The organism is Streptomyces sp. NPDC006552, assembly GCF_040611655.1.
Classification (GTDB): domain Bacteria; phylum Actinomycetota; class Actinomycetes; order Streptomycetales; family Streptomycetaceae; genus Streptomyces.
On the sequence record NZ_JBEXOS010000009.1, the window covers coordinates 1 to 55831 of the forward strand.

General features: G+C 72.4%; 52 protein-coding genes and 2 pseudogenes. 25 read left to right on the top strand and 29 right to left on the bottom strand.

All coding sequences use genetic code 11. The annotated features are described in order from the left end of the window. Positions 1-117 precede the first annotated feature (117 nt). Together ABZY33_RS07905 and ABZY33_RS07910 are read left to right on the top strand one after the other, a co-directional pair. A pseudogene (locus ABZY33_RS07905) lies at positions 118-1023 on the top strand (CapA family protein); the annotation flags it as partial. An 18-nt stretch (positions 1024-1041) separates the two neighbouring features. Further along, positions 1042-1413, top strand: a complete 372-nt coding sequence (locus tag ABZY33_RS07910) for a VOC family protein (protein WP_356490627.1) — start codon at positions 1042-1044, stop codon at positions 1411-1413. Here the strand turns inward: ABZY33_RS07910 and ABZY33_RS07915 are convergent. From ABZY33_RS07915 to ABZY33_RS07925, 3 genes are all read right to left on the bottom strand, one after another. After that, positions 1403-2845, bottom strand: a complete 1443-nt coding sequence (locus ABZY33_RS07915; protein ID WP_356490628.1) for an amino acid permease — start codon at positions 2843-2845, stop codon at positions 1403-1405. The two genes, ABZY33_RS07910 and ABZY33_RS07915, sit on opposite strands and share 11 nt — an antisense overlap. A 98-nt stretch (positions 2846-2943) precedes the next feature. Further along, positions 2944-3405, bottom strand: a complete 462-nt coding sequence (locus tag ABZY33_RS07920; RefSeq protein WP_356490629.1) for a universal stress protein — start codon at positions 3403-3405, stop codon at positions 2944-2946. 73 nt (positions 3406-3478) lie between these two features. Continuing rightward, on the bottom strand, positions 3479-4141 hold the full coding sequence (locus tag ABZY33_RS07925; RefSeq protein ID WP_356490630.1) for a class F sortase: 663 nt from the start codon (positions 4139-4141) through the stop codon (positions 3479-3481). 344 nt (positions 4142-4485) lie between these two features. Between ABZY33_RS07925 and ABZY33_RS07930 the strand changes: the two genes are divergently transcribed. Further along, positions 4486-4977: a hypothetical protein gene (locus ABZY33_RS07930; protein WP_356490631.1), complete on the top strand. Its 492-nt coding sequence runs from the start codon at positions 4486-4488 to the stop codon at positions 4975-4977. A gap of 15 nt (positions 4978-4992) precedes the next feature. Here the strand turns inward: ABZY33_RS07930 and ABZY33_RS07935 are convergent, their stop codons facing one another. The 3 genes from ABZY33_RS07935 to ABZY33_RS07945 all read right to left on the bottom strand — a co-directional run bounded on the left by ABZY33_RS07935 (position 4993) and on the right by ABZY33_RS07945 (position 7022). Beyond that, complete coding sequence (locus ABZY33_RS07935) at positions 4993-5514, bottom strand: hypothetical protein (RefSeq protein WP_356490632.1); 522 nt, start codon at positions 5512-5514, stop codon at positions 4993-4995. A gap of 149 nt (positions 5515-5663) precedes the next feature. Then, entirely contained in the window at positions 5664-6425 is a 762-nt protein-coding gene (locus ABZY33_RS07940; RefSeq protein ID WP_356490633.1) for a hypothetical protein, read from the bottom strand. Positions 6426-6443: 18 nt separating this feature from the next. Continuing rightward, positions 6444-7022 carry a hypothetical protein gene (locus ABZY33_RS07945; RefSeq protein ID WP_356490634.1) on the bottom strand — a complete coding sequence of 193 codons (579 nt, stop codon included), beginning with the start codon at positions 7020-7022 and terminating at the stop codon, positions 6444-6446. Positions 7023-7247: 225 nt separating this feature from the next. On the opposite strand from ABZY33_RS07945, the gene ABZY33_RS07950 reads away from it, so the two are divergent. The 3 genes from ABZY33_RS07950 (at position 7248) to ABZY33_RS07960 (ending at position 11449) form a co-directional block, all read left to right on the top strand. Then, complete coding sequence (locus tag ABZY33_RS07950) at positions 7248-8195, top strand: SCO0930 family lipoprotein (protein WP_356490776.1); 948 nt, start codon at positions 7248-7250, stop codon at positions 8193-8195. Positions 8196-8489: 294 nt separating this feature from the next. Further along, positions 8490-9305 (top strand): SAM-dependent methyltransferase, encoded by an 816-nt coding sequence (locus ABZY33_RS07955; RefSeq protein ID WP_356490635.1) that lies wholly within the window; start codon positions 8490-8492, stop codon positions 9303-9305. Continuing rightward, a complete protein-coding gene (locus tag ABZY33_RS07960) occupies positions 9302-11449 on the top strand; it encodes an EAL domain-containing protein (RefSeq protein WP_356490636.1) in 2148 nt (715 codons plus the stop codon). The genes ABZY33_RS07955 and ABZY33_RS07960 overlap by 4 nt, the downstream gene beginning before the upstream one ends. Positions 11450-11764: 315 nt before the next feature. On the opposite strand, the gene ABZY33_RS07965 is transcribed toward ABZY33_RS07960, so the two are convergent. Then, complete coding sequence (locus tag ABZY33_RS07965) at positions 11765-12661, bottom strand: LysR substrate-binding domain-containing protein (RefSeq protein WP_356490637.1); 897 nt, start codon at positions 12659-12661, stop codon at positions 11765-11767. 96 nt (positions 12662-12757) lie between these two features. On the opposite strand from ABZY33_RS07965, the gene ABZY33_RS07970 reads away from it, so the two are divergent. Genes ABZY33_RS07970 through ABZY33_RS07980 form a run of 3 tightly spaced genes read left to right on the top strand, consistent with a single transcriptional unit; the run spans position 12758 to position 16169 of the window. Next, positions 12758-13465: a succinate dehydrogenase gene (locus ABZY33_RS07970; RefSeq protein ID WP_356490638.1), complete on the top strand. Its 708-nt coding sequence runs from the start codon at positions 12758-12760 to the stop codon at positions 13463-13465. An 8-nt stretch (positions 13466-13473) separates the two neighbouring features. Beyond that, entirely contained in the window at positions 13474-15423 is a 1950-nt protein-coding gene (locus tag ABZY33_RS07975; RefSeq protein ID WP_356490639.1) for a fumarate reductase/succinate dehydrogenase flavoprotein subunit, read from the top strand. After that, entirely contained in the window at positions 15420-16169 is a 750-nt protein-coding gene (locus ABZY33_RS07980) for a succinate dehydrogenase/fumarate reductase iron-sulfur subunit (protein ID WP_356490640.1), read from the top strand. The genes ABZY33_RS07975 and ABZY33_RS07980 overlap by 4 nt, the downstream gene beginning before the upstream one ends. A gap of 93 nt (positions 16170-16262) precedes the next feature. Here ABZY33_RS07980 and ABZY33_RS07985 read toward each other — a convergent pair whose 3' ends face one another. Continuing rightward, positions 16263-18632 (bottom strand): excinuclease ABC subunit UvrA, encoded by a 2370-nt coding sequence (locus tag ABZY33_RS07985; protein ID WP_356490641.1) that lies wholly within the window; start codon positions 18630-18632, stop codon positions 16263-16265. Positions 18633-18761: 129 nt separating this feature from the next. Then, the gene (locus tag ABZY33_RS07990) at positions 18762-19793 is read right to left on the bottom strand and encodes an LLM class flavin-dependent oxidoreductase (protein ID WP_356490642.1); all 1032 of its coding nucleotides are present in this window, start codon (positions 19791-19793) and stop codon (positions 18762-18764) included. A gap of 59 nt (positions 19794-19852) precedes the next feature. On the opposite strand from ABZY33_RS07990, the gene ABZY33_RS07995 reads away from it, so the two are divergent. Next, entirely contained in the window at positions 19853-20341 is a 489-nt protein-coding gene (locus tag ABZY33_RS07995; RefSeq protein ID WP_356490643.1) for a haloacid dehalogenase-like hydrolase, read from the top strand. A gap of 23 nt (positions 20342-20364) precedes the next feature. Here ABZY33_RS07995 and ABZY33_RS08000 read toward each other — a convergent pair whose 3' ends face one another. Next, positions 20365-20580 (bottom strand): dodecin, encoded by a 216-nt coding sequence (locus tag ABZY33_RS08000; RefSeq protein WP_356490644.1) that lies wholly within the window; start codon positions 20578-20580, stop codon positions 20365-20367. A gap of 186 nt (positions 20581-20766) precedes the next feature. On the opposite strand from ABZY33_RS08000, the gene ABZY33_RS08005 reads away from it, so the two are divergent. Further along, entirely contained in the window at positions 20767-22047 is a 1281-nt protein-coding gene (locus tag ABZY33_RS08005; protein WP_356490645.1) for an extracellular solute-binding protein, read from the top strand. A gap of 25 nt (positions 22048-22072) precedes the next feature. Here ABZY33_RS08005 and egtD read toward each other — a convergent pair whose 3' ends face one another. The 5 genes from egtD to ABZY33_RS08030 form a co-directional block, all read right to left on the bottom strand. Continuing rightward, positions 22073-23044 carry an L-histidine N(alpha)-methyltransferase gene (egtD, locus tag ABZY33_RS08010; protein ID WP_356490646.1) on the bottom strand — a complete coding sequence of 324 codons (972 nt, stop codon included), beginning with the start codon at positions 23042-23044 and terminating at the stop codon, positions 22073-22075. Continuing rightward, complete coding sequence (gene egtC / locus ABZY33_RS08015) at positions 23041-23796, bottom strand: ergothioneine biosynthesis protein EgtC (protein ID WP_356490647.1); 756 nt, start codon at positions 23794-23796, stop codon at positions 23041-23043. Before egtC ends, egtD begins: the two co-directional genes overlap by 4 nt. Next, positions 23796-25145 carry an ergothioneine biosynthesis protein EgtB gene (egtB, locus tag ABZY33_RS08020; protein WP_356490648.1) on the bottom strand — a complete coding sequence of 450 codons (1350 nt, stop codon included), beginning with the start codon at positions 25143-25145 and terminating at the stop codon, positions 23796-23798. Before egtB ends, egtC begins: the two co-directional genes overlap by 1 nt. Beyond that, complete coding sequence (egtA, locus tag ABZY33_RS08025) at positions 25142-26431, bottom strand: ergothioneine biosynthesis glutamate--cysteine ligase EgtA (protein ID WP_356490649.1); 1290 nt, start codon at positions 26429-26431, stop codon at positions 25142-25144. The genes egtB and egtA overlap by 4 nt, the downstream gene beginning before the upstream one ends. A gap of 271 nt (positions 26432-26702) precedes the next feature. Continuing rightward, positions 26703-27158, bottom strand: coding sequence for a type II toxin-antitoxin system PemK/MazF family toxin (locus ABZY33_RS08030; protein ID WP_356490650.1), 456 nt, complete (start codon positions 27156-27158; stop codon positions 26703-26705). A 71-nt stretch (positions 27159-27229) separates the two neighbouring features. Here ABZY33_RS08030 and ABZY33_RS08035 point away from each other — a divergent pair, with 71 nt between their 5' ends. Both ABZY33_RS08035 and ABZY33_RS08040 read left to right on the top strand, forming a co-directional pair. Beyond that, positions 27230-28270 carry a glycosyl hydrolase family 18 protein gene (locus ABZY33_RS08035; RefSeq protein WP_356490651.1) on the top strand — a complete coding sequence of 347 codons (1041 nt, stop codon included), beginning with the start codon at positions 27230-27232 and terminating at the stop codon, positions 28268-28270. Between the two features lie 83 nt (positions 28271-28353). Then, complete coding sequence (locus ABZY33_RS08040) at positions 28354-29403, top strand: LacI family DNA-binding transcriptional regulator (RefSeq protein WP_356490652.1); 1050 nt, start codon at positions 28354-28356, stop codon at positions 29401-29403. 66 nt (positions 29404-29469) lie between these two features. Here the strand turns inward: ABZY33_RS08040 and trxA are convergent, their stop codons facing one another. Further along, positions 29470-29865, bottom strand: a complete 396-nt coding sequence (gene trxA, locus ABZY33_RS08045; RefSeq protein WP_356490653.1) for a thioredoxin — start codon at positions 29863-29865, stop codon at positions 29470-29472. Between the two features lie 144 nt (positions 29866-30009). Here trxA and ABZY33_RS08050 point away from each other — a divergent pair, with 144 nt between their 5' ends. Continuing rightward, complete coding sequence (locus ABZY33_RS08050; protein ID WP_356490654.1) at positions 30010-31440, top strand: NAD(P)/FAD-dependent oxidoreductase; 1431 nt, start codon at positions 30010-30012, stop codon at positions 31438-31440. Between the two features lie 336 nt (positions 31441-31776). Continuing rightward, a pseudogene (locus ABZY33_RS08055) lies at positions 31777-31932 on the top strand (FAD-dependent oxidoreductase); the annotation flags it as partial. Positions 31933-32069: 137 nt separating this feature from the next. Here the strand turns inward: ABZY33_RS08055 and ABZY33_RS08060 are convergent. The 5 genes from ABZY33_RS08060 to ABZY33_RS08080 all read right to left on the bottom strand — a co-directional run bounded on the left by ABZY33_RS08060 (position 32070) and on the right by ABZY33_RS08080 (position 37372). Further along, positions 32070-32762: a response regulator transcription factor gene (locus ABZY33_RS08060; RefSeq protein WP_356490655.1), complete on the bottom strand. Its 693-nt coding sequence runs from the start codon at positions 32760-32762 to the stop codon at positions 32070-32072. Further along, a complete protein-coding gene (locus ABZY33_RS08065; protein WP_356490656.1) occupies positions 32759-34090 on the bottom strand; it encodes a histidine kinase in 1332 nt (443 codons plus the stop codon). The genes ABZY33_RS08060 and ABZY33_RS08065 overlap by 4 nt, the downstream gene beginning before the upstream one ends. 7 nt (positions 34091-34097) lie before the next feature. Next, positions 34098-36359, bottom strand: coding sequence for an MMPL family transporter (locus ABZY33_RS08070; RefSeq protein WP_356490657.1), 2262 nt, complete (start codon positions 36357-36359; stop codon positions 34098-34100). A 226-nt stretch (positions 36360-36585) separates the two neighbouring features. Then, a complete protein-coding gene (locus ABZY33_RS08075) occupies positions 36586-36918 on the bottom strand; it encodes a helix-turn-helix domain-containing protein (RefSeq protein ID WP_356490658.1) in 333 nt (110 codons plus the stop codon). A gap of 91 nt (positions 36919-37009) precedes the next feature. Beyond that, a complete protein-coding gene (locus ABZY33_RS08080) occupies positions 37010-37372 on the bottom strand; it encodes a helix-turn-helix domain-containing protein (protein ID WP_356490659.1) in 363 nt (120 codons plus the stop codon). Positions 37373-37630: 258 nt separating this feature from the next. On the opposite strand from ABZY33_RS08080, the gene ABZY33_RS08085 reads away from it, so the two are divergent. The 3 genes from ABZY33_RS08085 (at position 37631) to ABZY33_RS08095 (ending at position 40196) form a co-directional block, all read left to right on the top strand. Continuing rightward, positions 37631-38071, top strand: a complete 441-nt coding sequence (locus tag ABZY33_RS08085) for a MarR family transcriptional regulator (RefSeq protein ID WP_356490660.1) — start codon at positions 37631-37633, stop codon at positions 38069-38071. Between the two features lie 83 nt (positions 38072-38154). Beyond that, positions 38155-39045, top strand: a complete 891-nt coding sequence (locus ABZY33_RS08090; RefSeq protein ID WP_356490661.1) for an NmrA/HSCARG family protein — start codon at positions 38155-38157, stop codon at positions 39043-39045. Between the two features lie 392 nt (positions 39046-39437). Then, positions 39438-40196 carry a MerR family transcriptional regulator gene (locus ABZY33_RS08095; RefSeq protein WP_356490662.1) on the top strand — a complete coding sequence of 253 codons (759 nt, stop codon included), beginning with the start codon at positions 39438-39440 and terminating at the stop codon, positions 40194-40196. Positions 40197-40290: 94 nt separating this feature from the next. Here the strand turns inward: ABZY33_RS08095 and ABZY33_RS08100 are convergent, their stop codons facing one another. Next, positions 40291-40821 (bottom strand): LysR family transcriptional regulator substrate-binding protein, encoded by a 531-nt coding sequence (locus ABZY33_RS08100; RefSeq protein ID WP_356490663.1) that lies wholly within the window; start codon positions 40819-40821, stop codon positions 40291-40293. 251 nt (positions 40822-41072) lie between these two features. Between ABZY33_RS08100 and ABZY33_RS08105 the strand changes: the two genes are divergently transcribed. The 3 genes from ABZY33_RS08105 (at position 41073) to ABZY33_RS08115 (ending at position 42967) form a co-directional block, all read left to right on the top strand. Next, complete coding sequence (locus ABZY33_RS08105) at positions 41073-41603, top strand: DUF5994 family protein (RefSeq protein WP_356490664.1); 531 nt, start codon at positions 41073-41075, stop codon at positions 41601-41603. Positions 41604-41812: 209 nt separating this feature from the next. Continuing rightward, the gene (locus ABZY33_RS08110; protein ID WP_356490665.1) at positions 41813-42346 is read left to right on the top strand and encodes a GNAT family N-acetyltransferase; all 534 of its coding nucleotides are present in this window, start codon (positions 41813-41815) and stop codon (positions 42344-42346) included. A gap of 312 nt (positions 42347-42658) precedes the next feature. Beyond that, positions 42659-42967 carry an STAS domain-containing protein gene (locus ABZY33_RS08115; RefSeq protein ID WP_356490666.1) on the top strand — a complete coding sequence of 103 codons (309 nt, stop codon included), beginning with the start codon at positions 42659-42661 and terminating at the stop codon, positions 42965-42967. Positions 42968-43362: 395 nt separating this feature from the next. On the opposite strand, the gene ABZY33_RS08120 is transcribed toward ABZY33_RS08115, so the two are convergent. Genes ABZY33_RS08120 through ABZY33_RS08130 form a run of 3 tightly spaced genes read right to left on the bottom strand, consistent with a single transcriptional unit; the run spans position 43363 to position 45575 of the window. Next, complete coding sequence (locus ABZY33_RS08120) at positions 43363-44046, bottom strand: GAF domain-containing protein (protein ID WP_356490667.1); 684 nt, start codon at positions 44044-44046, stop codon at positions 43363-43365. A gap of 48 nt (positions 44047-44094) precedes the next feature. After that, the gene (locus ABZY33_RS08125) at positions 44095-44823 is read right to left on the bottom strand and encodes a GAF and ANTAR domain-containing protein (RefSeq protein ID WP_356490668.1); all 729 of its coding nucleotides are present in this window, start codon (positions 44821-44823) and stop codon (positions 44095-44097) included. Beyond that, positions 44820-45575 (bottom strand): GAF and ANTAR domain-containing protein, encoded by a 756-nt coding sequence (locus ABZY33_RS08130; protein ID WP_356490669.1) that lies wholly within the window; start codon positions 45573-45575, stop codon positions 44820-44822. The genes ABZY33_RS08125 and ABZY33_RS08130 overlap by 4 nt, the downstream gene beginning before the upstream one ends. Positions 45576-45827: 252 nt before the next feature. Between ABZY33_RS08130 and ABZY33_RS08135 the strand changes: the two genes are divergently transcribed. Then, positions 45828-46547: a GAF and ANTAR domain-containing protein gene (locus ABZY33_RS08135; protein ID WP_356490670.1), complete on the top strand. Its 720-nt coding sequence runs from the start codon at positions 45828-45830 to the stop codon at positions 46545-46547. 410 nt (positions 46548-46957) lie between these two features. On the opposite strand, the gene ABZY33_RS08140 is transcribed toward ABZY33_RS08135, so the two are convergent. From ABZY33_RS08140 to ABZY33_RS08150, 3 genes are all read right to left on the bottom strand, one after another. Further along, entirely contained in the window at positions 46958-47635 is a 678-nt protein-coding gene (locus ABZY33_RS08140) for an AIM24 family protein (protein WP_356490671.1), read from the bottom strand. Positions 47636-47725: 90 nt separating this feature from the next. After that, positions 47726-48946 carry a methyltransferase gene (locus ABZY33_RS08145; RefSeq protein WP_356490672.1) on the bottom strand — a complete coding sequence of 407 codons (1221 nt, stop codon included), beginning with the start codon at positions 48944-48946 and terminating at the stop codon, positions 47726-47728. Positions 48947-49090: 144 nt separating this feature from the next. Then, positions 49091-49438: a tetratricopeptide repeat protein gene (locus ABZY33_RS08150; RefSeq protein WP_356490673.1), complete on the bottom strand. Its 348-nt coding sequence runs from the start codon at positions 49436-49438 to the stop codon at positions 49091-49093. A gap of 500 nt (positions 49439-49938) precedes the next feature. Between ABZY33_RS08150 and ABZY33_RS08155 the strand changes: the two genes are divergently transcribed. From ABZY33_RS08155 to ABZY33_RS08165, 3 genes are read left to right on the top strand one after another with little or no spacing between them, the layout of a single operon-like run. After that, on the top strand, positions 49939-53151 hold the full coding sequence (locus ABZY33_RS08155) for an amidohydrolase family protein (RefSeq protein WP_356490674.1): 3213 nt from the start codon (positions 49939-49941) through the stop codon (positions 53149-53151). 31 nt (positions 53152-53182) lie between these two features. Then, positions 53183-54004 carry an N-formylglutamate amidohydrolase gene (locus ABZY33_RS08160; RefSeq protein ID WP_356490675.1) on the top strand — a complete coding sequence of 274 codons (822 nt, stop codon included), beginning with the start codon at positions 53183-53185 and terminating at the stop codon, positions 54002-54004. Next, a complete protein-coding gene (locus ABZY33_RS08165; RefSeq protein WP_356490676.1) occupies positions 53997-54503 on the top strand; it encodes a flavoprotein in 507 nt (168 codons plus the stop codon). The genes ABZY33_RS08160 and ABZY33_RS08165 overlap by 8 nt, the downstream gene beginning before the upstream one ends. A gap of 88 nt (positions 54504-54591) precedes the next feature. Here ABZY33_RS08165 and ABZY33_RS08170 read toward each other — a convergent pair whose 3' ends face one another. Then, a complete protein-coding gene (locus tag ABZY33_RS08170; protein WP_356490677.1) occupies positions 54592-55755 on the bottom strand; it encodes an alpha-hydroxy-acid oxidizing protein in 1164 nt (387 codons plus the stop codon). Positions 55756-55831 lie beyond the last annotated feature (76 nt).

Below are 55831 nucleotides of genomic sequence, written 5' to 3' on the forward strand. Positions count from 1 at the left end.
CCCGCCGCCGTCGACGGTCATCCGGAACAGGCCCGCGGAGACCTGCTCGTCGCGCTCGCCGTCGTGGATCACGGCGGCCCCGTACGTCTCCAGGCTGTCGCGGACCGGCGAACAGGGGTCGTCGCCCCCGCGGACCTCGCGATCTGTCACATGGAGACGGTGTACGGCGCGCCCGGCGAGTACAGCGGCTACCCGGCGTTCAAGTCCCCGCCGCAGGTCGCCGCGGGCCTGCGCGCCACCGGCTACGACTCCTGCTCGACGGCCTCGAACCACACCCTCGACGACGGCGCCGACGGCATCGCCCGCACCCTGGGCGCGCTCGACCGGGCCGAGATCGCGCACGCGGGCTCCGGACGCACGGCCGCCGAGGGGCGGAGCCCGGCCTGGCTGCGCGCCGGTGACGCCAAGGTCGCCCAGCTCGCCTACACCTACGACACGAACGGCTACCCGCTGCCCCAAGGGCGCCCCTGGTCCGTGAATCTGATGGAGCGTCAGCGCATCGTCGCCGATGCCCGCGCCGCCCGGAAGGCGGGCGCCGACGTGGTCGTCGTCTCGCTGCACTGGGGCACCGAATGGCAGGACGAGCCGGACGACCGCCAGCTGAGCCTCGGCAAGGAACTCACCGCGTCCCGCACACACGGCCGCCCCGACATCGACCTGATCCTCGGCACCCACGCCCACATCCCGCAGGCGTACGAGAAGGTCAACGGCGTCTGGGTCATCTACGGCATGGGCGACCAGATCGCGGGCGAGATGTTCAACTACGAGGGGGCCCGGGACCCCCGCGGCAACATGGGCACACTCGGCCGCTTCACCTTCGCCCCGCCCGCCCGTCCCGGTGGGCGCTGGGCGGTCGCGAAGGCGGAGTACGTCCCCGCCTGGTTCGACGTGCGCTCCGGCCGTGTCGTGAACCTCAACCGCGCCATCGACCGGGGCGCCGCACTCGCTCCCGTCCGGGACCGCATCCGCCGGGCCGTCCTCAGCCGGGGTGCCGCCGCGGACGGTCTCGTCATGGGGAAGTAGCCCCGGCACACTGGCAACATGCCCCTCGCACTCCACCACATCGTCATCGACGCCCATGATCTGCCCGGCCTGGCCCGGTTCTGGTCCGCGGCCCTGGGCTGGCGGATCCTCTCCGAACGGGAACGCGAGGTCGTCATCGGCCCGGACGAACGCGCGCCGGTCGGCATCTGCTTCATGCCGGTCACCGAGCCCAAGACCGGCAAGAACCGGCTGCATCTCGACCTGACCTCCGCCGCCGCGGACCGGGAGGCCGAGATCGAACGCCTCCTCGCGCTCGGCGCCCGCCGGGCGGACGTGGGCCAGAGCGGCGAGGAGTCCTGGACCGTCCTGGCGGACCCGGAGGGCAATGAGTTCTGCGTGGTCCGCCCGAAGCGGACGCTCATCGCCTAGGCGTGGCCCGCGCCAGTTCGGAGCGCTTGTACGAGTACCCGAAGTAGACGCCGAGGCCGATCACGAACCAGACGGCGAACCGCACCCACGTCTGCCACTGCAGGAACGTGATCAGCCAGATGGAGAAGACGACCCCCAGGGCGGGCACGAACGGCATCCCCGGCGTGCGGAACGTGCGGGGCAGCTCCGGCCGGCGGTAGCGGAGCACGATCACCGCGACGCAGACCACGACGAACGCCAACAGGATCCCGATATTGGTCAGTTCGGCCGCCTCGCCGATCGGCAGGAAACCGGCGATGGCGGCCGAGGCGACCCCGACGATCCACGTCACGCGTGTGGGCACGTGCCGGGTGGGGTGGGTCTTCGCGAACCACTTCGGCAGCAGTCCGTCCCGGGACATGGAGAACCAGACCCGGGTGACCCCCAGCATGAAGGTGAACATCACCGTCAGGATGCCGATGATCGCGCCGACCGCGATCACGTCCGCGAGCCCGCTCAGCCCGACCGCCTTGAACGCGGTCGAGAAGCCGCTCTCGGGGTCGATGTCCTTGTAGTCCTGCATCCCGGTCAGGACCAGGCACGCCAGCACGTACAGCACCATCGAGATGGCCAGCGAGTAGAGGATCGCCTTCGGCATGTGGCGCTGCGCGTCCTTGGACTCCTCGGCGGCCGTGGACATGGCGTCGTAGCCGAAGACCGCGAAGAAGACGGTCGCCGCGCCGGTGAACGCGCCGCTCACCCCGAACGGGAAGAACGGCGTGTAGTGGCCCGTGTTGATGTGGAAGAGGCCCACACCGATGACGAGCAGCACCACCAGCACCTTGAGGACCACGACGACCATCTCGAAGCGGGCCGCGTTCTTGATGCCGAGGGTCAGCAGGTACGCGATGAGCAGGCACAGTGCCGCGGCGAACAGGTCGACCTTGTGGCCGCCGCCCGTGCCGGGTGCGCCCAGCATCCACTTCGGCAGGTCGAGGCCCAGCTCGCCGAGGAGGAAGCTGAAGTACCCCGAGATGCCGATGGCCACGACGGCGACGATCGCGGTGTACTCCAGGAGCAGGTCCCAGCCGATGAACCAGCCGACCAGTTCGCCGAGGACCGCGTAGCCGTAGGTGTACGCCGATCCGGCCTTCGGGATGAGTCCGGCGAACTCGGCGTAGGAGAGCGCGGCCGCCGCGCTGGCCACGCCCGCGATGAGGAAGGAGATCAGCACCGCGGGCCCCGCGGTGCCGTTGGCGACCGTGCCCGCGAGGGTGAAGATGCCCGCGCCGATGATGCCGCCGACGCCGATCGCGGTGAGTTGCCACAGTCCCAGCGAACGGGTCAGCTGGGAGCCCGTGCCGCCCGCCCCGGTCTCGGTGTCGTCGATCAGGTCGATCGGTTTGCGGCGGAGCACGCCCTGTCCCATGCGCGGACGTGGGGGTGTGGCCATGAGCTCACCTCTTCGCGGACGTGACAGCTGACGGCCGATCATGATGCACCCGTGGCGGCGGCGGGGGAAGACGCCGCGCCCCACGGGGCGGGGGCGGGTTACGGCACGACCGTGACGGGCCAGCGGCCCGCCTTCACCAGCCGGACGGCGACCGAGCCGACGATGCGGTGGCCCGCCTGCTCGGAGGCGCCGACGACCACGGCGTCGGCCTTGAGCTCGTCGGCGGCGGTGACCAGCCCGTTGAACGGGTCGCCGCGGAACGTGTGGAACTCCCAGCGCACGTCGTATATGTCCTTCACCCGCTCCGTGGACCGCCGGATCTCCGCGATGAGGCTCTCCGCGATCTCGTCCGTCGTCTCCGCCACGGGTACGCCGAGCGCGGCGCCCGCCGCCAGGACGGGCTGCACATAGACGACGGCGAGCAGCGCGTGCTGGCGCCGGGCCAGGCCCCCGGCGTAGGCCGCGGCCCGGAACGAGGACTCGGAGCCGTCGACGCCGACGACGATCACCTTGGGTCCGTCCGTACCGCGTTCGAACTGGTGGGGCTGCTGATCGGTCACGCGCAGAGGCTAGCGGAACCCCCAGGGGGGCACCGGGCCGGGGCGGACTCCCCGCTTCCGGTACGGGCGCCGGTCAGCGCACGGACGTCAGCCGGGCGAAGACCACGACGTTGCCGGTGTAGCCGCTGCGCTCGGAGAAGCCGCCACCGCAGGTGATGACGCGCAGCTCCGGCGCTCCGGTGGAGCCGTAGACCTTGGTGCCGGGGAAGTGCGCCTTGGCGAAGACGTCGATCCCGTAGATCTCGAAGACGGCGGTACGGCCGTCCTCACGGGCGATCTCGATGTGGTTGCCCTTCTTCAACGACCCGAGCCCGTAGAAGACGGCCGGTCCGCGCTGATTGTCGACATGGCCCACCACGACGGCCGTGCCGTTCTCACCGGGCGCGACCGCGCCGGTGAACCAGCCCGCCAGGTTCGGGTCCTCGGGCGGCGGCGCGTCCACCCAGCCCTGCGCGTCGAGCCCGACCCGCGTCACGGGGGCGTCCACCTGGATCGCCGGGATCCGTACGCGCTGGGGCGCCGCGAACGACAGCACCCCGGCCGGTTTCGGCGCAGCGGCGGGGGAGCGGCTGTCCGTGGCCGCGGCGGCGGCCGAGGCGGGCTGGGGCGGACCGAGGTCGAACTCCCCCGACCCGTTGCGGATCAGGGCGAGACCGGTGAGCAGCACCAGCGCCAGGGCCCCCCAGGGGGCCCGCTTCTTCGGCTGCTCCTCATCGGCGGACCGTGCGTCGGACATGGGCTCATCCCCTCTGGCGGCGGCGCGGCCGCGACCGTTGCGCGTAGGCAGACGGTATGCGGCCCTCGTGCGGCGGGCGACGGGACGGAGGCGAACGGGTGGCGGCGCCCGCGGGAGGCGCGCCGCCGGTGCGCCATCCGAGTTGACGTACGACCCGCCGCCACAACCGGCGATGACCTGCGGCGATATCGGTCCGGGCGGAATGTGCACCGGTGTGTCGCCTCACCGGGACGGCCGAGCCCCGAAGTGCGGTGCGACGCACGGCGTCTGAGGGTGCGTCTGGGAGACGTTCTCGCCGATCTTCCCGGGACCTCTCCCGGGGACGTCTTCCGCGGAGGATCTTCATGCGTACCACCCGCGCCCTGGCGGTGTCCGCCGTCGTGTCCGCCGCGGTCGGCCTGACCGCCCCCACCGCCTCCGCCTGGACCGAACCGTCCACCATCACCGCGGGACCGGGGGCCGTGCCGCGCGGGGGGCAGCTGACGGTCACCGTCACCGGGCCCACCTGCCGCTCCGGCGGGGTCGCGCGCTCCGACGCGTTCGGCACCGCCGCGCTGACCGCGGCCCCCGGCAGCCCGACCGCGAGCGGCACCGCCACGATCCGCGGCGCCGCGGGACCGGGCGCGCACGACATCAGCGTCAACTGCCAGGGGGTGACGGTGACCCGGCCGGCTGCCTTCACCGTCATCCAGGGCGGGGTGAACGGTGGCTTCGGCGGGGCCAGGGAGGGCGGCGCCACCCCCACCGACATGGCGATCGGCGGCGTGCTCGTCGCCACCTCGCTCATCGGCGGCGGCGTGTTCTGGCTGCGCCGGCGGGCGGAGAACAAGAACTGAGCACGGCGGGAGACGTCAGCTGCCGCCGTCGCCGGTCCGGCGCCGCACCAAGGAGTACGCGGTGCCGAGCGCGCCGGCGATGAGCGCCGCCCCGAGGCCCATCTCGCGCAGGTCGAACCCGCCGATGCTGCCGCCCGCCCCGGCGTTCACCCCATGGTCGATCGGCACGGGTGTGGGCGTGGGGTCGTCGGGCCGGTCGCCCTCGATGGTGAGATCCAGGGAGCGGGAGCGGTGGCCCTCGCAGGAGAACTTCACGGAGTACATGGCGCCCCGCTTGGCGTCCCAGTCGACGGTGACCGAACGCGAGCTGTGGCGCCCGGTGAGCGTGATGGTGTCGAAGATGCCGGAGCTGACCTCGGTCGTGCCCTTGCAGCCCGTCTGGGAGAGCATCACCTGCCCGCCCGGGGCGACCGTGGTCGGCGAGGCGTTCACCTCGAAGGTGTAGTCGTCCGCGTCCCCCGCCGAAGCGGGGGACGCGGCGAGGGCGAGTGCGGCGACGGACAGCACGGCGGCGGAAGTGGCGCGTATCGCGTGCATGGAGGTTCCTCCGGGTCCACGAGGAGCAGCTGCGGACCGGTTCCGCTCGCTTGGGGGACAAACACCTCGGTGTCCGAAACGCTAGATAAGGACCCGTATGGTGGCTATCCCTGTCGGGCGAATGGGGTACGGGCCGGGCGCCCCAGGGGTCAGCGGGCTCCGGGGAAGAGCATCAGGAACGGCTCCGCGGTCGCCGCGACGCCCCGGCTGTAGGGCGCGTCGAAGTCCCAGATCAAGAAGAGCAGGAACGCGATCAGGGACGAGAAGAGACCGGCCAGGAGCAGCTCCCGGCGCGTGCGCCGGATCTGCAGCGCGAAGATCATGCCGATGGTCACCAGGGCGCCCACGACCAGGCCGAACCAGACGACGCCCGGCATCGTGGCGCCGGTCGAGTCCGCGCGGGCGTTGCGCGCGTCGTCCGCGGCCGTCACCTGGTCCAGGAGCGGCTGGTAGGCCTGGGCCTGGAAGTCGTCGCGCGGCTCGAAATCGGTCACGTCGTGCCGCATCTTGTCGAAGAGCTGGGTGCCCCGGTCCGTCAGCTCGCCCTTGGTCCGCATCGCGTGCCATTCGGTGGTCACGACGTGGCTGACATAGGTGTCGACATCCGCCCGGATCCTGGTGCGGACGTCGGCGGGGTAGACGCGGACGCGCTCGTGGATCTCGTGCAGCGCCTGCGCCTCGTTGCGTACGTGGTCCTGGGCCGCGCTGCGGGCCTCCCAGGCACCGGCGATGGCCAGACCGAGGACGATCGCGTAGACCACCCCGATCATCATGGTCATGTACTCGATGACGTCCGGGGTCTCCGTGGGGTCGTCGTCGTCACTGATTCTGCGCTGTTGCAGGACGAGGACGATCAGGACGACCGCACAGACGGCGACCATCGCGAGGGCGAGAACAAGCCATTCCGACATGAAAACCTCCACACGGGTTCAGCGGGGGCGCAGTGCGGCGACCGCGAGCACCGCGGGTGCGGTGATGAGCAAGGTGAGCGTGACGAGCGACGGGCCGCCGCGGGGCGGCGCCCGGTGCACCGCGGGGCGGTGGACGGGGTAGTGCACGGCCGCCGGAGCCGGCTTCGGCGACGGCGACGGGGAGTGCGTCGGGGCCGGAGCCGGGGCCGGGCTCGATGGTGGAGGCGTGGGTGTCGGCCGGGCCGGTGCGGGCGGCGGCGGAGCGGGGGGCGCGGGGCGGGCGGGCGCGGGCGCCGGTGGCGGGGCCGGCGGCGGCGGGGTGGGCCTGGGCGGCGTCGGCCTGGGCGGCTTGGGCTCGGGCGGCGTCGGCTTGGGCGTCGGGGTCGGCTTCGGCGGCGGCGTGGTCGGCTCCGGGCTGCACCAGTCGCCGTCACCGGCGACCGCCACGGCGCCGCCGTCGAGCGAGGCGTAGGCGCAGCTGTCGGCCGGCGCGAGGGGCGCGGCGGCGGCGACGGGAGCGCCGCACAGCCAGGCGACGGCCACCGCCGCGACGACTCGGGTGACCAGGGCCGACCTGGCCCGCATGGTTGGGTGCACGAGCGAGATCATGAGCGGTGCGGCGCCCGGGCGCGCCATCGACGGCCCGGAATACTCCGAAGGAGGGGATCGGTAGTACTTGCGTTTGATCCCCGTGCCGTCACCCGTCCGGGTCAACAAATCCCGGGCCGCGTTGAACACACCTGCCGCTGCCGCCCGTACCTAGGGCCAGGTGCGGACCCGTCCGGGTTCACACAACACCCATGCACCATGCGGGAGTTGACGATGAAGACCTCCTGGCGGAACGCCTCGCTCGCGGTGACCGCCGCGGCCCTGCTCGCCCTGACGACGGCGTGCGGTCAGGAAGCCGGCGGCACGGCCACGAACGGCCAGAACGTGGGCAACGCCGCGCCGGCGCAAGGCGGTTACGGCTCCGACGGGTACGGCTCGTCCCAGCAGGACAAGACGGAGTCCGCACCGAAGGCCAAGGCCGCGGGCCGGCTTGCGGTGCGGGACAGCGCGAAGCTCGGCAAGGTCCTCACGGACAGCGCCGGGTTCACGCTCTACCGCTTCGACAAGGACACCGCGCAGCCACCCGCCTCGCACTGCGACGCCGCCTGCCTGAAGGCCTGGCCGGCCGTCCCGGCGGGCGGCGCGCAGGCCGCGCCCGGCGTCGACCCGGCCCTGCTCGACGAGGTGAGCGCCGACGACGGCACGAAACAGCTGACGATCGACGGCTGGCCGATGTACCGCTATGCCGGGGACACCAGCCCCGGCGACGCGGAGGGGCAGGGCGTGGGCGGCACCTGGCACGCGGCGGCCCCCGACGGGAAGAAGGCGGGCCCGGCGGCGGCGCGCCCCGCCGACACCGCCGGATTGTCGACGCGCAAGGACCCCCGGCTCGGCGAGATCGTCGTCGACAAGAACGGCATGACCGTCTACCGCTTCCTGAAGGACTCGGCCTGGCCCATCAAATCCAACTGTGTCGGCGCTTGTGCGCAGAAATGGCCCGCACTCGCGCCGGTCGCCAAGAACGACACCAAGAACATTCCCCTCAAGGGCTACATGACCTTCGGCCGGCCCGACGGGACCGAGCAGCAGACCCTGAACTGCTGGCCGGTCTATACGTTCACCGGGGACAAGAAGCCCGGTGACACCAACGGGCAGGGCGTAGGCGGCACTTGGTACGCGGCCGCGCCCGACGGCAAGCCGGTGGGCGCCCCCGCGAAGTGACCGCGGCGACGCCGGGGCGAGCAGAGCGCGGCGCACAGTAGAGTCGTCGCCGGACCGTGTACATGGCCGGTCCGTTCCCCGTATGGCCGGGTCATGGTCATACGCCGGGAACGGACCGGTCCTTTTCGGTCCGGACAGTGGGGCTTTCGGGGTGGTTTCGGATCTCTGTCAATTGGCACGTGCCGCAGGCAGTGACCGAGAACGGATGGTCAATTTCCGTTTTGGCTCGCTCCTTTGGCAGCTGATCAGTAGCCTCTGCTCGAACACCGGCTCGTCTACGCCTTGGAGAGAGTGATGGAGCGTCCTGCCTGGGCCCCGCAGGGCATCGACATCTCGGTGCCCAGCGTGTCCCGGATCTACGACTACTACCTGGGCGGCTCGCACAACTTCGAGGTCGACCGGGAAGCGGCGCGCAAGGCGATGGACTTCCTGCCGGGGCTGCCGAAGATCATGCAGGCGAACCGGGCGTTCATGCGGCGGGCCGTGCGCTACGCGATCGACGAGGGCGTGACCCAGTTCCTCGACATCGGCTCGGGCATCCCGACGTTCGGCAACGTGCACGAGGTGGCGCAGCAGGCGAGCCCCGGCGCCCGCGTGGTCTACGTCGACCACGACCCCGTCGCCGTCGCGCACAGCCGGGCCGTCCTCGACGGCAACGCGGACACCGCGGTCGTCGCCGCCGACCTGCGCAAGCCGCGGGAGATCCTGCGCAGCCCCGAGGTCGGTGAACTCCTGGACCTGGAGCGCCCGGTGGCGCTGCTCCTCATCGCCGTCCTGCACTTCATCGAGGACGCCGACGACCCGTACACCGCGGTGGCCGAACTCGGCGCGGCGCTCGCGCCCGGCAGCCTGCTCATCGTGTCGCACGCGACCTACGAGGGCATGCCCATCCCGGCGGAGCGGGCCGGCGGCGCCGTCGACGTCTACCGCGACGATGTCCGCAATCCGCTGGTGATGCGGGACCGCGAGCAGATCGGCCGGTTCTTCCAGGGGTACGAGGTGGTCGAGCCGGGCATCGTGCAGATGCCGGTGTGGCGGCCACAGACCGCGCCCGAGGACGAGGACCCGTTCACCTTCGCGGGCTATGTGGGAGTGGGGCGCAAGGCGTGAGCGAAGAGCCGGGCGGGCCGGAGGACAGACTGCGCAGATTCGCCACGATCTGGAGCCGGGCGATCTTCCCGGTGACGGCGACGTCGCGGACCAGACCCGAGTTCGAGGCGGAACTGGTGCCGCTCGCCCGCCGGCTGCGCGACGCGCTGGCCGCACGGGCCCTGGACGCCGCACAGGGACAGTCCGTCGGTGCCGCCCTGGTCGCCGCCCACTGCACCGACCCAGAGGCGCTCAGCCGCACCCTCGACGTGGTCGAGGCCTACCTCGTCCTGTACTGCGGCGAGGAGGCGCGCACCGCCGAGCGCGAGGACGACCTGCGGGCCCGCTGCGCCCGCCTCCAGCACACCGTCGCCGCCGGCTTCGCGGCCGCGCTGCGCCAGCGCACGCTCGCCGAGCAGGAGGCCATCTCGCGGGCCGCGCTCAACGCCCGCAGCGCCGTCGCCGAGGCGCTGCACGCCAGCGAGGCCCGCTTCCGCGCCGTCTTCCACGGCGCCGCCATCGGCATCAGCATCGCCTCGCTCGACGGCACGGTCCTGGAGGTCAACGACGCGCTGGTGCGGATGTTCGGCGGCGCCGAGGGGATGCTGCGCGGGCGCAACGTCGCGGAGTGGACCCACCCCGACGACGCCCCGCAGGTGTGGCACCTCTACCACGAACTGGTGCGCGGCGAGCGCGAGCACTACCGCGTGGAGAAGGCGTTCCACCGGCCCGACGGCACCGCCCTGTGGACCAACCTCACGGTCTCGCTGCTGCGCGACGCCGAGGGCGTACCCCAGTACCAGCTGGCGCTGATGGAGGACACGACCGAACGCCGCCTGCTCAACCTGCGGCTGCGGTACGAGGCCACGCACGACGCGCTCACCGGGCTGCCCAACCGCACCCTCTTCTCCGAGCGCCTGGAGAAGGTGCTCGCCGCCGGCGAGGGCATGCGGTTCGGGCTCTGCTACCTCGACCTCGACGGCTTCAAGACCGTCAACGACAGCCTCGGCCACGCGGTCGGCGACCGGCTCCTCGTCGAGGTCGCCGACCGGCTCCAGGCCTGCGCGACCGCGCCCGGCGAGATGGTCGCCCGCCTCGGCGGCGACGAGTTCGTGGCGCTCACCACCGGCCGCGACACCGAGGCCGAGGTCGACGAGTTGGCCGGCCGCATCATGGGAGCGCTTGCCACGCCCATCCGGATCGACGGCCGCGAGCTGACCGTGCGCGGCTCCATCGGCATCGTCGAGGGCCCGGTCGGCGACCGCAGCCCCGCCGAGGTGCTGCGCAGCGCCGACATCACGATGTACCGGGCCAAGTCCGCCGGCGGCAACCGCTACGAGCTGGCCGACCCCGAGGCCGACGCCCGCGCCATCACCCGGCACGGGCTGACGACGGCGCTGCCCGCCGCGCTGGACCGGGGCGAGTTCTTCATCGAGTACCAGCCGCTCGTCCACCTCGGCGACAGCAGTGTGCGCGGGGCGGAGGCGCTGGTGCGCTGGCGCCACCCGCAGCACGGGGTCCTCGGGCCCGACCATTTCATCCCGCTCGCCGAGCACACGGGCCTGATCGTGCCGCTCGGCCGCTGGGTGCTGGAGGAATCGGTCCGCCAGGCCCGCGTGTGGCAGGACCGCCACGAGCTGGCGGGGCCGCTGCGCATCAATGTGAACCTGTCGCCGATGCAGCTCACCCATCCCGGGCTCGTCTCCGACACGGTGGACATCCTGGAGCGGGCCGGTCTCGCGCCGGGGGCGCTCTGCCTGGAAGTGACGGAGTCGGCGCTGATCGGCGCGGACGACGATCTGCTCAAGCCGCTGCGGCGGCTCTCCGAGATGGGCGTCGACATAGCGCTCGACGACTTCGGTACGGGGTATTCGAACCTGGCGAACCTGCGGCGGCTTCCGGTGAACGTGCTGAAGCTGGACCGGTCCTTCACCCAGGGCATGCAGCAGTTCCCGGCCGATCCCGTCGACCTGAAGATCGTCGAGGGGATCGTCTCGCTCGCCCACAGTCTGGATCTGGCCGTCACGGTCGAGGGCGTGGAGACGGGGGCGCAGGCCGAGCAGTTGCGGGAGCTGGGGTGTGACACGGCGCAGGGCTGGTACTACGCCCGGCCCGGGCCGCCGGACCGCCTCCACGAGCTGGCGCTCGCCGACGCGACGGGTTGACCCCGGGGTCCGCGTGGCGCGGCCCGCTTGCGCCCCTGGTGGACCGTACGTTCGTGCGCGGGCCCGGTGGGGGCGGGCCGCGCAGTTCCCCGCGCCCCTGAGATGCGCACTGCGTGCGCCATCTCATCTAGCGTCCCTGGGGGGCGCGGGGAACGGCGCGAGAAGCCCCACGGCGGGTCAGCCGACGGACGACCCCTCAGGGGCGCGGGGAACGGCGCGACAAGCCCCAACGGCGGGGGAGCCGAAGAACGGCCCACCAGGGGCGCGGGGAACGGCGCACACGGCACAAGCGGTCCGCGTCAAGTGAACCCCGGGTCACCCCTCCCGGTCCCGCTCCATCAGCATCCGCTGAAGCTCCCGCGCAGCCCGAGGCGGAGCCACGTCACTGCGATGGGCCAGCGCGATGGTCCGCCGCAACCCGGGCCGCGCCAACGGCGTGACCCGCAGATCCGCCCCGGCCCGCAGCGCGACCATGTGCGGCACGACGGCCACACCAAGACCCGCCCGCACAAACCCCAGCACCGCGTCCATCTCCCCGCCCTCCACCGCGAAGTCCGGCTCGAACCCCTCCGCCCGGCACGCCGCCACGGTCAGCTCCCGCAGGTCGTACCCGTGCCGGAACATCACGAGGCGCTCGCCCTCCAGATCACAGATCCGCACCGACGCCCGCCCCCGCCCGGGCCGGGGCGCGGCCGCCGATGACACCACCACCAGCTCCTCGCGGAGCAGCTCCCGCGTGGTCAGCGCCGGCGCCGGTGACGGCAGCGGCAGCACCACGAGCGCCAGATCAAGGGCGCCGCGCGCCAGCTCGCGGACGAGGTCGTGCGAGCCGCCCTCCTCGATGAGCAGCTGGATGCCCGGGTAGCGGTCGTGGAAGGCGCGCAGCACGTCCGGCAGCAGGCCCGTGCAGAGCGACGGCGTCGCCCCGAGCCGCACCCGCCCGCGCCTGAGCTGCGCCAGCTCCTGCACCTCGTGCCGCGCGGTGTCCGCGTCGGCGAGGATGCGCCGGGCCAGCGGCAGCAGCGCCTCACCGGCGTCGGTGAGCGTGATGTTCCCGCGGGCCCGCTGGAAGAGATCCGCCCCCAGCTCCCGTTCGAGCGCGCGGATCTGCTGGGACAGTGAGGGCTGGGCGACATGCACCCGTTCGGCGGCGCGCGTGAAGTGCCGGGTCTCCGCGACCGCGACGAAGTACTGGAGCTGCTGGAACTGCATGGACCCAGCATAGTTCCATGCATAGGCAACGCCTATGGAAATGAGCTGTTCCATGTCTTGGACCGATCGGGCCCTTCGGCCCTACCGTCTTCTTCCATGGCTCTGGCAACGCGGACGGACCGACGACCGTCCATGACACGCACGCTCTGGGACAGCACCCTCGGCAAGAAGACCGTGATGGCGGTCAGCGGCATCGTCATGCTGCTCTACCTGGTCGCGCACATGATCGGGAACCTGAAGATCTTCTTCGGTCCACAGGAGATCGACCACTACGCGGGCTGGCTGCGCACCATGGGCGAGCCGGTGCTCCACCACGAGTGGGGCCTGTGGCTCGTGCGCGTCGTCCTCGTCGTCGCCGTCGTGGCGCACGCGACCTCCGCGTACCAGCTCAGCCGCCGTGACATCAAGGCGCGGCCCAGCAAGTACGTGCACAAGAAGCCGGGCGCGAGCTACGCCACCCGCACCATGCGCTGGGGCGGTGTCATCCTCGGCCTGTTCATCGTGTGGCACATCCTCGACCTGACGACCGGCACCGTGCACCCCGGCGGGTACGAGCACCTGCACCCCTACCAGAACATCATCGACACGTTCTCGACCTGGTACGGCGACGTCATCTACATCGTCGCGATGCTCGCCCTCGGCCTGCACATCCAGCACGGGTTCTGGAGCGCCGCGCAGACCCTGGGCGTCGGCAGCCGGACCCGCGACCGCGTCCTGAAGACCGTCGGCAACGTCCTCGCCGTACTGCTCACGCTCGGTTTCGTCGCCGTCCCCGTGGGCGTCATGACCGGATTGGTGAGCTGAGGAAGAACATGAGCACCTACGCGGACTACTCCACCGGCGCCCCCGTCGTCGACACCAAGGCCCCCACCGGGCCCGTCGCCGAGCGCTGGGACACGCGGCGCTTCGAGGCGAAGCTGGTCAACCCGGCCAACCGCCGCAAGCACACCGTGATCGTCGTCGGGACCGGGCTGGCCGGCGGCAGCGCCGGTGCCACCCTGGCCGAACAGGGTTACCACGTGGTCCAGTTCTGCTATCAGGACTCGCCGCGTCGCGCCCACTCGATCGCCGCCCAGGGCGGCATCAACGCGGCGAAGAACTACCGCAACGACGGTGACTCGGTGCACCGTCTCTTCTACGACACGGTCAAGGGCGGGGACTTCCGCGCCCGCGAGTCGAACGTGCACCGCCTCGCGCAGATCTCGGTGGAGATCATCGACCAGTGCGTCGCCCAGGGCGTGCCGTTCGCGCGGGAGTACGGCGGTCTGCTGGACACCCGTTCCTTCGGTGGCGTGCAGGTGTCCCGCACGTTCTACGCCCGCGGCCAGACGGGCCAGCAGCTGCTGCTCGGCGCCTACCAGGCACTGAGCCGCCAGGTCGCCGCCGGGAACATCGAGCTGCATCCGCGTACCGAGATGCTCGACCTCGTCGTCGTGGACGGCAAGGCGCGCGGGATCGTCGCCCGCGACCTGGTCACCGGGAAGATCGACACGTACTTCGCGGACGCCGTCGTCCTCGCCTCCGGCGGCTACGGCAACGTCTTCTACCTGTCGACCAACGCGATGAACTCCAACGCGACCGCGATCTGGCGGGCGCACCGGCGCGGCGCCTACTTCGCCAACCCCTGCTTCACCCAGATCCACCCCACCTGCATCCCGCGCACCGGCGACCACCAGTCGAAGCTGACGCTCATGAGCGAGTCGCTCCGCAACGACGGACGGATCTGGGTCCCGAAGGCGGCCGGCGACGACCGCCCGGCGAACCAGATTCCCGAGGACGAGCGCGACTACTACCTGGAGCGCATCTATCCGGCGTTCGGCAACCTCGTGCCCCGTGACATCGCCTCGCGCGCCGCGAAGAACGTGTGTGACGAGGGCCGGGGGGTGGGCCCGGGTGGTCAGGGTGTCTACCTGGACTTCGCGGACGCCATCGCGCGCATGGGGCGGAAGGCGGTCGAGGCCAAGTACGGCAACCTCTTCGACATGTACCAGCGGATCACCGACGAGGATCCGTACCAGGTGCCGATGCGGATCTACCCGGCCGTGCACTACACGATGGGCGGGCTGTGGGTCGACTACGACCTCCAGACCACGATCCCGGGGCTGTTCGCGATCGGCGAGGCCAACTTCTCCGACCACGGCGCCAACCGGCTCGGCGCCTCCGCCCTGATGCAGGGCCTCGCCGACGGCTACTTCGTCCTGCCGGCCACCATCAACGACTACCTGGCCAGGAACCCGCACACCGACGAGGTGAACGCCCAGCATCCCGCGACCGTCGAGGTCGTGCGCGAGACCGAGGAGCGGCTCGCGAAACTCCTCGCCGTCGACGGCGACCGCACCCCGGACTCCTTCCACCGCGAACTCGGCGAACTCATGTGGGAGTTCTGCGGCATGGCCCGCACCGAGACCGGGCTGCGCAAGGCACTGGAGCGGATCCCGCAGATCCGTGAGGAGTTCTGGCGCCGGATCAAGGTCCCCGGCACCGGGGAGGAGTTCAACCAGTCCCTGGAGAAGGCGAACCGCGTCGTCGACTACATCGAGCTGGCCGAGCTGATGTGCCTCGACGCCCTGCACCGCGCGGAATCCTGCGGCGGCCACTTCCGCGAGGAGTCCCAGACCCCGGACGGCGAGGCCGAACGCCGCGACGAGGAGTTCTCCTACGCGGCCGCCTGGGAGTTCACCGGCACCGGCGAGGCCCCCGCCCTGCACAAGGAAGACCTCGTCTTCGAGTACGTCCACCCCACTCAGCGGAGCTACGCATGAAGCTCACCCTGCGCGTCTGGCGCCAGCAGAACGCCGACGCCGAAGGCGCCATGTCCACCTACGAAGTGGACGGCATCTCGAAGGACATGTCGTTCCTGGAGATGCTCGACACCCTCAACGAGGAACTCATCGTCAAGGGTGAGGACCCCGTCGCCTTCGACCACGACTGCCGCGAGGGCATCTGCGGCGCGTGCAGCCTGGTGATCAACGGCGACGCGCACGGACCCGAGCGCACCACCACCTGCCAGCTGCACATGCGCTCCTTCCGCGACGGCGACACCATCGACATCGAGCCGTGGCGGGCCGCCGCGTTCCCCGTCATCAAGGACCTGGTCGTCGACCGTACGGCCTTCGACCGGATCATCCAGTCCGGTGGTTACATCACGGCGCCGACCGGCGCCGCCCCCGAGGCGCACGCCACCCCGGTGCCCAAGCCGGACGCGGACTTCGCCTTCGAGCACGCCGAGTGCATCGGCTGCGGCGCGTGCGTGGCCGCCTGCCCCAACGGCGCGGCCATGCTCTTCACCTCCGCCAAGGTCAACCACCTCAACGTGCTGCCGCAGGGCGCCCCCGAACGCGAGAGCCGTGTCCTGGACATGGTCGCGCAGATGGACGAGGAGGGATTCGGCGGCTGCACCCTCACCGGCGAGTGCGCGACGGCCTGCCCCAAGGGCATCCCGCTCTTCTCCATCACCAGCATGAACAAGGAGTGGCTGCGCGCCAACCGCAAGGTCGGCCGCGGCTGACCCCCAGGGACGTCCCGCGAGCAGCGCGGGGTGGGCGGGACCGGGAGTGGTGCTCCCCGGTCCCGTCGTCGCATCCGGACCCGGTCCCGGTCCTCAGCGGTGCAGAGCGCGGGCCAGATAGGGCGCCGTCCGGCTTCCGGCGGCCCCGGCGACGGCCCGGGGCGGTCCCGCGGCCACCACGCGCCCGCCCTCCGCGCCCCCGCCCGGCCCCATGTCGAGCACCCAGTCCGCGCCGGCGACCACCGTCATGTCGTGCTCGACGACGACCACCGAGTGGCCCGCGTCGACCAGACCGTGCAACTGCCGCAGCAGCACCTCCACATCGGCCGGATGCAGTCCGGTGGTCGGCTCGTCGAGCAGGTACAGGGTGTGGGCGCGCCGCACCCGCTGCAACTCGCCCGCCAGTTTGATGCGTTGGGCCTCACCGCCGGAGAGCTCGGTGGCGGGCTGGCCCAGGCGCAGATAGCCGAGCCCCACGTCGAGCAGGGTCCGCAGGCTGCGGCGCACGCCTGCGGCCGCGTCGTCGTCGGCGAAGAACGCGGCGGCGGACTCCACGGTCAGATCGAGAACCTCGGCGATGTTCCGGCCCCGGTACGTCACTTCCAGCGTCGGCGGGTTGTAGCGGGCACCCGCGCAGTCCGGGCACGGCGCGTAGGTACTCGGCAGGAAGAGGAGCTCGACGCTGACGAAGCCCTCGCCCTGGCAGGTCTCGCACCTGCCGCCCGCGACATTGAAGGAGAAGCGGCCGACACCGTAGCCGCGGGCGCGTGCCTCGTCCGTGCTCGCGAAGATCTTCCGTACGACGTCGAACAGGCCGGTATAGGTGGCCAGGTTGGAGCGCGGCGTGCGGCCGATCGGCTTCTGGTCGACGCTCACGAGCCGGCCGACGCCGGCGAGCTCCTCGGTGATCTCCCCGATCAGCGTCGACTTCCCGGAGCCGGAGACGCCGGTCACGGCGGTGAACGCGCCCAGGGGAAGTTCCGCCGTCACCTGACGCAGGTTGTGGCGGGTCACGGGGCCGACCGTCAACCAGCCCCGCGGCGGCCGTACTTGTCGGTCCTCGCGCGGCGCCTCGTCGAACAGGAACCGGGCCGTCGCCGACCCCTCGACCCCGCGCAGCTCCTCGACGGGCCCGCTGTGCAGCACCTGCCCGCCGTGCTCCCCGGCCAGCGGCCCGACGTCGACCAGCCAGTCGGCGCGGCGCGCCACGTCCACGTCGTGCTCGACGACGAAGACCGAGTTGCCCGCCGCCTTGAGCCGGTCGAGGACCGTCAGGAGCGAGGCGGTGTCGGCGGGGTGCAGCCCGGCGGACGGCTCGTCCAGCACGTACACGACACCGAAGAGACCGGAGCGCAACTGCGTGGCCAGACGCAGCCGTTGCAGCTCCCCGGCGGAGAGCGTCGGCGTCGGCCGGTCGGGGCTCAGGTAGCCGAGCCCCAGCTCGGTGACGGTCGCGATCCGGGCCAGCAGGTCCTCGGTGAGCACCCGCGCCGTCTCGGAGAGTTCACCGGGCGCCCGCAGGACGCCGGCCAGCTCGGTGAGCGGGAGGCGCGCCAGCTCCGCGATGGTGCGCCCCGCGAACGTCACCGCCAGCGCCTCGGCGCGCAGCCGGGCACCGCCGCACCCGGGACACGGCGAGGACTCCAGGAACGTCTCCGCCCTCGCCCGCAGCGTCCGGCTCTTGGAGTCGGCGAACGTCTTCAGCACGTACCGGTTCGCGCTCATGTACGTGCCCTGGTAGGGGCGTTGGATCCGGTCCGCGTCCCGCACCGGATGGACCGTGACCACCGGCTGCTCGTCCGTGAACAGGATCCAGTCACGGTCGGCCCGCGCCAGCTCGCGCCAGGGACGGTCCACGTCGTGGCCGAGCGCGTCGAGGATGTCCCGCAGGTTCTTGCCCTGCCAGGCGCCCGGCCACGCGGCGATCGCGCCCTCCCGGATCGACAGCGACGGATCGGGCACGAGCAGCGCCTCGGTGGTGCGGTGCACGCGGCCCAGACCGTGGCAGACGGGGCACGCGCCCGCCGCGGTGTTCGGCGAGAAGGCGTCCGAGTCCAGCCGCTCCGCCCCCGGCGGGTAGCTGCCCGCCCGGGAGAACAGCATCCGCAGCGAGTTCGACAGCGTGGTGACCGTGCCGACCGACGAGCGGGAGGTCGGCGCCGAGCGGCTCTGCTGGAGGGAGACGGCCGGCGGCAGCCCGCTGATGGCGCCGACCTTCGGTGCGCCGATCTGATGGATCAGGCGGCGCGCGTAGGGCGCGACCGACTCGAAGTAGCGGCGCTGCGCCTCCGCGTAGATCGTGCCGAAGGCGAGCGAGGACTTGCCCGACCCCGACACCCCCGTGAAGACCGCGAGGACGTCGCGAGGGACGTCCACGTCGACGCCCTTGAGGTTGTGCTCGCGGGCGCCGCGGACCCGGACGAAGCCGTCGCGGCGGGGGTCGGACGAAGCGGGACGGGACATTGGCGCGGCTCCAGGTGGTGCGGTCTTTCGCGGTCCGGGCTCGACCGGCCGGGGGCAAACCACACGATTCTAGGCCGCGCGCCCGCCCGTCCCGCGTGGCGCCACGCGCGGTGGGGCGCCGCCTGCCCGTCAGCCGCCCGCGGGACCCTGGAGCGGGCTCAGGCGGGCGATCCTGGCCAGCCTCCGGTACGACTCCAGGAGCCCGTCGCGGTCGTACGTGCTGGTGGTGACGAGCACCTCCTGCGCGCCGCTGGCGCCGATCACCTCTTCGAGGCCGGCCGCGACCTGTTGTTCCGTCCCCACGATGTGGCCGCGCAGGCCGGACTCGTACAGCTCGCGCTCCTTCGCGGTCATCTCCAGGGCCGCGACCCGCTCGGCGGGCGGCAGCGGCGGGAAGGTGCCGTGGGTGCGGGAGTACGCCATCGACCAGGCCTCGGGCAGCAGGAGCCGGCGGGCCTCCGGTTCGCTGCCCGCCACGGCGACCGTCCCGGAGATCACGACGTACGGCTCCTCGGCCCAGGCCGACGGGCGGAACTCGGCACGGTAGCGGTCGATGCCGCGCAGCATCTTCTCGCGGCCACGGAAGTCGCCGATCACCATCGGCAGCCCCGCGCGGGCGGCGATCGAGGCGCCCTCGCCCATCGCCAGCACGTACGGCGGCACCCGCAGGCCCTCGCTCGGGCGAGCGTGGACGTGGGTGGGCGAGGTGCCGGTGAAGAAGGCGAGCAGTTCGTCGAGCTGCCCGGCGAAGTCGTCCGCCCCGGCGGCGTCCTTGCCGCGTCCCAGGGCGCGGCGCACCCCGTCCGTGAAGCCGACGGAGCGGCCGACCCCCATGTCGATCCGGCCCGGGAACAGGGACTCGAGGACCCCGAACTGTTCCGCCACGACCAGGGGCCGGTGGTTGGGGAGCATGACGCCGCCGGTGCCGACCCGGATCGTGCGGGTCGCCGCCGCGACGGCCGCCGCGAGCACGGTCGGCGCGGACCCCGCGACGCCGGGGACGCCGTGGTGCTCGGAGACCCAGAGCCGGTGGTAGCCGAGCCGCTCCAGGTCCTGGGCGAGCGCGACGGTGTCGCGCAGCGCCTGCGGCGCGGTGGCGCCCTCGCGGGTGCGGGAGCGGTCCAGGACGGAGAAGCGGGTCGTTTCGATCACGGTGCTCACGTCCGTCTCAACGCTCCGGTGCCGTAGGGATTCCCGGCCGCGGCCGTAGGGTGCCTGTCATGACCCGGGACGCGCGGCCGCTGGCCGTCTTCGATCTGGACGGCACGCTCGCCGACACCGCCCACCGGCAGCGGTTCCTGGAGCGCGCGCCGCGGGACTGGGACGGCTTCTTCGCCGCCGCGCCGCACGATCCGCCGCTCGCCCGCGGAGTGGAGCTGGCGCGGGAGAGCGCGCGCGAGTGCGAGGTGGTGTACCTGACCGGGCGGCCCGAGCGGTGCCGCGCCGACACCGAGGCATGGCTCGCTGCCCAGGGGCTGCCGCCGGGAGCGCTGACGATGCGGCGCGACGACGACCGCAGGCCCGCCCGGCGCACCAAGCTGGAACGGCTGCGCCGACTGGCCCGCGGCCGCACCGTGCGCATGCTCGTCGACGACGACGAGCTGGTCTGCGACGACGCGGAGCGGGCCGGATTCACCGTCGTACGCGCCCGCTGGGCGAGCGCGTCCGCGGCGCTGAAGGACGCCCAGGAGCGCGAAGGGCGGACCTGAGCCTGCCCCGGCGTTTCCCGGGGTCAGTCGTCGGCGTCCAGGCGGAAGCCCACTTTCAGGCCGACCTGGTAGTGCTCGACGTCGCCGTCGACGATCTGGCCGCGGACCTGGGTGACCTCGAACCAGTCGAGGTTGCGCAGGGTCTGCGAGGCGCGGGCGATCCCGTTGCGGATCGCGTGGTCGACACCCTCGTGGGACGTGCCGACGATCTCGGTGACGCGGTACGTGTGATTCGACATGGTTCCACCGTGCCCCAGGGCGGCGGGGACCGCGAGGGGGCGGGGGCGACACGGGCCCGACCTACTTTCCAGTAACGCTTGACCCTCGCATTGGTACATACCAAAATCCAGCCACACCCGTGCGAGCCACGTGCTCTTCCCCCACGTCGGGCGATCCTCCCTGTCCGCAGGCAGAAAGTGGCCCACGTGAGATCCCGCCGTGCCGTGCTGTCCCTCGGTTCCCTCGTCGTCGTGAGCGGCGCGCTGACCAGCGCGTGCGGAGCGCTGCCCGGGGGCGGGCCGGACCGGCGCACGGTCACTGTCTGGCTCATGCGCAACAGCGCCTCGGACGCCTTCCTCGCCCGCTTCACCAAGAAGTTCGAGGACCAGCACCCGGACGTGCGCCTTGACATCCGCATCCAGGAGTGGACCGGCATCGGCGAGAAGGTCAGCGCCGCTCTGCGGAGCAAGCACGCAGCCGGGGCCCCCGACGTGATCGAGGTCGGCAACACCCAGGTCCCGCAGTACGTCGACGAAGGCGGCCTGCTCGACCTCTCCCTGGAGTCCGCGCGCGACCTCGGCATGGCGGACTGGCTGCCCGGCCTCGCCGAGCCGGGCGTCGACAAGTCCCGCCAGTACGGCATCCCTTGGTACGCCGCCAACCGCGTCGTCATCTACCACAAGGGCCTCTTCGCGGCGGCCGGGATCGAGAAGCCCCCCAGGACGCGCGACGAGTGGCTCGACGTGACGCACCGCCTCGACACCGGCGGCGTCCAGGGCATCTACCTCGCCGGGCAGGACTGGTACACGCTCTCCGGCTTCATCTGGGACGAGGGCGGCGAGCTGGCCCACGAGTCCTCGGGCACCTGGACCGGCGCCCTGGACACCCCGGCCGCGCTGCGCGCCATGGACTTCTACCAGCAGCTCCAGGCGCTGGGCGCCGGGCCCAAGGACGCCGACGAGGAACACCCCTCGCAGGCCGGGCAGTTCGCCCGGGGCCACATCGCCCAGATCATCTCGGTTCCCGGAGCGGCCCAGCAGATCATCGACAAGAACCCGGCGCTGAAAGGCAAGTTGGGGTACTTCCCGATCCCGGGCAAGACGGCCGCGCGCGCGGGCGCCGTCTTCACCGGCGGCTCGGACCTCGTCGTCGCCGCCGGTACCGGCGACCGGGCGGGCGCCGTCGCCGTGGTGACGGCCCTGGCCGGCAAGGTATGGAACACGGAGCTGGCCAGGACCATGAACTACGTCCCCAACAAGACGACCCTCGCCGACGCCGTGGCCGACGAGCCCGGCGTCGCGGCGATGGCCGTCGGCGCCGCCCACGGCAAGGCGACCCCCGCCTCCCCGCTGTGGGCGAAGGTGGAGGCCGCCGACAACCCCATCAAGACCTACATGTCCCGGGTCCTGTCCGGCGCGGACCCGGCCACCGAGGCGAAGAAGGCGTCCCGCGAGATCACCCGCCGCCTGGACGAGAGCGGCGCCTGAGACGGCGCCGCCGCGGGGAGACCGGCTAGGCGGACGCGGGCACCGTGCTCAGCGACACCGCGAACCGGCCTTCCGCATCCGTCCACCACTCCGTCAGATCCAGCCCGGCATCCGCGAGTTCCCGCCGCACTCCCTCTCGGCGGAACTTCGCCGACACCTCCGTGCGCAGCTCCTCGCCCGCGGCGAAGTTCACCGCCAGGTCCAGCGCCGGGACCTTCACGGTCTGGGCCACCGTGGAGCGCAGCCGCATCTCGATCCACTCCCGCCCGGCGTCCCAGACGGCCACGTGCTCGAACGCCGCGAGGTCGAAGTCGGCGCCCAGCTCGCGGTTGACCACGCTCAGCACGTTCTTGTCGAACGCCGCCGTGACGCCCGCCGCGTCGTCGTACGCGGCGACCAGCGTCGCCTCGTCCTTGACCAGGTCGGTGCCGAGCAGGAAGAAGTCACCGGGGGAGAGCAGCTCCCGGACCGAGCCGAGGAAGGCCGAGCGCTCGTCCGGCAGGAGATTGCCGATCGTGCCGCCGAGGAACGCCACCAGGCGCGGCCCGGGCGTCGGCGGCAGCGCGAGCGCCCGGGTGAAGTCGGCGACCAGCGCGTGGATGCCGAGCGCCGGGTGCGCGGCGAGAAGCAGCTCGGCCGCGCCCCGCAGCGCGCTCTCGCTCACGTCCACGGGCACGTAGTGCGTCAGCTCCGAGAACGCCGCCAGCAGATGGCGGGTCTTGTCGGAGGAGCCCGAGCCCAGCTCGATCAGGGTGCGCGCGCCCGTCGCCGACGCCAGCTCCGCGGCGCGCGCCACGAGGATCTCGCGCTCGGCGCGGGTCGGGTAGTACTCGGGCAGGGCGGTGATCTCGTCGAAGAGGTCGCTGCCGCGCGCGTCGTAGAACCACTTCGGCGGCAGCGTCTTGGGGGAGCCGGTCAGACCGGCCAGGACGTCGGCGCGCAGTGCGGCCCCGGTGGCGTCCTCGGGAAGGGTGCGGGTCAGGGTGTACGGGCTCACGCGGACGGCTCCTTGAGCGGGGTCAGCAGGACGTCGGTGCGGCTCGCCGCGAGGAGCGTGCGGTCGGGCACCTCCGTCCAGCGCGGGTCGTCGTCGTACGGCTCGGAGGCGACGACGGTGCGGCGGCCGGGCTCCGTGAGGTACCACAGAGTGTCGCCCCAGGCGGTCGCGGCGATCGTCTCCCCATTGGTGAGAAGCAAATTGAGGCGGGCGGCGGGCGCCGCCTCCGCCGCCATCAGGACGGTGTCGGCCAGGGACTGCGCCTCGTCGTCGCCCGCGCGCAGCCGGTGCAGCACCAGCGCCCACAGGAACGCCGCGTCGCAGCGGGCCTCCATCGCCAGCAGGTCGGCGGCGGGGACGGCGGGCACGAGCGGCGCCAGCGAGTCCGGCCAGCCCGGCACCGCACCGTTGTGGCTGAACAGCCAGGGACCGGCGGCGTACGGCGCCGCCGCGGCCTCTGCGTCGGCGCCGGCGAGCGTCGCGTCCCGGACGGCGGCGAGCACCGCGCCGGAGCGGACCACGCGGGCCAGGTCCGCGTACGGCTGGTCGCCCCAGATCGGCCCGGCGCGCCGGTAGCGGGCGGGCACCGGGTCCCCGTCCGCGTACCAGCCCACGCCGAACCCGTCCGCGTTGACCGTGCCGTACCGCTGTCTGCGCGGCGCCCAGGACTGCCGGAACAGGCTGTGCGGCGGCGCGTCGAGCACCTCGCCCAGAGCCACCGGCGGCCCCAGGTACGCCAGGTGACGGCACATCAGGAGTTCTCCTGCGACGCGGCGTCGCGGGCCGTGCGGAAGCCCGCGAAGATCTGCCGCCGCACCGGCAGGTCCCAGTTGCGGAACGTGCCCCGGCACGCCACCGCGTCCACCGCGAACGAACCGCCCCGCAGCACCTTGTGGTCGGGGCCGAAGAACACTTCCGAGTACTCGCGGTAGGGGTAGGCGACGAACCCCGGGTAGGGCAGGAAGTCGCTCGCCGTCCACTCCCACACGTCGCCGATCAACTGCCTCACGCCCAGCGGCGACGCGCCGGACGGATAGCTGCCCGCCGGGGCCGGACGCAGATGGCGCTGGCCCAGGTTCGCGTGGTCCGGCGTCGGGTCGGCGTCGCCCCACGGGTAGCGCGTCGAGCGGCCGGTCGCCGGGTCGAAGCGAGCGGCCTTCTCCCACTCCTCCTCGGTCGGCAGCCTGCGCCCGGCCCAGCGGGCGTAGGCGTCGGCCTCGTACCAGCTCACGTGCAGCACCGGCTCGTCCGGCGGCACCACCTCGGTCACCCCGAAGCGCCGGCGCAGCCACTGGCCCGCCTCCCGGCGCCAGAACCGCGGCGCCTCGAAGCCGCCCTCGCGGACCATCGCCCAGCCCGCCGGCGCCCACCAGCGCGGGTCGCGGTAGCCGCCGTCGGCGATGAACTCCAGGTACGCGCCGTTCGTCACGGGCGTCGTGTCGAGGTGGAAGGCCGGAACGAACCGGGCGTGCGCGGGGCGTTCGTTGTCCAGCGCCCACGGCTCGGCCGTCGTGCCCATCGTGAACGGGCCCGCGGGGACGAGGACTTCGGCGGGCCCGTCGAAGGGGTGCTCCGGCCGCTCGGGCTCGGGGGCGGTGAGCGCCGCCGCGCCCGTCCTGAGCTGATGGGTGATCAGCATGGTCTCGTCGTGCTGCTGTTCGTGCTGGGCGATCATGCCGAAGGCGAAACCGGACCGGGTCAGCCGCTCGGCGCCGTCCGCCTCGAACGAGGCCGTGTCCAGGACGTCGAGGGCCCGGCCGCGCACCTCGGCCGCGTACCCGCGGGCCTCGTCCGGCGCGAGCAGCGGCAGCCGCGGGCGCTCGGAGCGCGGGTGCTCGAACGCGTCGTACAGCGGGTCGATCTCGGGCCGCATCGCCTCGCGGCCCGCCACCGCCCGCAGCAGCCACTGCTCCTCCTGGTTGCCGATGTGCGCCAGGTCCCACACCAGCGGCGACATCAACGGCGAGTGTTGCGCCGTCAGTTCGGGCCCCTCCACGCAGCTCGTCAGGAGGGTGGTGCGGTGGCGGGCGGCCAGCAGGGCGTCCGCCGCGCGACGGCGCAGCGCCTCCGGATCCGCGCTGACGTTCTCCTCGATGGTCATGAGCGGAAGGTCCTCCCCTGTGCGGGTGCGGGAAGCTGGTCGAGCACGTCGTCGGCGGGGCACCGCCCGCGCACGACGTGGCGGTGGGTGAAGTCGGCGACCGCCCGCCGGACGTCGGCGCTCGCGCCGATCCGGGGCAGCGCCTCCAGGGCGGCCATGAAGCAGGCCGTCGCCGCCTCGCGCAGCTCGGCGCCGGCCAGGCCGAGCCGGGCCGCGTCCCGCCACAGCGGGTTGTGCGGCGCGGGCCGGGTTCCGGCCTGTTCCGCCAGCGGCTTGACCACGCGGTAGGCGGTCTCGGCGGCCTCCGGGTCGTCGAAGAGGGCGGTCGTCACCGCGAGCGGCACGAGCCAGCCGTCCTCGCCCGGCTGCGCGTCGATCATGCGCAGTTCGAGATGACCGCGCGGCCGGACCGGCGGGAACAGCGTCGTCAGGTGGTAGTCGAGGTCGGACCGGGTCGGCGGCCGGGGCGCGCCCCCGCCGCGGGTCCACTCCCGGAAGGAGAGGCCCTCGGGGACGTGCCAGGGGCCGCTGTCCGTGCGCACGCACATCACCGGCGCGTCCAGGACGTGCCGGGTCCAGGCGGCGCGGGGTTCGCCGTCCAGCGGCGGCGCTCCCGAGCGGCCCACGGCGATGCGCTCCCACAGCAGCTGCCGCGTGGACCGCCAGCCCGTGGGCCGCCCGGACAGCATGGGCGAGTTGGCGAACGCGGCGACCAGGACCGGGCCGAGCAGATGCGCGAGCCGCCAGCGCCTGCCGTGGCCGAGCGGGCCCGGCTCCTCGAACCCGGCGTCCAGGCACACCTGCACGGAGGCGGAGGAGCACATCATGGAGCGGCCCGCGGGGCCCGCACGGTCAAGGGACGCCTCCAGGGCGTCGTACCGGGGCTGGTGCAGGACGCGTCGCGGCGGCCGCCACGGATCGGTGCCGTGGCCGGACAGGACGAGTCCGTGGTCGCGGAGCGCGGCGCGGACGGCGGTCAGATCGGCCCGCATGGCCGAGACGCACTCCATCAGCGTGGCGGCGGGGAACGAGCTGAGCTCCAGCTGGCCGCCGGGTTCCACGGTGAGCGCCGAGCTCAGCGGCAGGGCGCGCAACGCGACATAGGCCGCGTCGAGTCGTTCGGGGGGCACCGGGTGCTGCGGGCGCTGGGGTTCGTGGACGATCCACTCCAGCTCCACCCCCACCGTCCGGGGCGGGCCCGTCTTGAAGCAGATGCCCTGTACCAGGGCCTCCGCCTCGGCCTCGGTGACCGGGTCACCGTGGCTCGTACAGTCTCCCTCGCGCATGCCGGGATCCTCCGTGTCCTTGCCGTCCTTGGCGTCCTTGGCGTCCTCGTGCGTCCATGGTCCCCGGTGGGGGCCATGTCGGCGATTCGGCCCGGCACGCCGGGCCGATCTGGGCAATGCTCGTACCACCCAAGACGGTCATGACGCTTCGCACAAGAGTGCCCTTTGAGCTGCCCGGCGGCGCCCCGGCGGCTCTCCCGCGGTTGTCCTGCGGCTTTGCGGAACCACACCGCGCGGAGAAACGACTGTCGTCCCGCCCGTCACCGGGGGGTCACGACCAGCCGTAGCGCTCCCGCAGCCGCAGCACCACCAGGTCGAACCGCTCCCGGTCCAGCGCGCACGCCTCCCGGCGCATCCCGCGCTCGTGCACGCGCAGTACCCGGTCCACGTCCACCCACGACTCGCGGCCGCCGCCGTCCCACGGCCCCGAGCCGATCGCCATCCACTCCCGGTCGTGGTCGTGGCGCTTGCTGGACAGCTGCACGGCGAGCAGCGTGCCCGCCGCCTCGCGTGCGACGACGAGCACCGGACGGTCCTTGCCGCGCCCGTCGTTCTCCTCGAAGGGCACCCACGTCCAGACGATCTCGCCCGGATCCGGGTCACCGTCATGCACGGGCGCGTACTCGGTACGCACCGCCCCCACCTGGCGCGGCTCGGCCTCCACCGTGGCGGTGGCGCCGCCGCGGCCGGGGTGCTCGTACGCGGGGTCATCCGTAAAAGCAGTCACCCGGGTCACGTTAGGACCTGTACGGCCCAGTCCGCACGGCGGGTGCGGCGGCCGCGCCACAGGCTCGGCCCATGGCCCGACCCCGGTACCGAACCGCCCTGTCCCTGCTCGCCGTGCTGCTCACGCTGAGCGCCGCCGCGCCGCTGCGCACGCCCGAGCCACCGCCGCGCACCGTCTCGGCCTGGCTGCCCTACTGGGCCCAGGAGGCCGCCTACCAAGAGGCCCTCACACACGCCGCCCAACTGCGCACCGTCAGCCCCTTCTGGTACGAGACGAAGTCCGCGACGCTCGTCGACGGCCACCCCGGAGCCGGCGACCGCCGCGTCATCGACGGCCTGCGCGCCAAGGACATCCAGGTCGTGCCGACCGTCATGGAACAGCTGAAGCCCGGCGCCCTCGCCGCCGTCCTGACCAGCCCCGACCAGCGCGCGGCCCACGTCAAGGCGCTCCTCGCCGTCGTCCGCAGCCGCGCCTACGACGGCATCGACCTCGACTACGAGAGCATCGCGCCGACCCCCGAGGACCAGTACCCCGCCGTACGCGACGGGTACGTCGCCCTGGTCAGCGACCTCTGCGCGCAGCTGCACGCCGAACACAAGCAGTGCTTCGTCACGCTCACCCCCAAGACGCGGACCACGGGCCGCGTCTGGGACTACCGGAAGCTGGGCACCGTCGCCGACCGGGTCCGCGTCATGGCCTACAACCTGCACCACGCCGAAGGAGCCCCGGGGCCGCTCACCACCCCGGCCTGGTACGACGAGATCCTGGCGCAGGCGACCGCCGAAGTGCCGCGCGACAAACTGGAGATGGGCCTGCCCGCGTACGGCTGGGACTGGGCGGCCGGCAGCAAGGCCCGGGCCAGGCACGTGACCTCCAAGGAGGCCGACGCGCTGCGCCGCAAGGTCGAAGCGCCCTACACGCTCGACCCCGACTCCCGCACCCCGCACTTCGAGTACCAGGACGGTCAGACCCGCCGCACCGTCTGGTACCAGGACGCCCGGGGCACCGCGGCCCACCTGCCGGTGCTGCGCAAGTACGGGGTGGCGCACACCGTGCTGTGGGCGCTCGGCTTCGCCCAGCCCGACCTGTGGGACACGCTCGCCGCCGGATAGCCGCAGGCCGCGCGGGGTCCGGACGCCACCCCGCCCGCCCGGCCCCCGCCCGCCGCGGCCGGTCTGGAAAGATGCCCGGCGTCATGGTGCAGATACCCGAGCAGCAGCCCGCCGAGCCGCCCCCGCCCTCCGGCCCCGCGCCCGCCACCCCCGCCCGCGGCGCCGTACCGACCAGCGCCGACGTCGCCCGCCTGGCCGGGGTCTCGCGGGCCACGGTCAGCTATGTCCTGAACAACACCAGCGCCGTCCGGATCAGCGAGCCCACCCGCCGCCGCGTCCTCCAGGCCGCCAAGGACCTCGGCTACGTCCCGCACGCCGCGGCCCGCAGCCTGCGCGCCGGCCACACCCGGATCGTGCTGATGCCGACCCCCGACGTCCCCGTCGGCCCGCTCTACAGCGGCTTCCTCAACGCCCTGCAATGGGCGCTCAGCCGCCTCGACTACACCGTGGTGCAGTACGGCAGCGTCGGCCTCGGCGGCGACGAGGCGGCCCGCGCCTGGGCCGAGCTGCGCCCGGTAGCCGTCCTCGCCCCCGCAGGCATGGGCCCCGACGGCGTCGCCGTCCTCAAACGCTCCGGCGCCCGCGCCGTCCTCACCCTCGGTCCCCACCCCGTCGAGGGCGCGCACGCGCTGATCATGGACCACCGCGAGGTCGGCCGCGCCGCGGGCCGCCACCTCCTCGCCCGGGGACACCGCAGGATCGGCGTCGTCATGCCGCGCGAGGAGGGCCTCGGCACGTTCGCGCTGCCGCGCCTCGCCGGGGTCCAGGAGACCGGCGCCGAGGTGGTACGGCTGCCGCTGGCGTACACCGAGGACGACGCGGCCCGCGTCGCCGGGGAGCTGCGCGAGCAGAGCCTCGAAGCGGTGTTCGCGTACAACGACGAGTACGCGATGCTGCTGATGCGCGCCGCGCAGGACGCGGGCGTCACCGTCCCCGGCGACATCGCCGTCATCGGCGCCGACGACCTGATGCTCGGCCGGCTGCTGCGCCCCCGGCTCAGCACGGTCCGGATCGACCTGCCGTCCGGCGAGGAGCTGGCCGCGCTCGTCGACCGCCTGGTGCGCGACCCCGCGGCGCCGCCCGAGATCCGGGACGTGCTGGGCGCGAGCGTGGTGCCCCGCGCCTCGACCTGATCCGCCGGTGAACACGGAAAGGGGCGACCGCCGAGGGCGGCCGCCCCTTTGCGCAGCTGCCGGCCCTCAGCCCTCTTCGGGCTGCTGCTCCGCCTGCGCCTGCTGCTCGGCGACCGACTTGCGGACCTCGTCCATGTCGAGCTTGCGGGCCTGCCCGATCACGTCGTCCAGCGCCTCCTGGGGCAGCGCGCCCGGCTGCGCGAAGACCGCCACCTGGTCACGGACGATCATCAGCGTCGGGATCGACTGGATGCCGAACGCGGCGGCCAGCTCCGGCTGCGCCTCCGTGTCGACCTTGCCGAAGACCAGGTCCGGGTTGGCCTCGGCGGACTTCTCGTAGACCGGGGCGAACTGCTTGCAGGGACCGCACCAGGACGCCCAGAAGTCGATCAGCACGAATTCGTTCTCCGTGACCATCTGATCGAAGTTCTCCTTGGTCAGCTCCACAGTGGTGCTGCTCATGGTGATTTCCCTCTTCCTGCTTCCTGGGTTTCGGGGCGAAGCCGTGAAGGGCAAAGCCGCTGGGCACAACGGTCCGCACCGCGGCCGTATTCCGCGCACGTACCCGTGTGGCTCCCCGGCACACCTACGACGACACTGGTGCCTATGACGGAACCCATGGAGTACACGTACGACGTTGTTGTGGTGGGCGCGGGACCGGTCGGCGAGAACGTCGCCGACCGCGCACGGGCGGGCGGGCTGAGCGCCGCCGTCGTGGAGAGCGAACTGGTGGGCGGCGAGTGCTCCTACTGGGCGTGCATGCCCAGCAAAGCCCTGCTGCGCCCGGTGATCGCCCGCGCCGACGCCCGCCGCGTGCCAGGCCTCGCCCAGTCCGTGCAGGGCCCCCTCGACGCCGCCGCCGTGCTCTCCCACCGCGACTACTTCACCTCGAACTGGAAGGACGACGGCCAGGTCGGCTGGCTGGAGTCCATCGGTGTCACCCTCTACCGCGGCCACGGCCGCCTCGCCGGACCCCGCCGGGTCACGGTCACCGCCGACGACGGCACCCTCACCACCCTGACCGCGCGGCACGCCGTCGCCGTCTGCACCGGCACCCGCGCCGCCCTGCCCGACCTGCCGGGCCTCGCTGACGCGCGACCCTGGACCAGCCGGGAGGCCACCAGCGCCGACCGGGTGCCCGGCCGCCTCGTCGTGGTCGGCGGCGGAGTCGTCGCCACCGAGATGGCCACGGCCTGGCAGGCGCTCGGCTCCCAGGTCACGATGCTGGTACGCGGCGGCGGACTGCTGGAGCGGATGGAGCCCTTCGCCGGCGAGCTGGTCGCGGACGCGCTGCGGGAAGCGGGCGCCGACGTGCGCACCGGCACCTCCGTGCGGGCCGTCGAGCGGCAGGGCGCCACCGTCACCGTCACCCTCGGCGACGGCTTGACCCTGGAGGCCGACGAGATCCTCTTCGCGACCGGCCGCGCCCCGCGCACCGAGGACATCGGCCTGGAGACCGTGGGCCTGGAACCCGGCTCCTGGCTGAGCGTCGACGACACCCTGCGCGTCGAGGGCCACGACTGGCTCTACGCCGTCGGCGACGCCAACCACCGCGCCCTCCTCACCCACCAGGGCAAGTACCAGGCCCGGATCGCGGGCGACGTGATCGCGGCGCGGGCCGCCGGCGTCCCCCTGCTGGAGACGGACCGCTGGGGCGCCCACGTCGCCACCGCCGACACCGCCGCCGTCCCCCAGGTCGTCTTCACGGACCCGGAGGCGGCGAGCGCGGGCCTGACCCTGGCCGAGGCCGAGGCGGCGGGCCACCGCGTGCGCGCCGTCGACTACGACATGGCGAACGTGGCCGGAGCCGGGCTCTACGCCGACGGGTACACCGGCCGCGCCCGCATGATCGTCGACCTCGACCGCGAGGTCCTCCTCGGCGTCACGTTCGTCGGCCCCGGCGTCGGCGAACTCATCCACGCCGCGACGATCGCCGTCGCCGCCGAGGTGCCGATCGACCGGCTGTGGCACGCGGTGCCGTCGTACCCGACGATCAGCGAGGTGTGGCTGCGGCTGCTGGAGACGTACCGCGGTTGAGTACGGGGCGTGATCGAACGTCCCGGTGAGGGATGTGATCGGTGCCTCGTCGGGGTCCGTCGCCTCTCCCAGGTGTCAGCAGCTACGCCGCCGCCCGAGCGGCAGCGCCACGCCACGAGGTGCTGGACACTGCCGCGTCGGCCGGTGGCCATGTCATCGCCTGGCGGCCGACTGGGAGGTGTCCGGTGCGACGGACCCCATGACGCGCCCCGAGCGTCAACACCGGCTACATGATGAGGGACTCCGGCAAGCTCCTGCCCACGTAAGGGCACGACGGTCCGTGGGGCCTGGACGATCCGAACGACGAGAACCGGCTCACGATGGAGGCGTGGGCAGCGCGCGTTCGACCTGGTGACCGGCGCCGACGGTTTGCACTCACATACCCGGGGCGCACTCTTCGGCCCCGAAGCACAGTTCCACCGCTACCTCGGCTACTGCTTCGCCATATTCACCATGCCGAACACCTTCGGGCTCTCCCGCGAGCTCATGATGTGAAACGCCCCGGGGACAGCCGCGGCCCTCTACGCTGTCGGCGCCGACAACGAGCAACGGGTCCAGACTGACGAGGACTTCGTCATCAAGACGGCCATCACCGGACCGTTCAGCCTCAGCCGCTCCGTGACGGGCTACTACGACAGGCGGTCGGTGCCACCGTCATCGGTGGCGCGGGCCAGGCCCGTCTGGTAGGCGATGACGACGAGTTGCGCCCGGTCGCGGGCCTGGAGCTTCGTCATGGCGCGCTGTACGTGGGCGCGGACGGTGAAGGGGCTCAGGAACATCTGCTCGGCGATCTCCTGGTTGGACAGGCCGGTCGCGACCAGAGCCACCATCTCGCGTTCGCGCGGGGTGAGCACGGCGAGCCGTTCGGGATGGCGCGGCGGGGCGTCGTCCGGTGTGGCCAGGAAACTGGCGACCAAGGAGCGGGTCGCGGCGGGGGACAGAAGGGTCTCGCCGTCGGCGATCGTACGCACGGCGTCCAGGAGATCCTCGGCGCCGATGCCCTTGCCGATGAAGCCGCCGGCCCCCGCGCGCAGCGCCTGCGCGACGTACTCGTCGGTCTCGTACGTCGTGAGGATCAGAATGCGACTGGCACGCAGTTCCGGGTCCGCGCAGATTTGTGTCGTGGCGGTGAGACCGTCCACTTCGGGCATACGGATGTCCATGATCACCACGTCCGGGCGCAGTTCCCGGGTGAGCCTCACCGCCTCCCTGCCGTCGGCGGCCTCGCCGACCACGGTGATGTCGTCGGAACTGTCGAGAAGCAGCCGGAAGGCACCGCGCAGCAGGGCCTGATCGTCGGCGAGCAGCACCCGCAGCGTCACGGTGTACCCCCGCTCTCCCGGTCGCCCGTCCGTTCGTCACCTGTCGCTTCGCCGGTCATCCGTCCCTCGGTGGTTGTTGCTCCGTCAGCCCCCCGCGTCAGGTCCTTGACGGGTGGCAGGGGCAGTTGGGTGGAGACGAGGAAGCCGCCCTCGGGGCGCCTGCCCGCGGAGAGGTGCCCCCCGACCGCGGTGGCCCGTTCCCGCATCCCGATCAGACCGAAACCGGGCGCCCGGCCCCCCGCCGTGGACGTAGCCGATCCCGCGGGGGCGGTCGATGTCGTCCGGGCGCCGGCTCCGTCGTCGGCGATGGTGATGGTCACGCGGTCGCGGCTCCAGGCGAGGCGCACCCGGGCGTTGCCCGTACCGGCATGCTTGGCCACGTTGGTCAGGGCCTCCTGGACGATGCGGTACGCGGTGAGGTCAACCCCCGGCGGCAGCGCCCTGACCGTGCCCTTTTGGTCCATCGACACCTCCAGACCAACACCGCGGAACGACGAGAGCAGCGTGGGGAGCCGCGAAAGGCCGGGCGCCGGTTCGGCGGGCTCGGCCGCGTCCCCGGACTGGCGCAGCAGACCTACCGTGGCCCGCAGGTCGTCGAGCGCGTCGCGGGTGGTCTCGACGAGTTCGTGCAGGCTCTTGCGGGTCTGCTCCGGGCGGGTGTCGAAGAGGTGGGCCGCGACCGTGGCCTGCGCGTTGGCCAGGGTGATCTGATGGGCCACGAGGTCGTGCAGTTCCCGGGCGATGCGTACCCGTTCCTCGGCCACTCTGCGGCGCGCCTCGCTGTCCCGGCTCTTCTCGGCCCGCAGGGCCCGCTCCTCGACGGCCGCCAGGTAGGCGCGCCGGTTCTGCACCGAGTGCCCCAGTACGCCGGCCACCAGCGGGAACGCCGCCACCGCTCCTACCCTGCTCGCGTCCTTCCACGAGAGGGCACCGAGCAAGGGGGTCGAGGCGACCAGCAGTGCCACGGAGACGAGCGCCACGGCGCTCGCCGCGCGCCGTTCAGTGCGCGCGGCGAGCGAGTAGGAGTAGGCGGTGATCACGGCGGGGGCCACGATGAGCGGGCTCAGCAGGAGGCCAAGGAACGGAGCCAGTACGCCGCTCGCGGTCGTGACCGCCATGGCGGCCAGGGGCGCCCGGTGCCGCGCCGGCAGCACCGCGCAGGACACCACGGCGATGACATAGGCGGCGGCGGACGGCGGTGACAGCGTGCTGCCGTCGTCCTGCACCACACCGGCGAGCAGGCAGAGCGCGAACGCCGTCGCCGTGATCGCCGCCTCCCGCCACCACGTGCCGTGTGGTGGCCGGCCACCGTCACCCGTGTTCGCCATGGGCGGCTCAGCCCCCGCCGACGGGCAGCCGCCGCCCTGCCGCGTCCAACTCGGCCGCGGGGGCCGGGACGTGCTTGCTCAGTGCCTCACCCTCGATATCCACCTTCGGCAACACGCGGCTCAGGATACGGGGCAGCCACCAGGCCCGGTGGCCGAGCAGCGCCAGGACCGCGGGAGCGATCGCCATCCGGACGACGAAGGCGTCGAAGGCGACGGCGGCGGCCAGACCGACACCCATCGTCTGGATGGTCGGGCTGCTCATCCCGATGAACCCGGCGAACACACTGATCATGATGATCGCCGCCGCGGCCACCACACGTCCGCTGTGCCGGAAACCGCTGACGATCGCCTCGCCGGGGGAGGCGCCATGGGCGTAGGCCTCCCGCATCCGGGTGAGGAGGAAGACCTCGTAATCCATGGCGAGACCGAACACGATGCCGATGATGAGAATCGGCATCAGCGACATGACGGGTCCGGTCTGCTCGATGCCGATGAGGTCCGCCGCCCAGCCCCACTGGAAGACGGCGACGAGGACGCCGAAGGCGGCGCCCACGGACAGCAGGAAACCGAGCGCGGCTTTCACCGGGACCAGCACCGAGCGGAAGACCACCATCAGCAGAAGCACCGCCAGGCCGATGACCACGCTCAGATACGGGAGGAGTGCGTCGGACATGGCTTCGGAGATGTCGATGTTCAGCGCGGTGGTCCCGGTCACCAGGACACCGGCGCCCGTGTCGGACTCGACGCCCCGGACCGCGCCGCGCAGCGCGTGCACCAGGTCCTTGGTCTCGCCGCTGTTCGGCGCGGTCCGCGGCACGGCGGTGAGGACGGCCGTGTCCTCGGCCCGGCTGAGAACCGGATCACCGACCGACGCGACCCCGTCCACCGCCCGTACGGCCCTGGCGACCTGGTCCGTGACGGCCCGGGCGTCCCCGGAGCCGGGGGATGCCGGTGCCGACATGTCCACGACGACGGTCAGCGGGCCGTTGAAGCCGGGACCGAAGCCTTCCGACAGCAGGTCGTAGGCGCGGCGCTGGGTGGTCTCCACCGACTTGGACTCGTCGCCGGGCAGGCCGAGTTCGAGACCCAGTGCCGGCAGGGCCACGGTACCGAGACCGAGCCCGGCGGTCAGTAGCACGGCCACCGGCCGCCGCAGTACGAACCGTGCCCAGCGGGTACCCAGCCCGGGCCGCCGGTCGGCAGAGTGGGGCACCGGGTGCGGGTGATCGCGTCCCGGCCGGGTGGACTTGCGGACGGCGCGGGACAGTACCCGCCGGCCGAAGAAGCCGAACAGCGCGGGGACCAGGGTCAGCGCGACGAGTACGGCAAGGGCCACGGCGCCGGCGCCGCCCAGACCCATCCTGGTCAGTTCGGGGATTCCGACGACCCCGAGCCCCGCCAGGGCGATCAGGACGGTCGCGCCCGCGAAGACGACGGCGGATCCGGCCGTGCCCACCGCCCGGCCCGCGGCCTCCTCCGGTTCGCTGCCCCTGGCGCGCTCGTCGCGGTAGCGGGAGGTGATGAAGAGCGCGTAGTCGATGCCGACGGCGAGGCCCAGCATCAGCGCCAGGATGGCGACGGTGGACGTCAGGCCCAGCGGCACGGCCAGCGCGGAGACCAGGCCGAAGGCGATGGCCACGCCCACGAAGGCAGTCAGCAGCGACAGTCCGGCCGCGACCAGCGAGCCGAGGGCGAGGATCAGCACCACGGCCGCGACCGCGACGCCGATCATCTCTGTCGTACCCCCCAGTTCCTCTTCCGCGTCCAGAGCCGAGCCGCCGATCTCCACGGTGAGCCCCGCGTCCCGGGCCCGGCTCGCGGCGTCCTGAAGGGTGCTCTTCGTCGACTCGGACAGGTCGACGGCGTCCGCGGTGTAGGTGATCGTGGAGTAGGCGATGGTGCCGTCCTTACTGACCGCGCCGGTCTCGTAGGGGTCGGTGGTCGACGCCACCTGGTCGCCCCCGTCCAGTGAGCCGAGCGTGTCCTTGACGGCTACCTTGTTCTGCCTGGCCGTTACCTTCTGTCCGTCCGGGGCCTGGAACACCAAGCGGGCCTCGGCGCCCTGGGAGTTGCTCTGGGGGAAGCGCTCGTCCAGCAGGTCGAACGCTTTCTGCGACTCGGTGCCGGGCATGGCGAGGTCCTCGTCCTCACTGGTCGGCGCCAGGGCCGCGGCGGCCACGGCCACCACCAGGGCACCGAGCCAGAGGCCGCCCACGAGCCGGCGGCGCCGGAAGGCCCACCGTCCGATCCGGTAAAGAACTGTCGTCACCGTTGATCACTCCAGACACCGCTAGGCGAGCCATGCAAGGGAATCGCGTGGGATTCACGCGCCTCCCACCCTCGTCTGCGGCGCTCCGCCGGGCATCGTCCCCGGCCACCGTCGTCCCCTGGTGCACCCGGACCAGCCGTGCCCGTGACCTGGTGCGTACGCACTACGTGCCGGCTCGGGGCGCCGGCGGTGTGCCGGGTGCAGGACCGGGCCCCCTGGTGGTCGGTCAGTGCGGAGCTCTCCGGTCGTAGTCGCGATGGCGCGCCTGGATCGCGGGGGCATGCGCGACGGTCCAGTCATAGAGGTGGGCGATGGGCTTGCGCAGGGATTCGCCCAGGGCGGTCAGCGAGTATTCGACGCCGACCGGCGACGTCGGGAGCACGCGGCACTCGACCATTCCGTTGCGTTCGAGCCTACGAGTCTGGGTGAGGAGATGTGCTGAGGTGATCGCCAGACGTCCTTGCAGGGGCCACGGCAGGACCAGGCCTCGGCTTTCGGCGAGCAGATCGAGCAGATCGCGACGCCTCCTGCCTGCTGGCCAACCGTCTGAACACGCCATTGCCGGGCGGTCCCCGAACTGGACCGTGCGCTGTCGACACCTGTCCGTTCGAACTCCCCGGCGGGCCCGCCACTCATACGGTGTCTGTCCCTCAAGCGGCGGTGGCAGCGCATTCGGTCGGGCTCTGGTCGTAACGTCTGCGGAAGGCGCGGGCGAAGTGACCGCTGTCGGCGAACTGCCAGCGGGCGGCGATTTCCGTGATGGTCATACGCCGGTGAGGTGCGAGGAGCGCGCGGCGCGCCTCCGCGAGGCGGCGCTCTCGGATGTAGGCGCTCAGCGACTGGCCTTCACGGGCGAAAGCTCGTTGGAGAGTGCGGGCGGAGATGTTCAGTCTTCGCGCGAGAGCCGCGGGGGAGAGGCCGGGGTCGGTGAGCCGCCGGTCAGCCAATTCCCGGGCTGCTTGGGCCAATGCCGGCGGCGGGCCGTTGAACGCGGTGCCGGCGGTGGCCGACAAGGAGTTCCTCTTCCGACTCCGCAGCACACCACCGCACGGGGGGGCGTCGTCTTGTTCGATGCGGCGTGGCCGGGCGGTGAGCTGGAGCCGGAGAGTCACCTGGGTGTGGAACTGGAGCCGGGGCGAAGTCGATCGAAGCGGTTGGGGCAGGAGCGTCAGGCCGGTCTCGCAGAGGTGTGCATCCCCTGGTGCGTGGCGTGGGTCTGCCGGCCCGCGACGAGTAAGCTGATCGTTCGTGATCGGACCGGGGAGGCCTGCGTGGACTATGGCGACAAGCTCTTCTGGCTCTCGGTTCTGATTCAACGCAAGTACGCGCAGATCTCCGCAGAGTTCGACCTGACCCCCTCGCAGGCCACGCTGCTCTGCGCAGTCAGGAACGAGCCGCGGCAGATGGCTGACCTCGCCGCGTCGTTGGGTATGACCAAGAACGCACTGAGCCAGCTGGTCGACCGCACCGCGCGGCGCGAGTTGGTCGGCCGGGCAAGCTCGGCGCAGGACCGACGGGTCGTCATGCTCAGTGCGACGCCCACAGGGAAGGTGCTCGCCGAGGCCCTTTACGCCGAGGTCGCCAAGCGCCTGCCCGAGATCGCGAGAAACCTCGACGCCGACGACCAGCGCGACTTCGAACGCGTGGCCACCGCCATCGTGGACACCTCGGACCTCTCTTCGCCCGCCTCGAACCAACCCCCCACACCGTGAGGTCCCGCCCCACCCGCACCTTGACGAAGTTCATGCCGTGAACTAATTTCGTTCACGCCGTGAACTAGTGAAGGGTGGCAGCGATGCGCACACAGACGACCGGCACGATCGCAGTCTTCGGCGCGACGGGGCAACAGGGCGGGGCGGTGGTCGACGCGCTGCTGGACCACAAGGCGCGGGTGCGGGCTCTGGTCCGCAACCCGCAGTCCGACCGGGCTCAGGCGCTGGCCGCCCGCGGTGTCGAGCTGGCGGCCATCCGGGCCGACGACCCGGTGTCGCTGACCGCCGCGCTGGCGGGGGTCGAGGGGTTCTGCTTCATGACCCCGGAGGCGAACAGCCTCGAAGAGGTCGAGGCGGAGATCCGCGTCGGTACCGCACTCGTCGACGCGGCGGCCGAGGCGGGCGTCCCGCACGTCGTGTTCAACTCGGTCTTCGGAGCGGACCGGGAGTCGGGTGTGCCGCACCACGACTCGAAGCACTGGATCGAGGAGCATCTGAGGAAGTCCGGCCTGAGGGCCACGATGGTTCGCGCGACCGCCTTCATGGAGAACTTCGCGGGCGTGATGGCACCGAGCCTGGAACATGGGGAGATCGTGCTGAGGCTGCCGCTGCCCAAGGACGTCGCCCTGAAGATGATCTCGGTCAGGGACATCGGCCGGGTCGCCGCCGCACTCCTGCTCGACGTGGCGGAGGCGCCCGGCGGAGCCGTCGAGCTCGTCGGCGACGAGCTGACAGGCCCCCAGATCGCCGCGGCGTTCGGCGCGCACGCCGGGCTCCCGGCACGGTACGAGATCCTCCCGTTGAGCGTGCTTCCCACCGACCTCGACAAGGCGATGTTCCGCGAGTTCGCGAAGCCGACGGAACACCCTGCGGACCTCGCGGCGGTGCGCTCGATCAATCCGGCCACCCTGGACCTGGTCGAGTGGATCCGAGCTACCGGCTGGACCGCGCCCGCAAATGTGGCTGGCTCCTGAGCCTCCGGCAGCGATGGGCGCTCCGCGATCGGTGCCCACGGTCTCGGCGCTCTGGGTACGGCAACGCATCCTCCAACGGTTGAAGTAGTCCCGAAGCTCCCGGGCACCGGAGTGCTTCCGGTCAGGTGGCCCTTCCGGTGCGATGCAACGCGGGGGATGAGAGTGCCGTCGATCACCGGTCGGGAGCGGTGCGGCGTTCCAGCCGCGGAGAAGCAGGAAGAAAAATGCGTACCCGAGGTACACCAGGATCGCGTGTCGCGAAAGTTGCTGGTGTGCTGGGTGGGCCGTCGATCGTGAGAGTGCGGGCTTGCGGTTGCCGCTGCGGCAGCTTCTACCGTCCTTGACAGGGCCGGAGAAACCGGCCCGGTGACGCGATCGTGAGGGAGAGGGCGATGGACTGGCCTATCGCGGAGGTCGCTCGGATGTCGGGCGTGACCGCCCGGACCTTGCGGCACTACGACGAGGTCGGCCTGCTGCCGCCTGCCCGGATCGGGGCAGGCGGCCACCGCTACTACGAGGAGCGTCAGCTGCTGCGGCTGCAGCAGATTCTCGTACTGCGGGCACTGGGCGTAGGGCTTCCCGAGATCGGCCGGATCCTCGCCGAGCAGGTCGACGAGGTGGGCGCCCTACGCGGCCACCACCGGCGGCTGCTCGCCGAGCGGGACCGGCTCGACGCCCTGGCCGACGCCGTCTCCCGCACCATCGCCGAACTGGAACGCTCCAGAAAGGACGGTAACCCTATGACCATCAACCGACCGGAGAACCTGTTCGAGGGCATCCAGCCCGCCCAGTACCAGGAGAGCCTGCGCGACTTCCCCGAGCACGCCGAGGAAGTCGGCCGCACGGTCGCCGCGATGACCCCGCAGGACATCGAGGCCGGACAGCGCGAGCGCACGACACAGATGATCCTGCTGGCCGATCTGATGGCCGCCGGCCACCCGGCCGACGCCGCGCCCGTGCAGGCCCAGATCGACGCCCAGTACCAGGCCATGACCGGACTGCGGCCTGTCTCCGCCGAGGAGTACCGCGCCGTCGGACGCTCCTGCGTGGACAACAGCGCCTGGCGCGCCGCGTACGAGGCGATCGCACCGGGCCTGGCCGCGTACCAGCGCGACGCCATCGAGGTGTATGCCACGACCCGGCTCAGCTGACTGCTTCCGGGCTGTCCCGGACCCCGTTCATGGCGACGTATCACCTGACCATGATCCACCACGCAAGATCATTTGGAGACGTCGCCGCGAGCGGTCAGCTGATCGGCAGCGTGCTGTTCTTCTGCCGGGAAGCTGTGCCGAGCAATGTACGTGCGACGTCTTCAAAGGTTCCGAGCAGCGGGTTCGGGTCGCCGGCACGCGTGACGAGCACGGGCTCGCAGGGATCGATGTCGATGACGGGCACCAGGGCGATGTCCTCGCGCACAGCAGCGCGTCGATCGGAGGCGGGGAAGATCGCGACACAGTGGCCGGTGGCGATGAGTTCCAGCTTGTCCTCATAGCTGTCGTCGATCGCGGGTGGTGGTGCCGGGCGGTCGTCGACCGGCTTGGGCGTGCTCCAGACAACCGGAGTGCTGACGCAGGCCACCAGGTTCTCGCCCGACAGAGCCCGCAGGCTGACGGCTTTCTCGTTCGCCAGATGATGACTTGACGATGTGCCGAGCACCTGCGGTTCCCGATGAAGCGTGGTCACCCGGAAGCCGTCCGTGGGGAAGGGCAGGGGTTTGTATGCGATGAGGGCATCGCTGACGCCGTGAGATCGGGTGGCGGCCGCCGCGGCTTCCACGGAAGTCTCGTCGTCCCGCCCCAGAGCCTGGCGCAGGTGGCCGCCCGGCCGAGGGACTGCCGGGTCCGACCGGTCGATTGACGGGTCATCAGAATCCGTACGGTCCCTCACCGAACACGCTTGCAGGAGTACCGTGGAAAAGCCGAGGGCACTTCGTATGCCGGCATCCACGCGGGTCTCGTCCTTGGTGAGCAACGGCGTCGGGGACGACGGTCACGTCACTCCGAGGACGGGCCTGCACCATGGCGGTGATGACCTCACCCTCACCGGAACCCGCGGTACGGATCGCACTGCAGCCGTCCACGGGCCGCGGCCCGATCGACGGCGCCTGGTGGCCGCGCTCGCGGGACCTGGTCACCGAACTCCCCACCTTGGTCGGCGTTCTCGACCCGCTGTGGGGCCGCATCACCCGCGTCGCCGTCAATCCGTTGCTCTGGCCCCTCCTCCCGAGCGAGGTGCGCGCCCGGGACCGCGCATTGAAGATCGGCTGGCTCACTCCTGGACTCGACCCGTACAACCTCTTGCTGCTCTCCCAGGGAACCAGGCGTTACGACCTCCTGGTGATCTCTCCCGGTTCGGGCGAGGCGACTGCCGGACGGCTCATGGCCGCTGCCTGCACCCCGGACGGGCCTTATCGGACCGCCAGCGCTCTCATCGCCACCGAAACCACTCGCCATCATGACGACACCGCCGGAGACCGGTCGCAGAGCGCGGCCAAGTCCTGGGAGCACGAGAGCCGCGCGACGCCCGCCCGCCCCGCCGCTCTGAGCGCGGGTCGGTGACCCCTTCACAGATCGCCGGTACCCCGCTGAGCCGGGCGGCGGTACTCCGCCGTTCGCCACGGCGCCCCCGTCCGTCACTCCGGCCGAGCAGCACGACCATCGCGACGGGGGTCGCGGGCGGCTAAGGTAGCGCAGCCGCCGTAACCGCTCCACGCACAAGCAGGCTCACTGAGCCAGAAGACCTCACAAGCACCGCGGAGGGAGCCCGGATGCCCCAGACGTATCTGCGCCGACTCACCCGCTGGCAGGCCGAACAGCAGCGGGAGGTCATCGCCTTGGTGCATGCCGCGGCGTACCGCAGCACCGAGCACCGCGACGAGGGCCGGACGGAGTTTCTGCGAAGCTTCGAACAGGAAGTGCGGCACGACGGTTTCGACATGGTCGTCGCCGACGCGGGCGAACTCATCGGCTGTGCGTACGGGCACCGCCTGGAGCGTAACGAGGTCGGCCGGACGGACGTTCCAGCCGAGCTGACGATGCGGGTCAAGGAATTCCCCGCACCCGGTCAGGTCTTCGTGCTCACCGAACTGCTGGTGCTGCCCGCATTTCGCCGTCAGGGCGTCGCCACCCGCCTCGGCGACCTGCTGCTCTCGCGGCATGACGAGGACCTGGTGATGACCGTCGTCGAGGAGAACAGCCCGTCGGCAGGGATCAGGGAGGTGCTCCGGGCATGGGACTGGAAAGAGCTTCCCGGCGCGGAACCCCTGAGCCCAGCGGTATGGGTGCGCGGCCCTCAGCGGTGAGCGGCATGGACGCTGCTGATCCGGTGACCGAACCTCAGCTCCGTCGGATCTGTCACCGGCCCCTCGACGTCTTCCTTCCCACCGATGGCCTCCACGGCGCGAATCCAGCCACATAGCAGACGAGACGACGTCCCCGCACCTCTTTGGTTGCAACGAATCATCAGGGTGTTTCGCCCACCTACCCTGAAGTGTCGACCCGGCTCCCGTTGGCATTCGGTCCGCATGGACGCCCGCACCTCGGAGAGAAGAGTCGCCGTGACCCCGCCCCCCGCCGCATCGTGCGTCAGGGAGGTCCTGCCGCACGGAGACTGCATGCTGGTCCTTCTGAGCGGCGAGATCGATATCCTGACGGCCCCCGACATCAGCGACCGTCTGGACCGCATCACCTACACCGGTGACGCGGATCTCCTGATCGACCTGCGCGCGGTCGAGTTCATGGACGGCAGCGGAGTACGACTTCTCGTACGCGCTCGCTCCCGCACCGTCAGGCGCGGCGGACGCCTACGCCTGATCTGCACGGGAGCCACACTCCTGCGGTTGCTCAACCATCCGCAATTGAACTTGAAGTTCGACATTTTGGGTGATCTCCCCGTGCCGGTGCCTCCGGAGGCACCGGCCTAACCGGCTGGATCCGGCCTCGTCCCGTCGTTGAAGGCCGATTACGCTGGGCAAGCGGCCCCAGACCCTGGTCGACCGTGCGCCTCCTGCCTGCCGGGCTTCCCGCACCCGGTACCTCGCGGTCGAGGCAACCCGGTCTGTGGTCCCACGGGGGATGAGACCACAGACCGGGTTCATGGCCGCTCCGTCGCGCTCCCAGGGAAAACACTCGCGAGGCACACGCGATATCTGCCACCGCAGAGCCCTCAGCGCTTGAGCAGGCAGGGCTGCGGGCCGCGCAAAGCGAGAACCCGCTGCCGGCCGTGGCTCGGCACGGCGGGCCGAGGCCGGTGCGCGCCAGGAACCACAGCCCTTCCCGAAGTGGCCCGGTGAAGCCCGCTGCTACGACGCTGCGGACTTCAGTCGAGGATGCGGTGGGTCAGGACGTATTCGGCGATCTGCCGAAGCGGTTGGGCGCGACGGAAGGCGCGGGCGCGCATGCGGGCCAGTGCGTCGTCCGGGGGTAAGTGGTATTTCTCGGCGAGGATGCCCGCGGCCAGGTGGACGCTGGGCGGGTAGCCCTGCGGCCCGGGCCGGGTGGGGCGGTGCCGGGCGGTGAGCGGATGGGGGTGCTCGTCGAGGGCGAGCAGGGCCAGAATGCGGGCGTAGGCGTGCGCGACGGATCTCTGGCGTTCGGTGAGGAGACCGGGCGCGGTGCGGTAGATGTCCAGGGCGCCGATGCGCAGGTCGCCGACGGTCAGGGGCAGGGCGGTCGCGGAGCGCACCTGTTGGTCCGCGGCGGCCTGGGAGAAGGCGGGCCAGCGGTCGTAGGCCCGATGCAGGTCCGCTACTTCGATGAGGGCGCGCTGTACGAAGGCGTCGGTGCAGGGCCCTTCCCCGGTGGTGAGCTGGGCGTCCTCCAGACGCCGGGCTCGCTCGTCGCTGGCGTAACCCAGCAGGCGCAGTTCTCCGGTGGCGACCAGAGCCACGCCGAGGCAGTCGGCTGCCACGTCCTGTGCGCAGGCCGCGGAGGCCACCGCGAGGGTGATACCGCCGTCGGCGGCGCCGATCCGGCGCCAGGCAGCGGCGTGGTCGTCGTCCATCAGGTGTCCCTACGAGGCGATGCGGGGCGAAGCGCGGGGATCGGCCGGTCAGGGGCGTCGTATGGCGTTGGTGTCCAGATCGCCGTCGACGAGTTCGCGGCACAGCCGGGTCAGGCCGAGCCGATGAGCGCGGGCGTGCCGCCGTACGGCGTCGAAGGCCACGTCGACGTCGGTGTTCCAGCGTTCGGCGAGGATGCCCTTGGCCTGCTCGATGACGATGCGGCTGGTCAGAGCCGCGTGCATCTGGGCGCGCTGCTGGTTTGCGTGGGCGACGGTGCGGTGCTGCAGGATGGCGATCGTCGCCACATCCGCCAGTGCCTGCGCCACCCGCGCATCGGCGGCGGACAGATCCTGCGGGCGGGCGTCGAAAAGGTTCAGCGCGCCGATGACCTCCTCGCGCAGACGCATCGGCAGCGCGTGCGTCACAGTGAAGCCGGCCTGGCGCGCCCGAGCAGCGAAGACCGGGAAGGGGCCGGTCTGGACCGGTGAGGTGAGGTCGATGTTCAGCCGCACCGTCCCACTGCGGTGACATGCGACGCAGGGTCCCTCGTCGTGCTGGATGGCGAACAGTTCCAGCAGTCGGGTGTGTTCGTCGGAGGCGGCGATCAGCTGCAGACTGCCTCCCGGGTCTTCGAGCATGACACCGACCGCCGACACATCGAGCAGCTCGGTGCAGCGATCGCACAGCGTGTGCAGGAAGTCGATCAGGTCGAAGTCGTCGACGAGCGTGTCGACCGCATCGATGACGGCCGCCAGCAGGCGTTCTTCTCGAGTCATGGCCATTCAGTCCCTCCGCCGGCCCAGCCGCCCGGCTCGTCTCCATCATCCTGGCGAAAATGCACCCGCCGGGCCACCACGTCCTCGGCGACCTCGATCACCGGCCGGTCGTGGCGAAACGCATGCGCGCGCAGCCTGATCAGTGCCTCTGCCAAGGTCACGTCCGCCTGCACACTGATCATCCCGGCGGCCTGATGCACGGCGGCGCGGTAGAAGTACGAGTCGTCGTCCGCGGCGGCGAAGGCCTCCCACCCTCCACTGTCCTGCATCAGCACGGCGGTCAGGGCCCGCGCGACGAGCCACGCGTCGGCGAGCGAGGACTCCTCCAGCGGTCCGGTCCGGGCCCGCTGCAGTGTCATGGTGCCCAGGCAGACGCTGCCCGCCCGCAACGGAACAGTGAACACCGCGCCGATGCCCAGCGCGAGAGCCTCGGACAGCAGGACCGGCCACCGATCACCGGGTTCGCGCGCCAGATCGGGCACCGTGACGGCCTCGCCCGAGGCGGCCGCCTCGGGACCCGGCCCCAGCCCCAGCGTGAACTGCACATCCTCCAGCTGCGTACTGGCGCCCGGGGTGGCCCACAACAACTCGTTGAACACATTGCCGATGGTCACGGAGACCGCCACACCGTCGACACCGAGCGCACGAGCACACTGACCCGCGTCGGCACCGACCAGCCCCCCACTGCCGGGCGCCGGGCGCAGGCTCCCCAGTACAGCGGCAAGATCGCTTGTCGGAGCCACGCCCTTCACCTCCCCGCCCGGCCGAACCCAGGTGGGCGCGGTCCTCCAAGCCTACGGCGCACAAGCCCCCGGCCGCAGGGCACCTGGAGGTACGGTGGAAGCGCAGGCTGCCCGCACGCGCACAGACGGTCACGTCTCGTACGGCAACCCCTGACATTGGCTTCCGATCATGGGCAGCATCGGCGGTGAGTGCCAAGATCGGATCACAGCCATGTGCATGCTCCCCGGCGCGTTCTGTCTCGCGCCCTCCGTCTGCCCCACGTGACAGCCCCGCGAGCGGAGGTTGTCGAGCTCGCCGCTCTGCACTTGGACTGCCCCGACCCCTCAGGCAGCCTCGTCCGGGCATGCCGTGTTGCGTTGACGCTGGACTGCTCGGTGGGTCTGACGCTGGCCGTGGATGCCGCGCTGGCGCAGCGTGTCTCGCTGGCCGCCGACGGACCGCTCGCCGCCCGAGGCGAGGCCCTGCAGATCAACCTGGGCGAAGGCCCCTGCGTCGAAGCGCTCCACCGCGTAGAACCGGTGCTGGTCACCGACCTCGACGACGCGGCCATGACCAACGGCTGGCCCGTATACGCCAAAGAAGCCCGTGCGCACGGCATCCGCGCCGCTTTCGCGTTCCCCGTCGCCGGGCCACGCCATGACATCCCCCAGCCCGGACTCGTCCTTTCGCTCTACCGCGACCAGCCCGGCCCCCTCCCGGATCAGGACCTGGACACCACCCGCACACACGCCAAAGCCGCCGAACTTCTGTTCCTCTCCGTCCCCGCCCCCGCTCAGGACGATGCCGCCGACGCCTGGCTTCTGCCTACCGACGCTGTCGTCCACCAGGCCACCGGCATGCTCAGTCAGCGCCACAACCTCACCCCGAGCCAGGCGCTGGCGCTGCTGCGCGCCCACGCCCACACCCACAACAGCGACCTGTCCGACCTCGCCCACGCTGTCGTCCACAACGGACTGCACCTGCCCGAACCACCCCCATGAGTACGGGCCGGGAACTGGCCGGCCGCTGCCGTCGGGCGCGGTGCGCCACAGACTCGCGTGCTGCTGTACACCGGCCAGGGCTTGGTCATTGGAGGAGGGGACCTGAAGCTCGTCGCCGGCCGGGGCCGGGCACGCAGCGCCCGCGCGAACCCGGCGCGCGGGTCCGTCCGCCGGCGATCAGCTCGATCCACTCCGGCCGGCAGATCGGGACGGCGATCCCGGCGGCCGGTGTCGCAGGAGATCACCGACACCAGAGCGCGCCGCCCGCCGGCTTCCGCTCGCCGAACGCCGGGGCGGGTGCCGGTAGCCGTGGTTCTCGCCCACCCCCGGCGCGCCGGATCCCGTCGGCGGCGTTCCTTGTCCGATGCCCCGGTCACCGCTGCCGGCTTTCGGTCGAGGGCGGCCAACTCCTAGTGCTGCTGCGGCTTCTGGGGCGTCGACTCGCTCGGGCGGACGACCACGAAGCCCTCGCCCTCCAGCATCAGCTGCACCGCCTCACCGGAACCGCCGCGGATCATCGAGCCGATGGACTGCGAGCGGTGCAGCGACGTGCGCAGGCCGGCGCTCCAGCCGACCACCGCGTCGGTGTCCACGTACACCGGCTGCTGCGGGGAGACCGGCAGCACGAGCGGGTTGCCCTCGCAGACCAGGCCGAGCCTGCCGTGGCCGGTGAAGACACTGTTGAACAGGCCGCCGCCGGTCATCCCGGCACCCTTCACCGTCTTGATGTCGTAGGACAGCGTGGCGTCGAAGCACAGGACGTTGCGGCCGTTGACCGTGAACACGTCGCCGGGCTCGATGTCGACCACGAAGACGTTCTGCGCCTCCTGCGCGAACCAGGCTTCCCCCTTGCCCTGCACCTTCATCAGGGCCAGACCCTCACCGGTGACGGCCCGCTTCAGCATGCCGCCGACGCCCTGGCCCTTCTTCTCGAACTGCAGATTCCCCCGATAGGCGATCATCGCCCCCTGCCGTGCCAGCATCTCGCCGTCGACCACATACCGGATCGACTTGGCGTTCTGGACGGACATCCCCGGTGCGACCGCGGCCTGCACCATGTACTCCTGCGCGAAAAGATCACCCTTCATGGGGGCATCGTCGCCCGGAGGGATCCGTTCCGACAAGCCTTGGACGGCTTTGGTCGGCTTTCACCGACACCAGTGTCACCGACGCGGGTGTCACCGGCGTCGGGGGCCGCTCCGTCGTGTGCCGTCCTGCCGTACCGCCTTCAGGATCACGAACTTCGGGTCACTGGCGACGAGTTCGCTGTTGCCGAAGAGGCGGCGCAGCTTCAGGTGGTAGCCGAGGTGCCGGTTGCCGACGACCCACAGTTCGCCGCCCGGCCGCAGCGCCGCGTGGGCCTGCGTGAACATGCGCCACGCCGTCGCGTCCGTGGTCGCCTGGTGCGAGTGGAAGGGCGGGTTGTTGAGGACCAGGTCGACGGTGGCGGCGGGCACGTCCGCGAGGCCGTCGCCGACCTGGAAGACGGCCTTGCCCGGCCGGTCGCCGCGGTTCTGCGCGTACGTCGCCTCGGCCGAGGCCACCGCCTGGTACGACTCGTCGGTGAAGAGGATCTCCGCCTCGGGGTCGGCGAGCGCGGCGCTCGTGCCCACGACTCCGTTGCCGCAGCCCAGGTCGGCGATGCGGGCGGCACCGGTGTGCCGCGGCAGGTGCCCCAGGAGGAACCGCGTACCGATGTCCAGCCGCTCGGCGCAGAACACCCCGGCGTGGTTGACGACCGTGCGTCCCGACATCGGGCCGATGCCGTCGGGGAGCGCGTACCGCACCGGCCAGGGGTTGCGGCCGGGCGACAGCGACAGGTCCGGGGTGCTGAGGACGAGCCGCGCCTTCTTCTCGGCCAGCGAGGTGCGGGTGGGGCCGATGAGGCGCTCGAAGAGGTTCAGGGTCGAGGTGTGGATCTCCTTGACCATGCCGGTACCGACGACCACGGTCCCCTCGTGCAGGGCGGGCCGCAGCCGGTGCAACTGGTCCTCCAGGAGCGCGAGGCTCTTCGGCACGCGGACCAGCAGGACGTCGATGCGGTCCGGCGGGGTGTCCCGCGTGGTGAGGAGGGTGGCGGCCGAGCCGGGGGCGCCCGTGCGCGCGAGGTTCTCGCCGGTCGCCCGCTGCCCGAGCCAGGAGTCCGAGATCAGCGTGGGCGCGCAGCCGTCGACCCCGGTCAGCGCGGTGCCCAGGGCGCCCCAGCGGTCGCCGACCACGACGACGGCGCCGGACAGGTCGGTGCCGGTCTCGGCCAGGTGCCGCAGCAGATAGGCGTCCGCGGCGTCCCAGGCGCGGAGCTGGTCGCGGGGGTCCGCCGGGAAACGGGTGAGGTCGACGGCGCCCCAGGGGGTGGTCAGGCGGTGGGCGGCCGGGTCGGGCTGATCGGTGCGGTTCATCGTCCGACCAGGCTAGCGGAGCCCCAGCTCAGAGTGGTGCGGCCGGGCATCGTGCCCGGCCGCACCCATGCGCCGCCCTGCCGCCTCCCGGGCGCCGGGCGGGCCCGGCGGCGCACCTCTCCGGGCTGCCCGGACACCCCCGGCTCAGCCCTCCGGGAACTCCCCCGCCAGCGCCGCGGCCATCCGCAGGTGCGGTGTCGCCTCGGCGTCGCGGCCCTGGCGCTCCAGCGTCCGCCCGAGCATCAGCCGCGCGTACCCCTCGACCGGGTCGCGGTCGACGATGATGCGCAACTGGGCCTCGGCGCGCCGCAGTTGTGCCGAGTGGTAGTAAGAACGGGCGAGCAGCAGACGCGGTCCGACCTGCTCCGGGACCTCCTCGACGAGGCCGCCCAGGATGCCGGCCGCGGTCGTGAACTCCTTGGCGTCGAAGAACTGCCGCGCCCGCTCCCAGCGCTCCGCGGCCGTGCCGTGCGTGTAGTACTTCTGCTCCACGGTTGCCTCCTTCGCGGCCGTCAACGGAACCGGGCACCCGGCATATTCCCGGGGCCTGGCTCCGCCGGTCGCGGCGGCGCGCTGCGCGGGGTATGGCGGTACGCGTGGGGACCTGAACGGTGGTGTGCCGGGTACCGTACGGCGCTCCATGGCAGGCCCGGAGCCGTGGTGTGCCGGGCACCGTACGGCGCTCCACGACAGACCCGGAACGGCGGTGTGCCGGGCACCGTACGGCGCTTCACGGCAGGCCCGGAGCGGCGGTGTGCCACACGCCCCAGCCACCCAGCCGGAGGCAGGCGGCGCCGGGATCTGGCCGTCCTCGCGCGAGCCGGGGCCCTTCCGTGGCCCCGCCCCGTATGTTGCCGTAAGTCCCTCTCCGACTCTCGCCCCGGCCCGCCCTCCACGGCCCCCTCCCGACTCGCGCCCCCGGCCCGCGGCCCACGGGCCCTCTCCGACTCGCGCCCCCCGGTCCCGCACACCCTCCGTGCCTAGGGAGCCCCATGAACACCAGCCGCCCCTCCGGACCCGACCTCTCCCGTCGCCGCTTCCTCCAGACCACCACGGCCACCGTCGGCGCCGTCGCGGCAGGCGCCGCCCTCGCCCCGGAAGCCGGGGCGGCGACCGAGGCGTTGGCGGCGCCCGCCGCCGCGACGCGCCCGGCCACGCTGACCTTCACGGCGGCCACGAACGGGGCCGCCACCCTCGCCCCGGCCGGCGATCGCGTCGTCGCCGAGATCCAGAACGTCCTGTGGTCGATCCCGCGCCACGGCGGCCCCGCGACCGCGCTCACCACCCCCGAACTGGAGCCCACCAGACCGCAGTTCAGCCCGGACGGCGACCACATCGTCGTCTGCGCCTACCAGGGCGGCGGCTTCCACCTGTGGCTGCTGGACACCGCCGGAGGCACACCGCGGCGACTGACCGACGGGCCGTGGGACGACCGCGGCCCCGCCTGGTCCCCGGACGGCACCCGCGTCGCCTTCGCCTCCGAACGCGGCGGCGACCCGGTGACCGGCAGCCCGTACCGCATCTGGGTCGTCGACGTCCGCGACGGAGGGCTCACGCGGCTGACCGGCCTGCCGGGACAGCCGGGCCCCGGGCAGACCGGCGCCTGGGAGGACTCCGATCCCACCTGGTCCCCGGACGGCACCCGCGTGGTGTTCGTCCGTGGCGTCGTCACGGCGGCCGGCACCCTCCAGGCGTCCACGATCGCCTCGGTCGGCGCGGACGGCGCCGGGCCCGTCACCACCGTGCGCACCGACCCCTCCGGCGCCCAGGTCATGACCCCGGCTATCTCACCGCGCGGCCGCCTCGCCCATCTGCGGACCACGCCGGCCCCCGCCGCGGGCTGCACGCTCGTCGTCGACGGGAAACCCGTCGCGGTACCCGGCGACATCGCACCGGTGCCGCCGCGCTGGACCGGCGACGAGGGCCTGCTCCTCACCGTGGACGGCACGTTCCGTATCGTGCGGCCCGCCGCGCCCGAGGACGCCGAGCACATCCCCTTCGTAGCGCGGCACACCGTCGACCGGCCCCGGTACCGCGTCAAGCGCTACGACTTCGAGCCCGGGGGAGTACGGCCGGTCCGCGCCCCGCACCTGCCCGCCCTGTCGCCCGACGGCCGCTCCGTCACCTTCGCCGCTCTCAACTCCCTCTGGGTCGGCGCCACATCCGGCGGCCGCGCGCCGCGCCGCGTGGTCCGCGCCCCCGCGACGCGCTATGTCCTCGCTCCTTCCTGGACCCCGGACGGCACGGGGCTCGTCTACGCCGACGACCGCGCGGGCCTGTTCGCCGTGCGCCGCCACACCCTCGCCACCGGCGAGGAGACCGTCCTCGCCGAGGGCGGCCGGGTCTTCCCCGCGCTCTCCCCGGACGGCACCCGCCTCGCCTGCCTGGACATGTCCGGCACCCTCGTCGTCCGCGACCTCGCCGCCGCGCGGGACCGGGTCCTCGCGAAGCCGCTGGGCAGCGGCGGACTGCCCGGCCGGCCCTGCTGGTCGCCCGACGGCCGCTACGTCGCCCTGTGCGACCGCGGCCGCCTCAACCAGCGCTTCCGCGAGGGCTACAACCTCATCCGTGTCATCGACACCACGAGCGGTGAGGCGGCGCTGCACGCCGTCGCCCCGCACGTCTCCCTGGCGGACCGGTACGACTCGGGGCCCGCCTGGTCCCCCGACGGCCGCACCATGGCCGTCGTCGTCGAATCCGCGCTGTGGCTGCTCCCGGTCCGCCCCGACGGGACCCCCGACGGCCCGCCCCGCCAGGTCACCGAGGAGGCCGCCGACCACCCGAGCTGGGCCGCCGACGGCCGGCGCCTGCTCTACCTCTGCGCCGGCCGGCTCCGCCTCCTGGACCTCGCCCGCGGCGCCACCCGCACCGTCCGCGTCCCGCTCGACCAGCGCCGCCCCCGCCCCGCCGACACCGTGGTGCACGCCGGCCGCCTCTGGGACGGCACGGACGGCGCCGTGCGCGAGGACGCCGACATCACCGTCGAACGCGGCCGCGTCACCGCCGTAGAGCCGCACCGCGCGGGCGCCAGGCGCGCCGCCCACCGCCACATCGACGCCTCCGGCCAGACGGTCCTACCGGGGCTGTGGGACTCCCACACCCACCCCTGGCAGTCCACCTACGGTGGCCGGCAGACCGCGCTGCAACTCGCGTACGGGATCACCACTGCCGTCTCCCTCGGCGGGTTCGCCTACGAACAAGCCCGCATCCGGGAGGCCGCCGACGCCGGGGCGCTCGCCGGGCCCCGGCTGCTGGCCACCGGCGAGCTGCTCGACGGAGCCCGCGTCGCGTACAGCATGGGCCGGGCCCACCGCACCCGCGCCGGGCTCCGCCGCTCCCTGGACCGGGCCGCCGCCCTCGACTGGGACTTCGTCAAGACCTATGTCCGCGCCCCTGGCTGGGTGATGGAGGAAGCGGCCCGCTTCGCGCACGAGCGGCTCGGCGTGCGCAGCGGAAGCCACCTCTGCACACCCGGCGTACAGCTGGGCCAGGATCTGACGACTCATCTGCAAGCGACGCAGCGCCTGGAGTTCGGCCACGCCACCACCGCGAGCGGACGCGCCGGGCAGGACGTCCAGCAGATCTACACCCGGACCGGGTTCCACCTCGTCGCGACACCGTTCACCGCCGCGGCCCTGCTCGGCGCGGACCCCGCTCTCGCGGACGACCCGCGCGTCACCGCGCTCATGCCGCCCTGGGACACCGCCGTCGTCGACCAGCTGGCCGCGGCCCCGCCCACCGCGGCCCAACTCGCCACGCTGGACCGGGAGACCGGCGTCTACCGGCGCATCCTCGCCGACGGCGGCCTGATCGCCCTCGGCACCGACCAGCCGCTGGTGCCGGTCGGCCTCCACCTCCACCTCGCCCTGCGCGCCCTGCACCGCGGTGGCCTCTCCCCGGCCGCCGCCCTGCGCACCGCGACCGTGCTGCCCGCGCGGATCTTCGGCGCGGACGGCGACCTGGGAACCGTGGAGGCGGGCAGACTCGCCGACCTCACCTTCGTCGACGGCGACCCCTTCACCGACTTCGACGAGCTGATCCGTACGGTCTCCGTGCTGCGCGGCGGCATCGTCCACCACCAGGCGGACCTGGTCGGGGCGTTCACACCGGTGACCACCGGGGCCCGCGCGGCCGGGACGCACGACAGTTGGCTGGAAGTGAGCCACCAGATGCGGAAGGACGGCTGCTGCGACCCCGGTCTCTGAGCGTGCCCGGCGCGCGGGGGAGAGTGGCCCCATGGACACCACGGACACCTCCGCGCGCGGGGACGGCCCCGCGCACCGCCTCCTGCCCGGCGACCCGGCCTCGCCGGTCCTCCTCCACGTGCCGCACGGCTCCCGCGCCGTCCCCGCCGCCGTCCGCGCCGGGCTCCTGCTCGACGACGCCGCCCTGGAACGGGAGTTGGACCTCATCACCGACGCCCGCACCCAGGACCTCGCGGAGCACGCCGCCGCGGCCGCGGGCGTCACGCCGTGGCAGTTCGTCAACGAGCGGTCGCGGCTGGTCGTCGACCCCGAACGGTTCCCCGACGAGCGCGAGGAGATGCGCGCGGCCGGCATGGGAGCCGTCTACACCCGCACGACCGGACGCGCGCCCCTGCGCCCCGAGCCGCCCGCCGACGAGGCCGCGCTCCTCACCGCGTACTTCCACCCGTACGCACAGGCGATGACCCGGGCCGTCGAGGACCGCCTCGCGGCGACGGGCCGGGCCGTGATCATCGACGTCCACTCCTACCCCAGCCGCGCCCTGCCCTACGAACTGCACGGCACGGACCCGCGCCCGCCCGTCTGCCTCGGCACCGACCCCTTCCACACTCCGGACGCCCTGCTCGCCGGGGCCCGCGCGGCGTTCGCGCCCCTCGGCGGGACCGGCCTGAACACCCCCTTCTCCGGCGCCTACGTCCCCTTGCGGCACTACGGCCGCGACGCCCGCGTCAGCGCCCTCATGCTGGAGCTGCGCCGCGACGTCTACCTCGACGAACCCGTCACCCCGCACGACGGCCTGGCGCGGGCCGCGGCCTGCCTCACCGAGCTGATCGAGTCGGTGACCCGTGGCTGAGACCACCGCACCGTTCCTCTACGTCGTCGTGTGCGCGGCCGGGGCCGCCGACGGTGTCGAGCCCTTCCTCGCCGACGCCCAGGCCGCCGGCTGGGAGGCCGGCGTGATCGCGACGCCCACCGCGCTCGGCGGCTTCTTCGACCGCACCGCGGTCGAGGAGCGCACGGGCCGCCCGGTGCGCTCCGCGTGGCGTACACCCGCGGCGCCACGCCCCTTCCCACCCGCGGACGCGATCGTCGTCGCTCCCGCCACCTTCAACACGATCAACAAGTGGGCCGCGGGCATCGCCGACACCCTCGCCGTGGCCACGCTCTGCGAGGCGTACGGCGCGGGCGTCCCCATCGCCGCGGCACCCTGCGTGAACGACCAGCTCGCCCGGCACCCCGCCTACCAGGACAGCGTCCGACGGCTGCGGGGGATGGGCGTACGGTTCGCCGCGGGCGCGTTCCGCTGGGAGACGGCGACGCGGCTGCTCGCGCAGATGAAACCGCGCCCCTGACCCGCCCCCGGATCCGGTCCTGGCGGCAGCGCTGCCCCGGCGGGTGAGCAGCGGGGCAGCCGCGTACCCGGCGCGGCGCGAGACCCGCTCACCACCCCCGCACCGGGGCCAGCGCCTCCGGTGTGAGGTCTGCGAGCGTCGGATACCCGTCCACCGCCATCAGCAGGTCCGCCTCCGCGAGCAGCGTGCGCAGTACATGGACCAGGCCGTCCTCGCCGCCGGCCGCCAGGCCGTACGCGTAGGGGCGGCCGACGCCCACCGCCGTCGCGCCCAGGGCCAGCGCCTTGACCACGTCGGCGCCCGAGCGGATGCCGGAGTCGAAGAGGACCGGCAGGCCGTCCGCGGCCTCGACGACGCCGGGCAGCGCGTCGAGCGCGGGCAGCCCGCCGTTGGCCTGGCGGCCGCCGTGGTTGGAGCAGTAGATGCCGTCGACGCCGCCGTCCCGGGCCCGGCGGACGTCCTCGGGGTGGCAGAGCCCCTTGAGGATCAGCGGGAGGTCGGTGAGGGAGCGCAGCCACGGCAGGTCGTCCCACGTGAGCGGGTTACCGAAGACACCGACCCAGGCCGAGACCGTGTCCATCGGGTCGGCGCTCGGGACCAGGGCGCGAAAGCGCGGGTCCGAGGTGTAGTTGGCCAGGCAGTGGCCGCGCAGCTGCGGGAAGTTCGAGGTCGACAGGTCGCGCGGGCGCCAGCCGGTGACCCAGGTGTCGAGCGTGACGACGATGCCCTTGTATCCCGCGGCCTCGGCGCGCTTGACGAGGCTCTCGGCGAGGTCCCGGTCGGTCGGCGTGTACAGCTGGAAGAAGCCCGGGGTCGGCCCGAAGTGAGCGGCCACGTCCTCCATCGGGTCCACCGACAGCGTCGAGGCGACCATCGGCACTCCGGTGCGCGCCGCCGCCCGGGCCGTCGCCAGGTCCCCGTGCCCGTCCTGGGCGCAGAGCCCGATCACCCCGACCGGCGCCATGAACAGCGGCGAGGGCAGGCGCAGCCCGAACAGCTCCACGGACAGGTCCCGTTGCGCGGCCCCGACCATCATGCGCGGCACCAGGCCGTACCGTTCGAACGCCCGCACATTGGCCCGCTGCGTGTGCTCGTCGCCCGCGCCGCCCGCCACGTACGACCACACGGACGGGGGCAGCGCCGCCCGCGCCCGCTCCTCCAGGGCCTCGAACCCCATCGGGAGCGCGGGTACGACACCCCGCAGTCCGTCGAGGTAGATCTCGTACTGGTAGTCGCCGAACTGCGGGCTCATCGCACACCTCGTCGTCGAAGTCCTGGAAGTCCTGAAGGGCAGGCCGGCACCGTTCGAACGGTGCCGCGCGCCCAAT

Coding starts and splice junctions, on each gene's coding strand:
- ABZY33_RS08105 (WP_356490664.1), top strand. CDS start 41,073: ATGACCTCACCCTCACCGGAACCCGCGGTACGGATCGCACTGCAGCCG.
- ABZY33_RS08160 (WP_356490675.1), top strand. CDS start 53,183: ATGGACACCACGGACACCTCCGCGCGCGGGGACGGCCCCGCGCACCGC.
- ABZY33_RS07950 (WP_356490776.1), top strand. CDS start 7,248: ATGAAGACCTCCTGGCGGAACGCCTCGCTCGCGGTGACCGCCGCGGCC.
- ABZY33_RS08125 (WP_356490668.1), bottom strand. CDS start 44,823: ATGACTCGAGAAGAACGCCTGCTGGCGGCCGTCATCGATGCGGTCGAC.
- ABZY33_RS08000 (WP_356490644.1), bottom strand. CDS start 20,580: ATGTCGAATCACACGTACCGCGTCACCGAGATCGTCGGCACGTCCCAC.
- ABZY33_RS08140 (WP_356490671.1), bottom strand. CDS start 47,635: ATGAAGGGTGATCTTTTCGCGCAGGAGTACATGGTGCAGGCCGCGGTC.
- ABZY33_RS08095 (WP_356490662.1), top strand. CDS start 39,438: ATGGACTGGCCTATCGCGGAGGTCGCTCGGATGTCGGGCGTGACCGCC.
- ABZY33_RS07970 (WP_356490638.1), top strand. CDS start 12,758: ATGGCTCTGGCAACGCGGACGGACCGACGACCGTCCATGACACGCACG.
- ABZY33_RS08075 (WP_356490658.1), bottom strand. CDS start 36,918: ATGGCGTGTTCAGACGGTTGGCCAGCAGGCAGGAGGCGTCGCGATCTG.
- egtB (WP_356490648.1), bottom strand. CDS start 25,145: ATGACCATCGAGGAGAACGTCAGCGCGGATCCGGAGGCGCTGCGCCGT.
- ABZY33_RS07980 (WP_356490640.1), top strand. CDS start 15,420: ATGAAGCTCACCCTGCGCGTCTGGCGCCAGCAGAACGCCGACGCCGAA.
- ABZY33_RS08040 (WP_356490652.1), top strand. CDS start 28,354: ATGGTGCAGATACCCGAGCAGCAGCCCGCCGAGCCGCCCCCGCCCTCC.
- ABZY33_RS08155 (WP_356490674.1), top strand. CDS start 49,939: ATGAACACCAGCCGCCCCTCCGGACCCGACCTCTCCCGTCGCCGCTTC.
- ABZY33_RS07995 (WP_356490643.1), top strand. CDS start 19,853: ATGACCCGGGACGCGCGGCCGCTGGCCGTCTTCGATCTGGACGGCACG.
- ABZY33_RS08145 (WP_356490672.1), bottom strand. CDS start 48,946: ATGAACCGCACCGATCAGCCCGACCCGGCCGCCCACCGCCTGACCACC.
- ABZY33_RS08050 (WP_356490654.1), top strand. CDS start 30,010: ATGACGGAACCCATGGAGTACACGTACGACGTTGTTGTGGTGGGCGCG.
- ABZY33_RS07955 (WP_356490635.1), top strand. CDS start 8,490: ATGGAGCGTCCTGCCTGGGCCCCGCAGGGCATCGACATCTCGGTGCCC.
- ABZY33_RS08090 (WP_356490661.1), top strand. CDS start 38,155: ATGCGCACACAGACGACCGGCACGATCGCAGTCTTCGGCGCGACGGGG.
- ABZY33_RS08120 (WP_356490667.1), bottom strand. CDS start 44,046: ATGGACGACGACCACGCCGCTGCCTGGCGCCGGATCGGCGCCGCCGAC.
- ABZY33_RS07925 (WP_356490630.1), bottom strand. CDS start 4,141: ATGTCCGACGCACGGTCCGCCGATGAGGAGCAGCCGAAGAAGCGGGCC.
- ABZY33_RS07910 (WP_356490627.1), top strand. CDS start 1,042: ATGCCCCTCGCACTCCACCACATCGTCATCGACGCCCATGATCTGCCC.
- ABZY33_RS08110 (WP_356490665.1), top strand. CDS start 41,813: ATGCCCCAGACGTATCTGCGCCGACTCACCCGCTGGCAGGCCGAACAG.
- ABZY33_RS08170 (WP_356490677.1), bottom strand. CDS start 55,755: ATGAGCCCGCAGTTCGGCGACTACCAGTACGAGATCTACCTCGACGGA.
- ABZY33_RS07985 (WP_356490641.1), bottom strand. CDS start 18,632: ATGTCCCGTCCCGCTTCGTCCGACCCCCGCCGCGACGGCTTCGTCCGG.
- egtA (WP_356490649.1), bottom strand. CDS start 26,431: ATGCGCGAGGGAGACTGTACGAGCCACGGTGACCCGGTCACCGAGGCC.
- egtC (WP_356490647.1), bottom strand. CDS start 23,796: ATGTGCCGTCACCTGGCGTACCTGGGGCCGCCGGTGGCTCTGGGCGAG.
- ABZY33_RS08035 (WP_356490651.1), top strand. CDS start 27,230: ATGGCCCGACCCCGGTACCGAACCGCCCTGTCCCTGCTCGCCGTGCTG.
- ABZY33_RS07930 (WP_356490631.1), top strand. CDS start 4,486: ATGCGTACCACCCGCGCCCTGGCGGTGTCCGCCGTCGTGTCCGCCGCG.
- ABZY33_RS07975 (WP_356490639.1), top strand. CDS start 13,474: ATGAGCACCTACGCGGACTACTCCACCGGCGCCCCCGTCGTCGACACC.
- ABZY33_RS07940 (WP_356490633.1), bottom strand. CDS start 6,425: ATGTCGGAATGGCTTGTTCTCGCCCTCGCGATGGTCGCCGTCTGTGCG.
- ABZY33_RS07935 (WP_356490632.1), bottom strand. CDS start 5,514: ATGCACGCGATACGCGCCACTTCCGCCGCCGTGCTGTCCGTCGCCGCA.
- ABZY33_RS08115 (WP_356490666.1), top strand. CDS start 42,659: ATGCTGGTCCTTCTGAGCGGCGAGATCGATATCCTGACGGCCCCCGAC.
- ABZY33_RS07965 (WP_356490637.1), bottom strand. CDS start 12,661: ATGCAGTTCCAGCAGCTCCAGTACTTCGTCGCGGTCGCGGAGACCCGG.
- ABZY33_RS08065 (WP_356490656.1), bottom strand. CDS start 34,090: ATGGCGAACACGGGTGACGGTGGCCGGCCACCACACGGCACGTGGTGG.
- trxA (WP_356490653.1), bottom strand. CDS start 29,865: ATGAGCAGCACCACTGTGGAGCTGACCAAGGAGAACTTCGATCAGATG.
- ABZY33_RS07915 (WP_356490628.1), bottom strand. CDS start 2,845: ATGGCCACACCCCCACGTCCGCGCATGGGACAGGGCGTGCTCCGCCGC.